Below are 57,671 nucleotides of genomic sequence, written 5' to 3'. Positions count from 1 at the left end.
TTTTCATCTTTTTAATCAAAAATAACCTCAAATTTACAGAAATTCAGCGAATTGCGTTAAAGTAATGTGAAAGCTTTTGGTTTTGTCGTTTATTAAGTTATAATGTAAGATAACTTTTTAAAAACTGAATAGAATAGATGAGGCAATTAAAAATTACGAAGCAGGTTACAAATAGGGAATCTAAATCTCTTGATAAATATCTACAAGATATTAGTAAGCTGTCATTGATTACGGCTGATGAAGAGGTAGAATTAGCACAACGCATTAGAGAAGGCGATCAGGAAGCTTTAGATAAACTGACAACGGCCAATCTCCGTTTTGTGGTATCGGTAGCAAAACAATATCAAAATCAAGGTTTAACCTTACCCGATTTGATTAACGAAGGGAATGCTGGTTTGGTCAAAGCAGCCAAACGTTTTGATGAAACTAGAGGTTTTAAGTTTATTTCCTATGCCGTTTGGTGGATTCGTCAAGCAATTCTTCAAGCTTTAGCCGAACAATCTCGAATAGTTAGATTACCTTTGAACAAAATTGGTTCGATCAATAAGATCAACAAGGCCTTTTCATTTCTAGAGCAAGCACACCAACGTCCACCAAGTGCTGAAGAAATTGCCCAGGAATTGGATTTGACAGTGAAGGATGTTAAAGAGTCCATGAGAAATTCTGGACGCCATGTATCAATGGACGCCCCTCTAAAAGAAGGAGAAACTTCAAGTTTATATGATGTTGTTTCTTATGGCGATTCTCCAAGACCTGATCAGCTTTTAATGACTGAATCTTTAAGTTTGGAAATTGATAGAGCGCTCAATACACTTTCTCAAAGAGAAAGTGATGTGATCCGATTGAATTTTGGATTGAGCAATCAACCACCAATGACCTTGGATGAAATTGGAAAAACCTTTGATTTAACCAGAGAACGTGTACGTCAGATACGAGAAAAAGGTATTCGACGATTGAAGCACACCTCAAAAAGTAAAATTTTAAAAACGTATTTGGGATAGTCTTAAATACACTATATACTATAAAAACTATTTATGTTAAGAATCGAAATTAAAGAAGGCGAAAATATTGAACGCGCAATTAAGCGTTATAAACGTAAACACAGAAATGTGAAAGTAATGCAGACTTTAAGAGAAAATCAATATTTCACAAAACCTTCAGTTAAGAACAGGCGCCAAATGCAAAAAGCATCTTATATACAAGGTTTAAGAGATAAAGAAAACGCATAGTTCTCTTACTATTTAATATAAAAAAATCACGTCATTCCGACGTGATTTTTTTATTTTTCGAGATGTCGTTCTTCCCTACCGATCGGATGATCTTCGTAAAAATCCTTAAAGGTTTTGTTTGTGGTATATTTATCTCTCAATACCTTATACACCATAAACACCACCGAAGCCTCTCCTATACAGGTCACATAAAACACCCAATTTAAGGGTGTATTCATACTGACCATAATGACCAAGGTCACTAATAGAAACGTGGCGAGCGCAACATAAAACAGGACTGGTATTTTCATGGTTTCTTGTATTTATAATAGCTATAACGCAATGGCATTCAAAGTGAAATTCAAGCTTCACAAAGAAATTATTTGCCATTCACAAAATATCGAAAAGTAACAATCTGGTTCGTGCAACTTTGACAAATTTCGAGCAGCTCTGTGTAACAACACCTTACATTAAATTACGAAAAAATGAAGATTTAAGAGAATTTAGAATTGTAAATTAATGTTAATTGGGATTAAGTGAAAAATTGTTGGAAGAAATCTTCAACATTGGCAAGTTATTTCCTCGGAAGATTATGAGAAAAGACAACATAAAAGCTCTTTGCGAACCTTCAAAAAAACTTTGCGAAACTTTGCGTCATAGCCTCCCGTTCGCACCTCAGAAAATTTATTGTCCCAATTAAATATTAACAGTTTTATTTATTGCACAGAAAGTGCTACAACAAATCCTTCGTTAGATCTGATATTGAAAACCGTTTCATCTTCAAAAATGAGATATTGCCCTTTGATCCCTTTTAAAACCCCCTGATAATTGGGTGTTTTCTCCAAATTAAGACTTTTTGGTTTTTCAGGATATTGCAAAACAGGAAACTCAATATTAGTTTCTGTGTTGCTCGCAATAAAATAATCTCGTGCCGCTTCTGGAATGTATTGTTTTAACCGATCGCGCCATTCTACTAAATTCTCGTCAACAATCTCATTTTTCAACATCGTGCGCCAATTGGTTTTATCGGCCACAAAATCCTTTAAGGCGACTTCAGTAACACCCGCCAAATAACGGTTAGGCACTTCAACGATTTCAATCGCTTCATGTGCACCCTGATCAATCCATCGTGTGGGCACTTGCGTTTTTCGAGTCACGCCTACCTTGACATTACTGGAATTTGCCAAATACACAATATGCGGCTGCAACTGCACCTTTTTTTCATATTCTAAATCGCGATCTTCTTGATCTAAATGTGCTGTACTTAACTCTGGTCGCATGATCCAATCGGCCGCTTGTGGGATGTCAAAAAAACAGCTTTTACAAAAGCCTTGTCTGTAAATAGCTTTGTATAATGAACAGTTGAGACATTGGTAGCCAACAAATTGAATCGTGATCGTTTTATTCAATAGTTGATTCATATTAATGAAATCATTTTCAAAAACAAGATAATATTGAATAGGTTGTGAAAACTCAGTTGCCATTTTGGTTAAGACCCCTTGATACGTCATTTATTTAAAAATTTATTTAGAAGATTGTATTTAAAAAAAGTGTTATTTTTAGTCTTTAAAGATACTACAAATATGTCAATCCCATTAGTTAATTCAATTGCTTCATGGTTCTTGAAAAAGCGATTCCATCAAATTGATTTGTTTTTAAAGTACCCTAATGAAGTACAGAATGAATTGCTCCAGGACTTATTGACCACGGCAAAAGACACTGAAATCGGCAAAAATTATGATTTTGCGAGCATTACTAACTACCAAACCTTTGCCGAGCGGATTCCTATCTCAACTTATGAAGAAAATCAGATCAATATTGAAAGATCCCGAAAGGGCGAAAACAATATTTTCTGGCCATCACCGATCAAGTGGTTTGCAAAATCAAGCGGCACGACAAATGCGAAAAGCAAATTCATTCCCGTGAGCTCTGAATCTCTAGAAGACTGTCATTATGCCGCAAGCAAGGATTTATTGTGTATGTACCTCAACAATAATGAAAATTCACAATTGTTTACAGGAAAAAGCCTCAGGCTTGGTGGAAGCAAAGAACTCTACAAAGAAAATGGCACTGTCTTTGGCGACTTATCCGCCATCCTCATTGATAATATGCCCTTCTGGGCCGAATTTAGCAGCACCCCAAGCAGTAAAGTCTCTTTGATGAGCGATTGGGAACATAAAATGCAAGCCATCGTTAATGAGACCATAAATGAGAACGTTACAAGTCTGGCAGGAGTACCTTCGTGGATGTTGGTACTTTTGAACAATGTCTTGGAAACTACCAACAAGAAAGATATTTTTGATATTTGGCCAAATCTGGAAGTTTATTTCCACGGCGGCGTCAGCTTTTTACCTTATGTAGATCAGTACAAAGCCATTTTGCCCAGAAAGGATTTTAGGTATTATGAAATTTATAATGCGTCTGAAGGCTTTTTCGCCATTCAGGATCAGAACAGCTCAAGTGAGCTTTTGCTCATGTTAGATTATGGCATTTTTTATGAATTCATTCCGATGGATGCTTATGGCACGCCTGAGCAGCGCATCATTCCGTTAGCAGAAGTTGAAAAACACAAAAACTACGCGGTGGTCATCACGACCAATGCGGGACTTTGGCGCTATAAGATTGGAGACACCATTCGCTTTACCTCCTTACAGCCGTATCGCATTAAGGTCAGCGGACGAACCAAACATCATATTAATGTATTTGGAGAAGAACTGATCATTGAAAATGCGGAAGACGCCCTAAAGAAAGTATGTAAAAAAACAAACTCTCAAATTGTTGATTATACCGCGGCACCCATTTTTATGAGTGGCAAAGAAAAAGGTGCTCATGAATGGCTGATAGAATTCAAAACACCTCCAGAAGACATCAATTATTTTAATGAACTGCTCGATAACGCTCTAAAATCCCTAAACTCTGATTATGAGGCGAAACGGTACAATAACATCACGCTCAACAGTCCGAAAATTCAGTTGGCAAGACCGCAATTATTTTATGATTGGTTAAAGCAGCAAGACAAATTGGGCGGACAACACAAGGTGCCACGGCTCTCCAACACGCGGCAATATATGGACGCCCTACTGAAGTTAAATGTGTAAGGCCGTTTAGCGCAGAAAATGACAAATTTTATTTTTATAACGAAAATAAAGTAGGCTTTATCTAAAAACAAGGCGTGTCGTTTTTATCTCTCAAATAAGCTATTATATTTACAGTAAAGCAATCAATATAGCACCTTAAAATGTGCACTATTGAATAAAGAAGCAAAACAATAGTCCTCTGTTGTAAATATATTTAAAGCATTGTTTTTGCAATATTAGTTTTTAAATCCAAAAAAAAGAAACCACCCTGAAATAGAGTGGTTTTTGCTTTTATATAGGTTCAAAACTTTTAAGACACCGCTTTTAAGCGTTTCAATGTGGTTTTATCCAATTTATCTTCAGCATATTCCTTGGTAACGTGAAGTTTCTTTTCATTGCCACTTGGCAATTCAAACATCGCATCCGTTAAGATTTCTTCACAAAGTGATCGCAAACCTCTAGCGCCCAATTTATACTCAATCGCTCTACCCACAATAAAATCTAAAGCACCATCTGTAATGGTAAACTTAATGTCATCCATTTCAAAGAGTTTTTTATACTGTTTGATGATGGCGTTTTTTGGTTCCGTTAAAATCGCTCTTAATGTTTCAGCATCTAAAGGATCCATATAACTCAACACTGGCAAACGACCAATGATTTCAGGAATCAATCCGAAATCCTTTAAGTCTTTTGGGATGATATATTGGAGTAAATTATCTTTATCGATGACGTCACCTTGAGTTGCCGCTTTGTAGCCAATAGCCGCCATATTCAGACGTTTTGAGATAATGCGATCAATCCCATCAAAGGCACCACCAGCGATAAACAAAATATGTTCGGTATTAACTTCGATGAATTTTTGATCAGGATGCTTACGACCTCCTTTTGGCGGGACATTAACAACTGTACCTTCCAATAATTTCAATAAGCCCTGCTGAACACCTTCTCCCGAAACATCCCGGGTAATGGATGGATTATCACTCTTACGAGCAATCTTATCGATTTCATCAATGAAAACAATACCCTTTTCGGCTTTTTCAAGATTATAATCAGCAGCCTGTAACAAACGTGTCAATATACTTTCCACATCCTCGCCTACATAACCAGCTTCGGTCAATACCGTTGCATCCACAATGGCCAAAGGCACATTGAGCATTTTTGCAATAGTTTTTGCCATTAAGGTTTTTCCGGTTCCGGTTTGACCCACCATGACAATATTGCTCTTTTGAATTTCAATATCATCTTTGCTTGCCGGTTGCAACAAACGCTTATAATGGTTATAAACCGCAACAGACATCACTCTTTTTGTATAATCCTGACCTATGATATATTCATCAAGAAACTTCTTGATTTCCATAGGTTTCTTAAGCATCAATTCTGAGGACAATTCGGCGTTGTCACTTTGCTTTGATTCTTCTAAAACAATCCCATGGGCCTGCTCAATACATCTGTCACATATATGTGCATCTAACCCTGCGATCAGTAAATTGGTTTCCGGCTTTTTCCTACCACAAAACGAACATTCTAATACTTCCTTTGCCATAACTCTTTTAATTCTAAATTTTAAATCTCAAATCCGATTGCTATAAATCCTTTGAAATTATATTTTTTTAGTACCCGTTAAAACTTCATCGATCATACCGTATTCCTTGGCCATTTCAGCTTTCATCCAGTAATCTCTATCACTATCTTCATACACCTTTTCATAATCCTGACCGGTGTGCTTACTGATAATGTTGTAAAGTTCTTTTTTTAGGGTGACTATTTCTCTAGCGGTAATTTCTATATCACTCGCTTGACCTTGCGCACCACCTAGCGGTTGGTGAATCATGACACGAGAGTGCGTTAATCCACTGCGTTTTCCTTTAGCTCCCGCACATAATAAAACAGCACCCATTGAGGCTGCCATCCCTGTACAAATTGTTGCTACATCAGGTTTGATCAACTGCATAGTATCATAAATACCAAGACCAGCATATACACTACCTCCTGGAGAGTTGATATATATTTGAATGTCTTTTGAGGCATCCGTACTTTCCAAGAACAACAATTGCGCCTGGATTATATTAGCCACTTGGTCATTGATGCCAGTGCCCATAAAAATAATACGATCCATCATCAGTCTAGAAAAAACGTCCATTGAAACTGCATTCATTTGACGTTCTTCGATAATATTGGGCGTCAAACCAACAGGATACATACTGTTCATGATTTGATTATAATAAGTACTACTAATGCCTTGATCTTTTATTGCGAATTTTTCAAATTCTTTTCCGTAATTCATAAGTATTTTTTAGTTCTTAAATTCATTAAAACCCCAAAATCCTTGGGATATCTTGATGACTATTAAGTAGTCAAAAAAAAGCGTAAAACCTAACAGTTTTACGCTCTAAATATAACGATTTAAATTATAATTATTAGCTGTAAAACTCTTTTACGAAATCATCATAAGTAATTTCTTTAACTTTATGATTCGTTTCTTTTTTGTAAAGCTCCAATAAATTTTGGCTCATCAATTGCTCTGACAAACGTTTCACTTCGTCTCTATTAGACAAAATACGTGCCGCAATATCTTCCAATTCTTTATCTTGTGGATCCATTTGACCAAATTGCGCCATTTGTACTTTGATCATGTCCTTAGCAAAAGTCTTTAAATCGTCAAACGTAACCTGTAGATTGTATTTTTCAATCAATTTACCTTCGATTAACTGGTAGCGCATGCTTTTTTCAGAATTTTCGTATTCTTCTTTAGCCTGATCTACAGTCAACTCATCTTCTCCGGCAGTTTGCATCCATTTTTGCAGGAACGCTGCTGGAAGGTCAAATTTTGTATGCTCAACCAAATACTCAGTAACATCATTCAAAAACTTTTGATCGCCTTGTTGTCCAAACTGCTTTTCTGAATCTTCCTTGATTTTGGTTTTTAAATCCGTTACCGAAGTCACAACATCTTTACCAAACAACTTATCAAACAACTCTTGATCCAAGTCGGCCAATTCTCTTTTGTTGACTTCTTCAATAGTCAAAGAAACCTCAACATCCAATCCATGGGCATCATCATGAGCCACTTTTAAAAACTTCATTAAGTCATGGTCGTCATTGAACAAGCCTTTAGTTTTCAAAGTCACCACATCGCCAACCTTAGCTCCGATTAAAGATTTTTCAGCAGTTTTGCTTTTGATCTTATCTAAAGTAAAAGTCGCTTTATTATTGATTTCTTTTTCCTCGTTTGCAAAAACACCAGTAATTTCAGAATCTTTTGAAACCGCATCTTCAGAAACCAATTTACCATATTGCTTTTGGATGTGCTCGACCTGACCGTCGATCATTTTGTCATCAGCAACAATGGTGTATTGCGTGATTGGAGTTTTTCCTTTAAGTTCTACCTCAAATTTTGGCGCCAAGCCCAATTCAAATTCAAATGAAAAAGAATCCGCATCCCAATCTAAATCATCTTGAGATTTTGGTAATGGACTGCCCAAAACATCCAATTTCTCTTCAGTCATATACTTCTTAAGAGCGTCCTGTAAAAGTTTATTGACTTCATCAACCAATACCGCTTTTCCATATTGCTTCTTAACCATTCCCATTGGTACATGTCCTTTTCTGAATCCAGGAATGTTAGCTGATTTACGGTAATCCGTAAGAATTTTTTCTACTTTATCGCTATAGTCTTCCTTAACGATATCTACTTTTACAACAGCATTTAATGCGTCAATGTCTTCTCTTGTAATATTCATATTGTAATTAATATAGCCTAATGGCGTTTTATCTTTTTATCTATCAAAACCCTGCTAACAGGCAGAATTCGTTCCACTTATGCTTTCCATTTCTTTCTAAAATGAACCAAAAAACGCATGATTCACTCATCAAAAATGGGGATGCAAAAGTACATATTTTTTAAATCCAATCAAAGTTTTTAAACAGTTGATTTATAGACTGCTCTTAGTCCTTGTCCATGAGAGAATATAGGATGGATTGCAAAAACGATAAGAGCAAGCTAAACAGCAAGGCAGTCCAGAAACCACTAACTGAAAAACCGCTCATAAACTTCGCTGCCAAAAGAATGATGACCGCATTGATTACTAAAAGAAATAAACCTAAAGTAATAATGGTAATAGGCAAGGTTAAAATGACCAAGATCGGTTTGACGAAAGCATCTAGCACCGCCAATACAATGGCCAGAATAATGGCCGATGTAAATCCGTCAGCAAGTTGTACTCCAGGAAGGAATTTTGCTATAATGACCACGGCAAGCGCGCTTAAAAGTAATTTGAGAATTAAATTCATGTCGGTTTTAATATTGGTTTAGATTAAAAATAGCAAATGCACTATTATTTGCCTAAAAAATTGCTAACCTCTGTATAAAAGTCGGCTGGATTTTCAGCATGCAACCAATGCCCAGCATTGGAGATTGTAACGATTTTTGATTTCGGAAAATGGGCGTGGATCAAACTTTCGTCTTGAAGCGAAATATATTCTGACCGATCGCCGCGTAAAAATAAGGTGTCTTTTTCAAATTTGGCGTGCATTGGCAAAGGTTCCCCAATCTCACTGGACTGCTCTTTCAAAACCTCAAGATTCATGCGTAAGGCAAGCACGCCTTTTTCTTTCCAATATAAGTTTTTAAGTAAGAACTGTCGGATTCCAAGAGTTGATACATATTTACTTAACACCTCATCGGCCTCGCCTCTACTTTTAAGCGTTTGAAAATCTAATGCTGACAACCCATTTAGAATGTCGTCGTGATGCGCCGGATAATAGCGTGGCGAAATATCTGCAACGATCAATTTTGAAACGAGTTCAGGATATTCCACTGCAAACAACATCGCCGTTTTTCCGCCCATGGAATGTCCCAAAAGCACAAAATCTTTTAATTGATGTTCATCACAATACTGTTTTAAATCGGCAACCATGACTTCATAGTTAAATTCGTCACTATGAAAACTTCGTCCATGATTACGCTGGTCAATAAGATGCACTTCGTAACCTTCCTCACTGAATTTTGTGCCGATGGTTTTCCAATTGTCACTCATCCCCAAAAATCCATGGAGAAAAATAAAGGGTTGGCCTTCGCCTAAAATATTTGAAAAAAGATGCATGATGAAAAGATTAACGATTGACGATTAACGATTGTTGATTTATGATCGATGACAGATGACGGCTGACGGATGAGGGATGAAGGATGATAGCAAAAAACAAAACATCTGCTCTCCTCTAAATGCCAACTGAAGACTGCCAACTGAAGACTGAAGACTGCGGACTACTTCAACTGCCTCAAATACATATTGATAACATTTTCAATCCCCAGGTACAGACTTTCTGAAATTAAAGCATGTCCAATGGAAACTTCCAACAAATCGGGAATATTCTGTTTGAAAAATTTAATATTATCTAAGGATAAGTCGTGCCCTGCATTAATGCCTAAGCCCAACGCACTGGCCAAAACCGCACATTCGACGTAAGGCTTGATGCCCATTTCGTTGCCTAAGTCATAATCCTTGGCGAAGGCCTCGGTATAAAGTTCGATTCTATCCGTTCCGGTAACTTTTGCACCTTCAATCTGTTTTAAAACTGGATCCACAAAAATTGAGGTGCGGATTCCATTTTGTTTAAATTCCTTGATGATGTCCACCAAAAAATCTTTATGCTTAATGGTGTCCCAACCTGCATTTGAAGTGATCGCATCTTCCGCATCGGGCACCAACGTGACCTGTGTCGGTTTTATGTCAAGCACCATATCCACAAATTGACGGATAGGATTGCCTTCAATATTAAATTCCGTATAAACTTCTGATTTCAAATCATACACGTCCTGATAACGAATATGTCGTTCATCGGGTCTTGGATGGATCGTCACACCTTGGGCTCCAAACTTCTGCACATCTCTTGCAAATTGCACCACATTTGGAACATCGCCACCTCTTGAATTTCTAAGGGTAGCAATCTTGTTGATATTAACGCTCAACTTTGTCATAGCTTTTGTTTTATTGAGCAAAAATACGAAGTAGATGATGCTTATTGTAGTTATTTTTAATTATTTTGCAGGAACAAATCCGAGAACATGCCGCTAAGAGAGTACATTATCAACGACATCAAGCCACTGAACATTAATGACAAGGTCAGCGATCTTAAAATGATGTTCAATGAATTGACCTATTCCCACATCCCCATTGAGAAGGACAAAGTGTATTTAGGATGCATTTCTGAAACGGACGTGCATTGCTTTGAGGGGGACAAAACTATTTTAGATTGCGCCCATTCCTTAGAAGGCTTTTTTGTGAGAGCAGAAACCAATTGGCTGGATGTTTTAGAAACTTTCGCCCAGCACTCTTGCAATATCATGCCGGTTTTAGATGAAGAGAACAACTATTTAGGCTACTATGAACTCAATGACATCATTGGGATTTTTAATGACACGCCATTCTTCTCAGAACCTGGAGGCACTTTGATTGTTGAAAAAGCTATTGAAGCTTATTCCTTCAGTGAAATCAGTCAAATCGTCGAGTCCAATAGTGCCAAAATATTAGGCGCTTTTATTTCTAAAATGGAAAATGACATGGTGCAAATCACGCTCAAAATTGGCAGCACTGGACTTAATAATGTGATACAGACTTTTAGACGCTATAGCTACAACATCATTTCTGGTCATGAAGAAGATACTTATGTTGAGAATTTAAAAGAACGCTCAGAATACTTGAAAAAATACCTTAATATGTAACGCTATGAAAATTGCAGTTTATAGCCAATATTACAAGGGCAACGAAACTTGTGTCAGCACCCTTCTAAATTATTTAGCCCATAAAAAATCGGAGGTATTTATTGAGGACAGCTTCTATCAACTTATTGCCGATCAATTGGAGGGGCCAACATTTGAAACCTTTCAAACCTTGGACGATTCGTATGATCTGCTCATAAGCATTGGTGGCGATGGTACAATTTTAAGAGCAATTACTTATGTCAGCAGTCTTTCCATACCAATTATTGGTATTAACACAGGGCGTCTAGGTTTTTTGGCTACGATCCAAAACACTCAAATTGAAAGCGCCATTGACCATATTTTTGCAGGCAACTATAAAATTTCAGAACGCAGCCTATTGTGTGTTGAGACCCACCCAGAAAACAAGGATCTTACACAACTTAATTTCGCACTTAATGAAGTGGCCGTGAGCAGAAAAAACACAACCTCCATGATTACGGTAAAAACACATCTGGACGGCGAGTATTTAACTTCTTATTGGGCAGATGGCTTAATTGTCTCCACCCCTACAGGCTCTACAGGTTATTCTTTAAGTTGCGGCGGCCCCGTCATGTCGCCAAGTGCTAAAAGTTTTGTCATCACACCAATCGCACCTCACAACCTGAGTGCGAGACCCTTGGTTATCCCCGATCATACCGAAATCCAATTAAAAGTAGATGGCCGGGAAGACTTTTATCTCATTTCATTAGACTCAAGAATTGCAACGCTGCACAACAGCACTATCGTAACTGTTAAAAAAGCAGACTTTAAGATAAAGATGATTGAACTTCATAGCGAAAGCTTCATTGATACTTTGCGTAAAAAACTTCTTTGGGGAGAAGATAAACGCAACTAAACAATAAAATCTTTTAAATACTGTTTATCTGTAATACAATTTGTTTCAAATTGTTAAAGGCTAATCTTATTTATTATATTTGCAAACTTTAAAATTTTATGAGGTCTATCATTTTAATAATCTTTAGTGTTTGTTTCGTATCAAACATCCAAGCGCAAATTTACGAAGTCGGTTTTTTCCTTGGCAACAGTAATTTTATTGGGGATGTTGGTAAAACAAATTATATATCACCTAACAATCCAGCAGGCGGACTCATGCTGAAATGGAATAGAAGTCCGAGACATTCGTATAGAGCCTCCATACTTTTTACAGAACTGGAAGGCAAGGATAACTCTTCAGATGACCCACGAAGACTGGAACGTAATTATGGGTTTAAAAACTCACTTTTAGAATTTTCTGCAGGAATGGAGTTTACCTTTTTGGATTTTAACCTACATAGTTCAGATCCTCAAATGACACCTTATTTATATACTGGTATTTCGGCTGCGAGACATAAAAATCTCTATTTTGATCCCACACAACCTATACCACCTAATAACGATCCCATTATGCCCATCTCCGAGAATAGTCAAAGTTGGGCTCTCGGCATTCCAATTGTAGTAGGCTTTAAAACAACCGCAGGTCCGGGTCTGGTATTAGCGGCTGAAATTGGCGTTAGATATACCTTCTCCGATAAACTTGACGGTAGTGTTCCTGATTCCAAAAATCTACAGTCTTATAGCTTCGGAAATTTAAACAGCAATGATTGGTATGTTTTTTCTGGAATAACTGTAACTTACACCTTTGGACAAAAACCTTGCTATTGCAATTATTAAGTGGATTTAAAAAAACAAATACATACCGGCAAACTCCCTAACCATTTAGCCATCATCATGGATGGCAACGGCCGTTGGGCAAAAAAACAAGGCCTACTTAGGGTGATTGGTCATGAAAGAGGCACGAAATCCGTACGGGAAGTGGTGGAAGCGAGTGCCGAAATAGGCATCAAGCACCTCACCCTTTATGCGTTTTCTACTGAAAACTGGAACCGTCCAAAAACTGAAGTTCAAACTTTGATGAAGCTTTTGGTTAAATCCCTGAAAAAGGAAATCAAAACCCTTCAAGATAATAACATCAAACTTAACGCTATAGGTTGCCTTAAAGATTTACCTGAAAAAGCTAAAGAAGAGCTTGAAGAAGTCATCGAAAAAACAAAGGACAATAACCGAATGGTTTTAACTTTAGCCTTGAGTTATGGGTCGCGAGAAGAACTCATAAATATGGTTAAGGAAATATCTGATAAAGTTAAAAATAATATAATTTCAATCGATTCTATTGACGAATCCATTATTAATAAGCATCTTTACACGCAAAATTTGCCAGATGTAGACTTGCTCATCCGGACCAGTGGCGAACAAAGAATCAGTAATTTCTTGTTATGGCAAATTGCTTATGCTGAATTATATTTCACCAGTATTTTATGGCCCGATTTTAAAAAGCATGATTTATATACCGCTTTGATAGACTATCAAAATAGAGAACGACGATTTGGAAAAACAAGTGAACAACTTAGCTAATAACACGCTTTTGAAAACAATTACTAATACTCTTTTCAGTGCCTTTTTTCTTTTATTATCCCTTGCTTCAACGGCGCAGGAAAATCCATATAATTCAGGTCAAAATTACACTATAGCAGAAATCGTCGTCACAGGCGATACGAATTTCAGCGAAGCTACAATTATCACGTACTCAGGCTTAAGAAAAGGTGAGGTTATCGCCATCCCTGGAGAGCGTATTAGTGAAGCACTTAAAAAACTTTGGGGATCCAATCTTTTTAGCAACATCGATATTTTCCTTACCAAGACAGAAGGCGACATGGCTTATTTAGAAATCAGCCTTCAAGATTTGCCTGAACTGAATGAGCTGGCCATTAAAGGGGTCAAAAAAGGTAAAAAAGAGGCTATTATTAAGGATAATAAGTTAACCAAAGGTGTAAAAGTCACTGAAAACCTCATAACGACGACCAAAAATTACCTTACCAATAAATATAGAAAAGAAGGTTTTTACAATACCAAAGTTACGGTAACTACCGTTCCTGTGGTGGATTCTATTGAAAAAACTAGGGTTAACATGGTCGTGAACATAGAGAAAAACGACAAAGTAAAAATTAGTCATATAACATTTTCTGGGAATGAAAAACTAAGCGACAAGAAGCTTAGAAAGGCCATGAAAAAAACCAAGCAAAAAAACCCAGTACGCTTCTTAAAACGTTCCAAATACGTAAAAGCGGACTACAAGGAAGACTTGGTTAGTGTTATTAATAAATACAAAGAAAACGGCTATAGAGATGCCCGTATCATTTCTGACTCTATCTATAGTGTCTCTGATGGCATGATTGCCATTGACATTAAAGTTGAAGAAGGTGAAAAATACACCTTTGGTAAAATTGCATTTGTTGGAAATACAAAATTTTCTGATCAATATTTGGCATCAATCTTAGGTATTAAAGAAGGAGACACTTATAATGGTGTCGAATTAAAAAAGAGAATTGCAGACGATTCAAGGCCAGATGCACAGGACATATCGACGCTTTACCAAGATAGCGGCTATTTATTCTCAACCATCAATCCCGTTGAAGTCAGTGCCGAGGGTAATGTTATTGATATGGAAATCCGCATTTCAGAAGGAAAACAAGCCTACTTTAATAACGTATCTGTCGTTGGAAATGATAAAACCAATGACCGCGTTATCTATAGAGAATTACGAACACGACCAGGTCAGCTTTATAGCAAAACGGCGGTAGTAAGAACAGTGAGAGAACTTGGACAATTAGGTTTCTTTGATGCTCAACAATTGAGTCCAAATTTCAAAAATGCTGATCCTAATGAAGGGACTTTGGATATGGAATATTCCGTCGTTGAAAAAGGTTCTAGCCAAATTGAATTACAAGGTGGTTACGGTGGTGGCGGTTTTATTGGAACCCTTGGTCTATCCTTCAACAACTTTGCAATTAAAGATATTTTTAAAGGAGAAGCTTACAAACCTGTACCAACAGGTGATGGTCAAAGTTTAGCTTTACGTTTACAGGCAAGTCGTTTTTATCAAACCTATAGTTTTTCATTTACAGAACCATGGATGGGTGGAAAACGTCCAATCCAGTTCTCAACCTCATTATCACATACCAGACAATTCTTGTACAATCCAATGACCAGAGATGCGGACAAAAGTAAGCGTTTCAACATTTCTGGGATTACTGTTGGACTTGCAAAACGTTTAACACAGCCTGATGATTACTTTATGCTATCCCAAGCGGTAAGTTTCCAGCATTATGATTTACAGAATTATAATACTGGTCTCTTTACTTTTGGTAATGGCTATTCTAACAACTTGGCGTACACCATTGGATTGAGCAGAAACAACACCTATACCGATCCTGTTTTCCCAACAGGAGGCTCTAGCTTTGCTGTCACCGCAAAATTCACTCCTCCGTATTCATTGCTGAACAATGTTGACTATACAGCTTTAAAAGAGGAAAGAGCAGCATTGAGACCCAATGATCAAAATGATGATTATGCACGTATGGGAGAAATCGATCAGGAGCGTTACAAATGGTTGGAGTTTTATAAAGTTAAATTCAAAGGCGATTGGTACACCAACGTGGTTGCAAACAAATTAATCCTTAAATCGGCTTTTGAGTTTGGTTTCCTTGGCGCTTACAATCAAGATAGAGGTGTTATTCCTTTTGAGCGTTTCTTTGTTGGAGGAGATGGTTTAGGCAACTATTCATTAGACGGTAGAGAATCGATAGCCTTGAGAGGTTATCCAAACCAATCCTTGTCTTCGCAAGATGGTGGAACGATTTACAATAAATTTTCAGTAGAACTTCGTTACCCAATTACCTTAGGCGCACAAGCAAAAATATTCGCTTTAGGATTTATAGAAGGTGGTAATTCATTTGATAGTTTCAAGAACTACAACCCATTTGATCTCAAACGTTCAGCGGGTGTCGGATTACGTATTTTCATGCCAGCATTTGGATTGTTAGGTATTGACTTCGGTAATGGTTTTGATGCCTTACCTGGACAAACCAAGAAAAATGGTTGGGAAACACACTTTATTATTGGACAGCAATTTTAAGTTTGGCACGGTATTTTCTTATCATCCTTTGACGATTTAATACGAGTGTTAAAATTTTTTAGAATATATTTCGTTAATTTGAAATATATTGCGCTGATCGGACAGAATCGTTAAGTTTATCTGTCATTTTTAGAATTTATAGCGTGACTCATAAATGATAAAATACAAACAGATGAAACATAAAGTTCTTTATTTATTGACAGTCATAAGTCTTTGGAGCTTTACTTCAATCGCACAGCAACAGCGTGGCGTTAGAATAGGTTACATTGACACCGAATATATTTTGCAAAATGTTCCGGAATACCAAGAAGCCTCAGCGCAATTAGAAACTAAAGTCGTGCAATGGAAGACGGAAGTGGATCAGCGATTAGCCGCATTGGATCAAAAAAAAGAACAACTCAACAATGAACGTGTACTTTTGACCAAGGAACTTTACGATGAACGTTACGAGGACCTCAGCTTTGAAGAAAAGGAAATTTTGGACTATCAACAAAATCGTTTCGGGCCAAATGGCGATTTGATGATTCAAAAACAACAGTTGATTCAGCCTATTCAGGATCAGATTTTTGCAGCGGTTCAAGAAATTGCAGACAGCAAACAATATGATTTTATCTTTGACAAATCGGCTGATGTGGTCATGTTATTTGCAGCAGAACGATTTGATATTAGTGAATTGGTTTTAAGAAGTATCACCAGATCCTCAAAACGAACACAAGCGCAAACCAAATCAGAACGCAGGGCGGCTTCACAAGAAGATGTTGTACCTGTAATCAACAAAGAATTGGATGCCCGCGAACAAGCTGCAGAAGAAAAAAAGAATGAACGCCTATCAGCTGCTGATGAAAGAAGAGCAGAACAACAAGCGACCAGAGATTCTTTAAAATCTGCCGTCGATGCCCGACGACAAAAAATATTGGACGATCGCGCAAAAGCAAAGGCGGAAAGAGATAACAACAATCCTCAGGATAGTACATCAATTAAGATTGAGGAAAAAGGCAAAACTGCTGTAGATAGTTCTAAAAAGACCCCAGCGCAAATTGCTGAAGAAAAGAAACAACAACAAATTACCGATCGTGTAGAGCGACAAAAAGCACTTGACGAACGCAGAAAGAAAATATTAGAAGATCGCAAAAAAGCAAAGGATGAACGGGAAACTGAAAAAACAAAAAAGGATACCATTCCAGAAAATAATAACTAGAAACAATTAATAATTATAACACGTAATACTATTTTAAAAATGAAACAATTTAAGACCCTTTTATTTGCAGGATTACTTTTTATTGGAGCGACGAGCTTCTCTAATGCACAAAGTAAAATTGCTCATATCAACACGCAAGAGCTTATCAAAGCGATGCCAGCAATGAAAAGTGCTCAATCAGAGTTAGAAAAATTGCAAAAAACCTATGAGACGGAAATTCAAACTATGGCTACTGAACTTCAAAATAAAATGAAGCAATACCAAGCTGAAGTTGAGAGTAAGACTGATGAAGAAAATGCAAAAAGATCTCAAGAAGTTCAAGGTATGCAACAAAGTATTCGTGAGTACCAACAAACTGCTCAACAAGATCTTCAAAAGAAAGAATTTGACTTGTTAAAGCCAATTACAGACAAAGCTGAAGCAGCGATCAAAAAAGTTGCAAAAGCACAAGGTTTTCAATATGTATTGGATTCTTCTCCAGGTTCAGGTGTAATTTTAGCTGAAGGAACAGACCTTATGGCTCCAGTTAAGAAAGATTTAGGATTCTAGAATTATTTTAGAATAACAGTAAAATTTTATATAGAAAGCCACTTTTAACGAGTGGCTTTTCTATTTTTGTGACAGTTTATTTGAGTACTTATTAAGAAAGGTTAAGTTTACTAAACTATTTTCCAACCGATCACAAAACAACTCTTTTATCTTATGTCTAAAAATGAAATGGTCTTAAATCCATATTAATGAGCATTCAACCGATTGGCATCTTCGATTCTGGCATTGGCGGCACTTCTATTTTTAAGGAGATAAAAGCCTTGCTTCCACATGAACATACCATCTACCTGGCGGATAGTTTTAATGCGCCCTACGGCAATAAGTCGAAGGAAGAAATCATTGCTTTAAGCATCAAAAACACCGAATTGCTCATAGCAAAAGATTGTAAGCTTATTGTCGTCGCTTGTAATACCGCAACAACCAACGCCATCAAAACTTTAAGAGATACTTATGACCTTCCGTTTATAGGAATCGAACCTGCCATTAAACCAGCCGCATTAAGCACGCAAACCAAGGCCATTGGCATTTTGGCTACCAAAGGCACACTCACAAGTGAATTATTTCATAAAACCACGGATTTATATAGCCATGGAATCCAAGTTATCGAACAGGTTGGCGAAGGTATAGTGACACTCATTGAAGATGGTAGAACGAATAGCGAAGAGATGAAAATCTTATTGCAAACCTACCTCAAACCGATGCTTGATGCGAATATTGATTACTTGGTTTTAGGCTGCACACACTACCCTTATCTTATCCCACTCCTATTGGATATGCTCCCAAACCATGTCAAAATCATTGATTCTGGCGAAGCAGTCGCCCGACAAACCAAATCAGTTTTAGAACTGCATCAATTATTGAATAAACAAACCTCAACTGCGATCAATCAATTTTACACGAATGGGAATGTCGATGTTTTGAAAGACATTTTAGATGAAAACTATAACGTTGATTATTTGAGATTTTAATCATTTCCTCATAATCTCGTGGCTCTCGGAAAAAAGATTGATGTTAACGGTTGCTGAGCCTGTCCAAGCACTTTATTCTTCTTTAAACCAGCCTGAATACATCACATAATTTTCCGCAATGCGATGGATTTCCCCTGAAATCAATTCCTGGCTGATATCCTTTACTTTTTTCGCTGGGATACCGGCGTAAATGCTTCCAGATTGAACTCTTGTGTTTTTGGTGACCACAGCACCTGCGGCAATAATACTATTACTTTCCACCACACAATCGTCCATCACGATACTGCCCATCCCAATCAACACATTGTCGTGAATAGTACAGCCATGCACAATCGCATTATGCCCAATAGAAACGTTATTCCCAATAGTTGTCGGCGAGGTTAAATAGGTGGCGTGAATGACAGCACCATCCTGGATATTAACCTTGTTCCCCATTTTGATATAATTCACATCGCCTCTAATCACGGCGTTAAACCAAATGCTGCATTGTGTGCCGATGGTAACTTCCCCAACGATGGTAGCATTTTCTGCGATATAGCAGTCGTCTGCTATTTGTGGATATTTTCCCTTTACTGATTTTATGATTGGCATTTGTTGCAGTTTCTAGTTTAAGGTTTCTTGTTTCAAGGTAAAAACCGATATATTTAACAAAAATAGACATTTAAAATTGAGATTATCTTCAATCAGTTAATGATTTCAGGTCTTCACAGAAGTAAGGTTTCTTGTTGGTATTCAAATAAATCTTGGGGTAATTATCATCGCAGCAACAAAATAAGTTGCCAACGTCTTGGAAAACGCCATGCTCAATGCTATTAACGAAGACAAAGAGAAACGAACTACTTGAGATTGAGGTTTCATGCACTCAAAGATTATTTTATAGATTCCACCAAAAAAGCTTCGATGCGCTATTGAGGTCTTTTTGTTTTAGTTAATGGCCGGACAAACACAATCAAAGTGCATTTTCCTACAATTAAAATTATAACCAAGCGTCAATTGATGGAAGCCGCCATTATTAAAAACTACCGAGTTAGCTTGATAAGAATACGTATAGGCAAAGACAAGGTTTTTATAATCAACACCCACAAACGGTGTGAAATATTGCAGTTTTTGACTGCTTACGCCAGCATTATTTGCAAATTCAGCGCCATCCAAACTTCTTCTATAGGAGATACCACCCCATAATTTCCCAAAGTCCATATCTTTATAAACCTTTCCATTGATATCAATAGAAGATTCCTTGGTACCGTCGCGGTATAAAAACAAAAGTGAAGGTTCATAGCTCCACTCACTGCCGAATTTCCTAAAAACATTTCCGGCACTAAAGAGGAAGGTTCTTAAGTTATCAAACTTAAAAATACCGTTGGCATTGGCATTGACGCCATCATTATTCAACACATTTTTAACTGTCGCATGCGCGTAAAAATTAATTAGATGGTAAGAGAATCCGAAATCGATATTGAAATTTGTAGCACTTTGCTGCACGCCTGAAATCAAAGGATCATAGCCCTCATAAACAAAAGTCGTTTCATCTAATTTATACTGAATGGCGCCGGCACTAATTCCGAAAGACAACATATTCAAATCGATCTCATTACGTGAAAACATTATGTGATGGGCATAGGTAAGATAAGCTCCTGTTTGAGAATGGTATCCGTTTTTATCATTATATACAATGGCTCCCACCGCAGACGGGGAATCGCCAATACGGCTATTAATACTAAAGGTTTGCAATGCCGGCGCATTATCCTGACCAAACCATTGCTTACGTGCCGTTAATCTTAACTTGGCACAATTTGCAACGCCCGCCATTGAAGGGTGAATCAAATAATAATTATCCGTTAAGTAATCAGAGTAAATCGGCAATCCTTCTTGAGCTTCGCTAAACTGTGCAATCACAACGGTAAATGCTACTATACAAAACTTTTTAAATGTCATACTCTTTTGTCTTTTCAATGGAATCTGGGCTTCCCGATTTGTTTGAGCAGCTTTATAAATCTTTCAAATATATAAATTTTTTAAGCGCCTTCATGGAAATAGCTTCACAATGTTCTGTGAATCCCTGTCTGTATTTCTACTAACTATGAAGTCTTTATGGCGGTTTAGGATACTTTTATATGGTCATGAAATGTTAGTTCTTAATGCACCTAAAAGCATGGTTCTTCCCAATTTTATATCCAAACCATATACCTAAGACAATTAAAAACCTATGATGATAACATGATCATAAAAAAGTGTTCCACTCTTTAATTACCATATTGAACTATTCATTGATCGCCATATAAATGCCTTAAAATTATTGCTTTCCAACCAAGTTCACGTGATTAACATCCCGCTTGAAAAAGTCTTTTTTACTCTTTTGTTTTCTTATTTTTGCATAAAGAAAAGAACCTATGGAAAAGATCACAATTACAATACTTGCCACGAGCAATCCAGCTATATTAAAGTTTCAGGCGGACCAGTTTTTAACGAATCACGAAAGCTTTGAATTTCATAATATTGATGAAGCCAAAGCCTCGCCTTTGGCACAGCAGTTATTTTATCTACCGTTTATAAAAAAAGTATATATCTCTGGAAATTTCATCGCCTTAGAACGTTATGATATTGTTGAATGGGAAGATGTACAAGATGTGGTTGCCGAACAAATTGAAGACTATATCAACGACGGAAATCTGGTGGTTACCGAAAATAAAGTCGTTAAGAAAGTACCTTCTACAGTTTATGCTGAAAGCACCCCGAATCCGTCAGTATTAAAATTTGTAGCCAATAAGAAATTAGTCGCTACCACTTATGAGTTCGTTTCTGTTGAAGACGCTAAATACTCGCCGTTGGCTTCAGAATTGTTCCATTTGCCGTTTGTTAAAAGTGTGTTTCTTGATGAGAACTTTATCTCCATTACAAAACATGACGTGGCAGATTGGAGTGAGATCACGACGCCATTAAGAGAGTTTCTCCAGAATTTCATTGACAGTGAAAAAGACATAATTCTGGCGGATGCTCCAAAAGCACTTAAAAAGACTGAAAGTCATATGGAGGCGAAATTTGAAAATTACGATGACGTCTCAAAAGAAATCATCAGTATTCTTGAAGAATATGTAAAACCTGCGGTGGCCAGCGACGGCGGGAATATTGAGTTCAGATCTTATGACCCAGAAACCAAAGAAGTGAAGGTCGTTTTGCAAGGTGCTTGTAGCGGCTGTCCGTCATCAACCTATACTTTGAAGAATGGTATTGAGAATATGCTTAAGGAAATGCTTAAGGGTAAAGTACTTACAGTAGAGGCCATAAATGGTTAATTTTTAATTTTTTATTCCTACCTTTAAAGGTATTAGTAAATTATTAATTTAAAAAACCGATAAATATGGCAGTATTAAAAGTTATTGAAATATTAGCAAACTCAGATAAAAGCTGGGAAGACGCTGCAAGACAGGCAGTAAAACACGCTTCAGAAACGGTTAAAAACATTAAGTCTGTTTATGTAAAAGATCAGAGTGCGACCGTTAAAAACGGCGAAATCGCACAATTCAGGGTTACTCTGAAAGTAACCTTCGAAGTCCACTAAATTATAGAATAGCGCTTTAACAAGCGCTATTTTTCAACTATGACTGTCCTCACTTTAGTTCTCGTAAGCCTTGTTGCGCTTAGCCATTTTTATTTTCTCATTTTAGAAATGTTTTTATGGACAACGCCCAAAGGCATCAAAACGTTTGGACTTAAATCAAAAGTATTTGCTGAAGACACCAAAGTATTAGCTGCCAATCAAGGCTTATATAATGGTTTTTTGGCTGCTGGCTTAGTGTTATCAATGATTATGAAGGCCCACCCATTTATAGCTTTCTTTTTAATTTGTGTTATTGTTGCTGGTCTCTATGGCGCCTTTTCAACCAAAAAAATCAAACTTTTCTATATACAATCGGTTCCTGCACTTATTGCTTTAGCTTCCTTAATGTTTTCTTAAAACCGTCTTCATATTACCTAGTCCTCATGATTATCAATAACTTTGTAAATAAGCATAAAATATAAATTGATATATGGAATTACAACAATGGACTGACAGGGGTTACGAACTAATTATGGTATTTGGGCCAAAAATTTTGGCGGCAATTATAATATGGATTGTAGGCTCATGGGTTATAAAATTACTATTAAAGGGTGTCAGAAAAACAATGGAAAGAGGCCGTTATGACCTCAGCCTCAAAAAATTCCTGCTCAATCTTATTAACTGGATACTCAAAGTTGTTCTTGTTGTAGTGGTTCTTAATACAGTTGGCATTGGAGGAGCCTCCTTCGCTGCCATTTTAGCTGCTGCAGGTTTAGCTGTTGGATTGGCGCTACAAGGCTCCTTGGCGAATTTTGCGGGCGGTGTCCTGCTTATGATATTTAAACCTATTAAAGTGGGCGATTATATTGAGGCCCAAGGTCAAGCAGGTTCTGTAAAGGAAATTCAAATATTTACAACCAAGTTAACATCTTCTGATAACAAAGAAATTATTATCCCTAACGGAAAATTGTCCAATGACAATATCGTGAATTATTCGGCGATGGAATTACGCCGTGTAGATATGGTTTTTGGCGTAGGTTACGATTCTGACATTAAAAAGGTTCGAGATTTGTTGTTGACGGGACTCACCTCACATCCTTTGGTATTGAAAGAACCGGCACCGTTGGTTAGACTGGCCAAACTGAATGATAGTTCTTTGGATTTCAATGTCAGACCTTGGGTTAAAAACGCAAATTACTGGGCTGTTTATTATGACATTCTGGAAAGCACCAAACAAGCATTGGATGCTGCTGGTATTGACATTCCTTATCCACATCAAGTGGAAATCCATAAAGAAGGCTAAGCTTTTGGTTTAGTTCCGATAAAATCCTTTAAATAAAAAGGTTCAAAATAAGCGACATCTTCCAGGTCGCTTATTTTGTATTTATCCTCTGCAAATTTGCCCATTTCGTTTGCCGATGGCAATTTGTTTTCCACAAATACGGCATTAGGGTGCGTTATGATTTGCTTTGTTTTTTCAACGCCATTGCCAATAAAATAGACTTTGCCTGCTTCAAGAAACTCCTTAAAGCTGTGTTCATCTAATATTTGAGCTTCAATAGCCCTAACCTGCTTATAATCCTTATCGTACACCGATGCATAAACTTCCAGACGCCGTGCATCAAGCATAGGCACAATACATCCAGAGTCGATAGTTAACTGATGTGCCAATGCCTCTAAAGTATCTACAGAAATCAAAGGCTTATTCAAGGCAAAACACAAGCCCTTTGCGGCAGAAACGCCAATGCGCAAACCCGTATATGATCCAGGGCCTTTGCTTACGGCTATTGCGTCAATATCCTGAGGGTTCAAATTGGCTTCTTTAAAAACTGCATCGATAAATAGATGCAGGGATTCGGCATGTGAATAATTGGAATTGTAATCTTCCTTTAAAACCAAAGTCTCTCCTTCTTTAGAAAGAGAGACGGAACAATTGGTTGTTGCGGTTTCAATATTAAGTATATAGGCCACTTTTAAATATTTTTAAGAGCTATTTCTTTTTAGCTTCCTCAGCTTTTTTTACTTCTATCTTATCTCCTGGATTCAATGTTTTGGAGACGACATTGTAAGGACCTGTGATGATCACATCCCCTGCTTTTAAACCAGACAATATTTCGATATTGGTGTCATCTTGAATCCCAGTTTTTACCACTCTCAATTTGGCTTCATCATTGTTTTTGACAAATACACACTCAAACTTTTCTTCATTTTGAACTTTTTGAGGCGTTTCTTCTTTGCCAATATCTTTTTTATCGTAAGATTTTTTAACTGAAGACGTATCAGTTTTGATCACAATGGCACTTATCGGAACACTCACAACATCTTTTCGTTTATTGGTAATGATGTCCACAGTTGCGGTCATCCCAGGACGGAATGGGGAATAATTTTCGCCCTTGCCTTCCATCAAATCTTGATAAGACTCTTTAAGAATACTCACTTTTACCTTAAAGTTGGTAACCTGATCGGCCGTAAGCGCACTCGCCGCCGAATTGGCAATCGCGGTCACTACGCCCTTAAATTCCTTTTTAAGATAGGCATCCACTTCAACAATGGCAGCATCTCCAATATGAACTTTGACAATATCGTTTTCATTGACATCAATTTCAACTTCCATATTGTTCAAATTGGCCACTCTCAAAATTTCAGTACCAGCCATTTGTTGGGTTCCAACCACGCGTTCTCCAAGTTCCACATCTAATTTAGAAATGGTACCGCTCATCGGTGCGTAAATGGTGGTTCTGTTTAAATTATCTTTAGCTTCATTTACCGAGGCTCCAGCACTCTGTACGTTATAATAAGCCGACTGTTGACTTGCCTTTGCAATTTCATATCCAGAAACCGCTTTATCCCATTCTGATTTTGAAATAATTCCTTTTTCAAAAAGCTGCTTGTTACGATCATAGCTTAATTTAGCTTCTCTTAAGGAAGCTTCTGCCTGTTCCAAACCTGCCTTTATATTTTGATACGTTGCTTGACTTCTGTTTACTGCCGATTGAATAAGGTCAGGATTGACTCTTACCAACAAATCTCCTTTATTAACCTGTTGCCCTTCCTTAAACGGCAATTCAATAATTTCTCCGGAGACTTCACTCGAAATTTTCACTTCGACTTCTGGTTGAATTTTTCCAGTCGCAGAAACTTTTTCAACAATATCCATCAACATCACTTTCTGGGTTTCAACCTCCTTAAAGTTACCTGTTTTCCCAAACCAGCCCGCTTTTTTCCCTACAAGGAGCACTAAGATTAGGACGACTATGGTTGATATTAGGATAATTAGTGTTTTTTTTCTCATGTTGGTTCATTAATTAAAATTGGTGATAGGAATTCCAAAATAAAACTCCAATACTTTAAGTTTAAAGATATAATCATATTTAGCGCGAAGTACGTCACTTTGTGCAGATTCAAACTGATTTTGAGATTGACTAAAATCAAATGCATTTAAAAGGCCAACATTATAACGTTCTTTGGAATAGTTAAAAGCTTCTTGTCTTGCTGCCAGCGTTTTTTGGGATGCCTGGTATGCTTTTAAAGCTCCTTTTGCATCATTATAAGCCTGATAAACGGCGGTTTCCAAATCGAGGTTAGCTTGTTTCAATTGAAGTTTCGAACGCTCAAGATTAACTTTATTTCGACCCACATTATTACTTGCGGCCCAACCATTAAAGATTGGAATATTCAATTGCAATCCAAAATTATGTCTTTTATTATCTGACATTTGCATGCTAAAATCTGGCGTAGGAAACAATTCTGATGTAAAATAATTCGAACTAAAACTATAAAAGCCAGCGATCGTCGGCTGTAATGCACCCTTTGCTATTTTTACATCATATGCCGCCAATTCTGAATTAGCTTCAGCAATTTTTATTTCATAACGCGTTTCTTTAGCGGTCGCTATAATAGCATTTGGAGATTGTTTCAATATATCTGGTTCAGGCGCTATATAATCGATATCAGCGGTATCAAAGTTTTGATAATCTTCAATTAAAAGAATTTGTGCCAAAGTAATTTTTGAAAGTTGAATGGCATTTTCGGCATTCACTATTTGTTGCTCTTGGGAAGCAAGGGTAGCTTGAACCTCCAACAAATCCCCTTTAGGCAAAGAACCAGCATCTACAAGATCTTGGGTGCGGTTTAACTGTTGTTCACTGATAGCTTGCTGAGCTTCTAATACTTTTAAACTTTCCTTATTGAACAATATCTGTAAAAAAGAATTGGCAACCAAAAGAGAAATATCATCCTTCATTTTGTCCAATTGATATTGCCTTGCTACAATTTCTAAATTGGAACGATAGAGTTGGTTCAAATTTCTTAATCCATCATATAAAGTAATATTAGAACTGATGCCTCCGGATAAGGTTTTTGAAGTGGCCGTAACGGCACTAAATGTAATAGGATCTTGGGAAAGTCCAATGTTCCAACCGTAGGACGTAGATGCACTTAATGACGGCAAAAAATTACCGATGGCATCTTTTTTACCAATTTGTGCAACTTTGATATCTAACTCCGATTGTTTAACCGAAATATTGTTTTCTAAAGCATAGGCCACACATTCGCTCAGCGTCCATTTCTTTACTTGTGCTTGTGAGGTTAATGCTAGAAAGGCGAAAATTATAAGGATTGGTTTTTTCATAATTAAAATATAAGTCTATGAATCATTTGAAGTGTTACACTTAAAATAAATTATTTCTTTTTAGCATAGTCTGGAATGCCTTGTACCTGATTCCAAACTTTTATTTTATCTGATTTATTAATACCGCCTTTCACTTGAACAAAAATCCCATCACTGATTCCCAACTGCACATCGCGACGTTCAAATTTTTGATCGCCGACCATCACTTCAACAAAAGGCTTCTGGGTTTGCGGATCAAATTGTACCAAAGCTTCCTTAATGGCCAATACGTTTTCTGCTTTATCCAAAATGATGGACGCATTCGCACTTAATCCCGCTCTGATAAATGTAGAATCAATAGATTTCAGGGTTCCTTTAATGGCAAATTGAATCGCACCATTTTCTGCAACACCTTTTGGTGCGATATAATCCAATACGGCATCAAATTTTTTATCTTCAATGGCACCAATGGTAATTTCAAGCGGCAGACCTTCTTTGATTTTGCCCACTTCACTTTCATCAACCTTCCCTTCAAAAATCATTTTTTTAACATCGGCCAAAGAAGCAATGGATGTTCCTTCATTAAAGTTATTAGCCTCAATGACCTGGTTTCCTGCTTTTACCGGCACGTCCAAAACCATTCCTGAAACCGTAGCTCTTACTTGTGTCTGTGCAATATTTCCCAAGCCACTCGTCGTACCTGTTTTGACGATATCATAATTTTGACGTGAAGAAGCCAAGCTTATTTCAGCCTGTTCAACGCTTTGCTTGGTTTGCAAATAGGTGTTTTTGATGGTTTCAAATTCGTTGGAAGAAATCACCCCTTTCTCAAATAAGGCTTTTTGACGGTCGTAATTGGTTTGTTGCGTTTGCAAATTAATTTTCGCGGTTTGCAACGCCGTCTGACTTGAAGAAATTGAACTTTGAGCACTCGCTAAGGAAGACACATTAGGAATGACGCGAATTTGAGCAATAAGATCTCCTGATTTGATATATTCTCCTGCCAAAATAAACACTTCTTCAATGACCCCCGAAATATTAGATTTAATCAGCACTTCATCTTTTGGAACGATATTTCCCGTGGCTACTGTTTTCACAACAATCGTTTGTTCAATTGGAGTTTCGGTGGTGTAAACAACAGGATCTTGCTGATTTTTTTGATACAAATAAATTAAGGCGATTGCAAACATTGCAACGATAAGTCCTAGGATAATGACTGTTTTTGTTCTTTTCATTTGGTGGTTGTTATTGTTTTTTAATGGTCAAATGTTTACACCTTAACAATGATTTGAAATAATAACTCTAAATCGTAAGCGGTGGTTCATTTGGTGGTTGTTATTGTTTTTTAATGGTCAAATGTTAACACCTTAACAATGATTTGAAATAATAACTCTAGATCGTAACCGGTGGTTCATTGATAATTCTTATTGTTTTTTAATGGTCAAATGTTTACACCTTAACGAAAAGTTGAAATTAAAACTCTAAATCGTAAGAGATGGTTCATTTGATGATGTTATGATAATTATTCTATTCTTAAAGCGTCCACAGGCTTCATTTTTGTGGCACTATTAGCGGGAATCAAACCTGCCAACAGGCCAGATACCACCAATATAAAAAGAGCTATAAAAACGACGGACATACTGACACTTGGGTTGGCAAAATTTTCTACAGGACCACTCATATCCAAAGCATAATTAAGTCCCCAAATCACAGCGGCGGCAAATGTAATACCTACCATTCCTGATAAAATAGTCAAGATTAAACTTTCTTGTAAAATCTGTGATTTAATCATCCAAGGCGAAGCTCCTAACGCTCTCCTTACGCCAATTTCTTTGGTACGTTCCTTGACGACAATGAGCATAATATTACTAATCCCTATGATTCCAGACATTAATACTAAAGCACCCACGAAATAGCCTACCAATCCCAAAATTGAGAATAGGCCATTCACACGACCAAAAGCTTCGGCCAAATCAAAGTTACCTATGGCGCGTTCATCATCCGGAGCCACCTTGCGTCGGCTTTTTAAGGTTTCTAAAATTTGGGGTTTGAGTGTGGTAATATTTGTTCCATCGACTGCCGTTACCGCCAACCATCCGACATTATCAGCAAAATTGAAGGCTTGTCCAAAAGTGGTAAAGGGCACGAAAATAGTATTGGCATCTTCCTCTTTATCACCTTGGCTATTACTCACTTTAAAAGTGCCTATAACCATGAAATTAACCCCGTTGATTTTGATGTAAGTCCCTAAGGCGTCTTCTCCCTTATCATAAAGTCCTTTTACAACGCCCGTTCCAATTACACAAACTTTCCGATTGGAATTGATATCGGAATAGCTCACAAAACGACCTTCCAGCATATCCATGGGCTGTTGCTTTATAAATTCAGGATAATCGCCATTGACTTGATAAGCACCAGTTTTTGTACCTCTAACCACATTATTCGCACCACTATAACCACCCAATTGGTTACGAGGGGATACATATTTAAGTTGTGGAAATTCATTTTTTAAGGCAGCCACATCGTCCAATTTAAAATTGAACCGTCGCCCCTTGGGAAGTCCTTTATAGGGTTTTGAAGTTTGTTGTGTCCAAATGAACATGGAATTGGTCGCGAAATTGCCAAAACCAGAAGTTACGCCATTTTTCAGTCCGTTGGTCAAGGCCAGCAAAAGCACCAAGATGGTAATCCCCCAAAACACGCCAAACACCGTCAAAAAAGTTCTAAACTTATTTGCATTTAAGGCTTCCAATATTTCGTCCCAACGGTCTCTGCTAAACATCTTATTCGTCTCTTAGTGCTACAATAGGTTTAATTTTGGCTGCGCGATAGGCGGGTACAAATCCTGCAATCGCACCTGCAAACACTAAAACAAATACCGTGGTCAATGCGGTATTAAAATCCACTTGCGGATGTTTAATAAAATCACTTTCGATGTGCGGCCCTACAAGTTCCAAAAGTCCTAGGCCAGCAACTAGCCCGAACAGTCCCGAAAACATGGTTACAAAAACAGATTCCTGTAAAATCATGGCAACAATGGACATCGGTTCGGCACCCAAAGCTTTACGAATACCAATCTCTTTGGTGCGTTCCTTCACAATGATGAGCATAATATTACCAACACCAACCACTCCGGCAATGATGGTTCCAATTCCAACAAACCAGAACACAGCTTTGATGGTTTCCACCAAAGAATAAATTTTCCGCGCTTCTTCCAGCGTATTATTGACATTAATGGCACTAACATCATCAGGAGCGATGATGTGTCTTTCCTTGAGATCATTTTCAATACCCATCGAAATTTGTTCTGAAAGTTTCACGGCATCATCAAAGTTATCTGACATCTTAACCGTATAGGTCATATTCCGGATATCATTCCCGCCATTAAAAGCCTTTTGAGCAGTCGTAATAGGCATCATGACTTTACTTTCGTCACGCTCTCCTCCTGGATCGAAAAAGACACCGATCACTTTAAAATTAATCCCATATAAGGAAATATCCTTACCAATAGGATCTTGTCCTTTAAATAAATCTTGGCTTACTTTATTTCCAATAACCGCCACTTTTTTAGAACCCATCACATCAGAATGATTTAAAAACCGTCCTTGACTGATATCGGCGTTTTCAATAAATTGGTTGTCTGGCATGACGCCTTGGATTCTATAGTTCCCGGATTCATTTTTATAATTGACCAATCCACCCCAGATGGTATAGAACGCGGACTTATATTCGATATCGTCGTTGTACTTATCAGCAATGGTATTGAAATCATTGTTTTTAAGCTGAATACGCCTTCCCGGATTTAAGCCTTTAAATTCCTTGGTAGTCAAACCTGTCCAGATGGAGATGCTATTAGCAGCGTCTTTTTCAAATTGGGAAGTCACCCCGTTTTGGATTCCTGAACTGAAACCAAGAAGAATGACTAAAATAAAAATTCCTGATGCGACGGAAAGACCGGTTAGAAATGTGCGGAGTTTATTTTTACTTAAGGTCTCAAAAATTTCCTGCCAACGTTCAATTTCAAACATACTGAGGCGCTCTAATTTGTTGGACTAATTTATCATCAATGATCAGCCCATCTTTCAAATTGACAATACGTTTGGTCATATTGGCGATATCAGGTTCGTGCGTGACGATCAAAATGGTTTTTCCTTCGTCATTAATGCCTTGAATGAGTTCCATAACTTCATGAGAGGTTTTGGTATCCAAAGCTCCCGTAGGCTCATCGGCCAATAAAACTTTTGGATCACTGGCCAAAGCTCTCGCGATTGCAACCCGTTGTTTTTGTCCGCCAGATAATTCATTGGGCAAATGGTGAGACCAGGGCGCCAATCCAACTTTGTCCAGATAATGCATGGCTTTTTCCACCCGTTCCTTACGTGGAACACCTTGATAATACAGGGGCAGCGCGACATTATCTAAAGCTGATTTATAATTGATGAGATTAAAGGATTGAAAGATGAATCCTAAAAATTTATTTCTGTAGTTGGCCGCGATTTTCTCATTGAGGTTTTTAATGGGAACATTATCGAGCGTGTAAGAGCCTTCATCAGCTTCATCCAACATACCCAAAACATTCAGAAGCGTCGATTTACCTGAACCAGAAGAGCCCATGATGGATACCAGTTCCCCTTCCTTTACTTCAAAATTAATCCCTTTTAACACATGAAGAGAATTATTTCCCATGTGATAGGATTTGTGTAAATCTTTAATTTGGATCATGTTCAGTCGCTTAGTGTTGCAATGTTACACAAATCGATGCTCGATTTATATTAACGAATTGTTAAGACTTATCTTAAACAATCTCTATTTAGACTGATAAAAGCAAAAAATGTTACAGAAAACTGTATTTATATTTCTTTCTTTTTACTGAACCGCGTGTAAATTGCAATTCCAATTCCTGCAATAAGAACATACGGAATGATCATGAGGTAGACGATACCATCGTTAACACCTTTTGCCGTCGATTGGCCTTCTTCACTTTCCAAAACCGCGCGACACATGGCACATTGCGCATTGGTGGTGACAAAAGTGAATAAAGTAAAAACGATAAAAAGAACTCTGTGTTTCATTTTAGACATAATAAGGGGAAATCATAATATAAATAATCACTCCAGATACGGCCACATATAGCCATAATGGAAATGTGATTCTTGCGATTTTTTTATGACGTTCATAATTTTTAGTGATCGCGCGCACATAGGTAATCAGCACGAAAGGAATGATGATGATGGATAAGAGGATATGTGTTATCAGAATGAAGAAATACACATATCTCATAGTTCCTTCGCCGCCGTAAGATGTAGAATCACTGGTCATGTGATAAGCCACATACATCATCAAAAACAAAACCGAACAACCAATTGCAGTCGTCATTAAGGTTTTGTGTAGTTCTATATTCTTGTTTTTTACGGCTAAAAATGCAGCCACTAAAATTAGTGCTGTCAGTCCATTTATGGTCGCATAAATAGGTGGTAAAAACGTTAAGGGTTCCACATCAAAACCTAACTTACGCAAATTGACGCCAAACAGGGCACCAACAATCACAGGAATAATAATGGAAAGGACAACAATCCATTTATTGTATTTTTTTTCCGCTGCTCTATTTATTGCTTCCATTATTCTTTTAACAATTTTGCGATGTCTTCTTTTAACATCGTGATTTGCTGCTCCATGCCTTCTTCGTCAACTTTTTCCTTTTCAGAAATGATCCCGTTATAATAAATAATAGGACTGCCCTGAGTATCAGATCTCGAACGGATAAAACCATTTTTATCGATGAGGGCAAAATTACCCGAATGTTCAAAGCCGCCATCGGCACTTTCGTCTTTTGCGGTGTACAGATAAAAGCCGTCATTAGCCAATTTATAGATCTTGTCGTGATCTCCGGTCATCAAATGCCAATTAGGATTGGTGATCCCATTGCGATCAGCATAAGCCTTTAATACTTCAGGCGTATCAGTATCTGGTGTAATGGAGAACGAAGCAATTCCGAAATTCTTTTCATTTGGAAAAGTATTCTGAATTTCTACCATATTCGCGTTCATCTTTGGACAAATGGAAGGACAGGTCGTAAAGAAAAACTCCAGGACATAAACTTTTCCTTCATAATCCTTGTTGCTTACGGTCTTTCCATTTTGATCGGTAAAACTGAATTCTGGTACTTTTTTTCGCACGCCGTTGAGTTCAATAAAGTGCAGATCGGAGAGATTTCCAGGTCTTTTCTTCGGATTCAGATTAATGTCTTCACTTCTGCTTTCATCTCTTACGACATCTTCATTACTGACCCTGTCAATAATTTTTGGAACGAAGTAAATTCCAAATAGAAGCACAATAAATGAAACGCCTATATAAGAATAATTAGTTTTCTTGCTCATCAGTAATCCCTTTTAAATCGTTAGCACGTCGTGTTGAAGAATCAAACTTCCCTTTGCGTTTGTCTCTATATTCGGTAAACAACACGCGTATATCTTCACTCATTTTATTTTTAAGAATAGCCACTTCCACGCAATCATAAGAAGTCAAATCATACGCAGGTTTCTTTAACTCTAATTCTCTTTCGGTTCTATCATCCAAACGCCCACGTTGATTAAGATCGCCATCAACGATAAACACGCGTGCAGTTGAGAGATTGCCATCCAATGGCAGATCGGTCCTTAAACCATCAAAAACTTGTTGCGTCTGCTCGTCGTCCAAAAACACAAAATGCCAGTATTTCAAATCCTCATGAGATTCAATTTCCCTTTTTAAAGCTGGAAGATCTGCTTTTGCTTCAGGCGAAAGAAAGACAATAATTTGAAAATGTTTAAAGCCCTTGAATTTATTGTAGATTAATTCCTTGAGGTTAGACGCCGCGGTGGCTCTCTCTAACGGCTTTTTACCGAAAAAGGCTAATACGGTGATATGATCTTTGAGGTCGTACTCACTCAATCCTTTAATGTCCTGCACATTTTCATTTACCACATCGAGTGCCAAATAATTATGTTTTGCAGGATAGAGCATCAATAGGAACGCTACGGGAAGAAAAAACAATATCCCTAGAATGGTATAGCGTTTAACAAGTTTTATATTCATTTAAGATAATTTTCATGATGGTATGAGCCGAATAAGACCCATTTTATCCAATAAATTTGGACTAAAACACTCAGGTGCAAAAATAAAAAAGACGGTTCAAATAACCGCCTTTTTACATGTGTTTAACACTAATATTGTCCGTTGTATAGCAGCGATTCCCTAAAAATTAGTTTTCACAAATCCATTAGAAAATACACCTTCAATATAATCGCCTTCTTGCAAAAGAATAAAGACCAAATAAGCAATCAAAAAGACCGCGGTCCAAACCACCATACGTCGTAGACTTGGCAATTCATCTCTCATGTGCATAAAGTCCCAAGTAATATAATAGGCTTTTACTACAGTTAAGATAATAAAGATCCAGTTAAGAGCCTTCATGCCTAGGATTTGCCCCATAAACATTTCTGGTTTATAAATACCTAAAACAACTTCAACTGCTGTTACTAGAGCCAAAAAGATTAATACACCCCATATTTTTTGGGTATTGGATTTAAACTTAAGAGTCCCTCTGAATATTGCTAATTTATGTGCTTCTGCTGCCATGTCTAAAATAAGTTATCTAATAATTATACTAAGTAGAAGAATGTAAATACAAACACCCAAACTAAATCCACGAAATGCCAATATAAACCGACCTTTTCAACCATCTCATAGCTTCCTCTTCGCTCGTAAGTACCAATAAGAACGTTAAAGAAAACAATAATGTTCAATATAACCCCAATCGAAACGTGGAATCCATGGAAACCAGTAATGAAGAAGAAATAGTTGGCAAATAAAGGGGCACCGTATTCGTTTTGGATCAAGTTTGCTCCTTCAACGACATTCTTGCCTTTAGTCTCTAACTCCTTGAGAGATTCACTTCGAGATAAAACGGTTTTATGATGCGTTCCTTCAGCAGTATAAGTCGTTCTTATCAAAAGATCTTCGTTTGCTTTAAATCCAGCAACAACCTCGTCAAAAGTAAAACTTGGAAGTGCTTTTTCATTTGTAAACCAAATTCCGTCTTTAGTGGCATGATAGGTACGATCGGATGGTACCGCCGTAGAAAAGTCTTTTAAAGCGACTCGATTCCCATCTTTATCAACAAAATGTAAAATATTACCAGCATGTGTTCCAACGGCACCATAATCACCTTTAATAAAAGTTGACCACTCCCATGCTTGTGAGCTTAAGAAGACTAAACCTCCTAAAACCGTCAGGAACATATACAAGCTTACTTTAGCCTTGTTCATATGATGTCCTGCATCAACTGCCAACACCATAGTAACTGACGACATGATCAATATAAAGGTCATGAACGCCACGAAGATCATTGGATAATTTCCGTGAATAAAAGGCACGTGCGTAAATACGTCGTCTGCAATTGGCCAAGAATCGGCAAATTTAAATCTTGAAAATCCGTAGGCTGCTAAGAATCCAGTAAACGTTAACGAGTCTGATGTGAGGAAAAACCACATCATCATTTTACCATAACTCGCTTTTAATGGTTCAATACCTCCACCCCAACGTTTATTTTCTTCACTAGTGTTCGCGACAGTCGTATCCATATGTTGTGATCAGTTATTTAGTTTTAAAGTTGGACAAAAATAATCATTTTATTCATCTAAAGAAACATCCTCATTAATTTTTGAGGTTCTTTAGGTAATGTTCAATACAGTTGTAGTGTGAGCTCGAGAAAAAAGACTCCGAATTAGCCCACAAAATATAAAAATAAAAAGAGATATACCCACAGTACATCAATAAAATGCCAAAATGTTCCGGCTAGTTCAAAGCCTAGCATATCCTCAGAATTATACTTTAGTTTAAAATGATTATAAATTACAACCAAAATACAAACCAGCCCTGCGATAACGTGAACGATATGTACCAACGCTATCAAATAGATGTAGGACATGGTCACATTACTGGTAGGCCCAGTGAAATTATAGCCCATATCAATAATTTGATTAAAGCCTATAAATTGATTGGTTATAAAAGCAATCCCCAAAGCCAATGTCGCAAACAACCATACGCTTGTCATCTGTCGATCATTATTTTTGAGTGCTTTACCAGCTAACATAAACGTCACGCTACTAATCAATACAACAATTGTACTGACTATAAAGGCACTTGGCAATTGAAAGTCAGCGAGCCAATCTTCCCTTGTGCTACTTACCACAAATGCGCTGGTCCAGCCCGCAAAAGACATGATAAGCGAAATGATTCCAAACCAGAGCATCATTTTTTTTGCTCTACTATGTTTTTCCTGAAAGGTTCCTTGTGTAAAATCCATGTTATCTTATAAATTTATCGGCAACGTAAACAATCTGTAATAGAGTAATATAAATCACACTGGCATACATTAATTGTTTGGCTGCTTGTGCTGTTCTATTTTTGAATAATTGCAATGCGTAATATACCATGACCATCCCGAGCGCAAATACAATGACGGCCGCTACAACCGACAATTTCAAATCTCCAGTGATACCAAAAACAGGAACAATGGATACTAAAACCGTCCAAACGGAGTAGATAATGATTTGCGTGGCTGTACCTTTATCACGTTTCCCTGTTGGGAGCATAAAAAATCCGCCCTTCTCGTAATCGTCGTACAAAAACCATCCGATGGCCCAAAAATGAGGAAATTGCCAAAAGAACTGTACAGCAAATAAAGTTCCAGGTTCAATGCCAAATGCATTTCGTGCTGCTACCCAACCCAACATAAAAGGGATGGCACCAGGAATAGCACCAGCAAAAACAGATAATGGTGTTTTGGTTTTTAAAGGCGTGTAAATACTGGTATATAAAAATATGGAGATCGCGCCGTACATCGCGGTCCGTGGATTGATCACATAAAGCGTGGCAATACCGAGAATTGTAAAAATGACGGCCATCGTAAAAGCAGAATTGACAGAAATCCGTCCTGCCGGAACGGGTCTGTTTTTGGTGCGATCCATAAGGGCGTCCAAATCACGTTCAATTATTTGATTGTACATATTGGAAGCACCAACCATAAAATAACCACCAAAAGCCAGTAAAACTACGATGTCCCACTCGATGGTGTCTGCGCCTAACAAGTATCCAGCTATGGCCGAAAACACGACACTCACTGATAATCTCATTTTTGTTATTTCCTTAAAATCAGAAATAATAGAGACACTTGATAAAGAAGAATTTGTTGTCGCCAATTGGTCTTAAATTTTCGCTTTTAAATGCGAGTGCAAAGATACTTTGAATATTGGTTTTGAGCAATTCAATTAATGATTAATTAAACGGCGAAATTCATTTGAAGTTTTTTGGAGCGTGAAAAAGACTTTTGAAGTATTAAAACATCCAAATGTCTTGAAATTGGATTTATGGAAACCTTGAGGATTTTAGATCAGTATGATGCCTTGTTGATGTAAAACACCATCACATTTATGCCTGTATCGGTGTTTTCCACCAACACATTAACGAGACTTCATGGCATAAGACTATAATCGTCAGAAACACATGAGATTAACTGCGTTGAACCTAAAGGCTTTCTGCTTTCGCAGGAATTCTGCTAGAAATCAAAATACCAGTTGAACAAATCCGTCTTTACGCCCAGATTGAACCAAACCGTGCTATTTCTGAAAGTCGTTACGGTTTCTGCTTCTGGATTGAAGTTTCTGAAACTGATATTGGTAAATATTTTTAAATGACTCACGGGGTTAATTACATAACCACCTTGCAGTTCGGCATTAAAAGTTTTGGTCTTATTGCCTTGCCCGATTTTCACTCCTGTGTTATAAGGTCGCTCGTTATAATTTCTATACACATCGCCGCCGTAACTAAAATTATCCGTGCCGTCGTTAAAATCTAACCCGCGCGTTCCGAAAATAAACTTGGCATCGGCAAACCAACGCTCATAATTATAATGTCCAATGATGATGAACTCCCTGAAATTTGCGCCCCACAAATGCGCCATCGGTTGATTGCTGTGTGCATAATTATTCACGATGGTATTATGTGAATAGGTATAAGGCCGCACTTGGTTATACTCCAATTGCAACATCAAATTATCCACTTTAAAGGCGTTGTAATATTTGGCTCCTAATTGATAGCCAAATTTGTTCTTCCAGCTTTTATCACCAGCTTTGACATGCTCCAAGGAGAATTCGTCCAAAATGAACTGTCCGTATAAGTTTACCTTATTATTCCACTTGTATTTTGCTGAAGCACCTACAACGGCATTTCCAGATCCTTGCCCAGATTCAAATTCGATCGCCCTGAAAAAAATGATTGGATTTAGGTAATTGATATCAAACCCGCGGCCATTAGTGTCCGTCCACATCACGGATTCAAAAAGACCGATATTAAGGCGCTTGGATACATTCCAGCTCAAATAATGGTTGGCCATATATTTGGTCAAAAATGCTTTATCTTCAATTACCGCATCGCGAACATCTCTGAGCCACATCCAAGTATTGGTATATTTGATTTTCCAGAAATTGGTATTCAATTTCAAAAAGGTATGCGGACTTGCTACATCACTTTGAAACAAAGAACGATAGCCGTCACCGATAAAATTCTTGCCATGGCCAAACTGAATATTGACAAATTTTGCTGGCGCATAGGACAAATAAGCATCCGCCACTGGGTAATCATAAGCATCTTCCTTGAAACGTTTGGCGATGCCACGTCCAGGAATAATTGCTGGATCAGGCCCAAAAGCTTTTAAAGTCTCGGCATATTGGTTAAAATATTGGGCAAATCGGCCTTGACTTTCAAAAACAGAAGCCGAAAAACTAAACTTTTCACCCAAGCCTCCTTGTATATATACCCCTCGGGTATTATTGAAAGTACTACTAAAATCAGCATCCGTATCCTTGCCCACTTGCAAGTCTAAAAAAGGATCGATGGTAAACCAATAATCTTCTCCTTGAAGTTGCACTAAATGCTCATCCCACAGTTTTCTGCTCCACCAGCCCTCCGAACCTTTAATAAGCGCGTCTTTTTCAGCTTGAAAATCATAGTAGGATGCCACTTCCTCAAAAACAAATGGTTTTGCCGCGGTATGACTATTGGTTCCGAGGCCATTCATATGGGCATCAAAACGCGCATAATAGCCATGCGTGAATGGGATATTCAATTGACTGCTATATTCCAAGCCTTGATATTTCCTTATGTTATTGGTAACACTATCAAACTCATTGGAAACAATAGCATTGAGATCAATCGCTTTCTTAATGCTCTTTTGCTCTTCAATCGTGTTGTTTTTTACAATTTCAGGATTGACCAAAGGAATCTTAATCGTCAATGAATATTGAAAAAATGTAGGCTTGCCATTATAGGAGCCCGGTTGACTTTTTGGCAAAGATCCAAACACGCGTTTGGTTTCATCTTTTAAGGTATCATAAATAGCATCCACATAAAGTACGCTTATGCTTCCGTCCTTATCCACTTCAAACAATACTTTTACATCGCCCTTATAACTATCCTGTGTAACCTGGTTAGGAACTATAAAGTTTTCAAAAATAAAGCCATTGAGTTTATTATTGAAGCAAGTTTTTAAATTGTCAATAGATTCCCCTTCGCAACCCATAAAAACAGGTGGCTTTTCATAAATTTCAATATTCTGGGAAAAAACTTGGAGCTGAAAGCTGACAAAAAAAATTAAGAAGACATTCTTCATAGATATTGTAACCATTATTACGGTTGAAAGATACTATTTTTTTCAAAATGAGTACACTAAAAAACCGCTATGGAATTTTATAGCAGCTCACTACAGATCATATTAGATAAAATCATTGCACGTTAAAAGTAATAGGCAATACATACTGAACCGTAACTGGTCGCTCTCTTTGTTTTCCTGGCGTCATTTTTGGGATTTGCTCCACCACTCTTTTGGCTTCCCTTTCCAGTTCCGGGCGCGGCGCACGGGTTTGAACCTCAGTTACAACCCCTAATTTGTCAATTTTAAAAACCACGTTTATCTTTTGAGTTCCAGATAAACCAAGTTCGGAGGCCAAATCTTTATCAAACTTCTTTTGAACCAATTGGGATAATTTATCTGACATACACTTTAAAAGGCCTTCATTGTTTTTCTGCGATTCACAACCTGGATAAACTGGTGCCATCTCAACGCCAATAGTGCTAAAGACTTTTAAATCGATATCATCGTCATCATCCTTTTTAAAGACCACAATGTCTTCAATTTTTGCAGGATTTATACTTACGATCGGACTTTCAGTTAAAAGTTCTGTTGGAAGATTTTCAACGAAGTCGTTGTCCTTAACAATAGGATTAATGGTAAGAACAACTTGATTCTTGATCACTTCATTTTTTTGCTTGAAGACTTCTTTTTCCAAAATAAAATTGGTCGGAAAAACCTCCACATTAGGATCAACATAATTAACTTTTGTCAAAGTAAGGTTCTTTTCTTCAAACCTCATTTCAAAAAGTCCGTAACTCAGCAGTAAACAAAGTATTAATCCGACCTGAAAGTAGAGCGCAGAATTCTTTCTTAAATTTGCGTCATGTTTGTGTGGTTTTGCACGCCGAACGCTACGGTTAGCAGTAACTTCAGTACATTTTTTTAGATTTTCCATAATATCACGTGTTTAAAATGTTAATATTATACTAAAATCACAACAAGCATACAAAAGCAAAAATCCCATCGATTTATTGCGATGGGATTTTAACATCCTTAAAAAATATTTTCGTCAAGGGAGTTAGGCTCTTTAAAGATAAGAAAATAAAAAACCCAACGCTTTCACGTTGGGATCTTTAAATATTTAAACACTAAAATATTATTAATCTTGAACTTGGAATAAGATCGGCAAAGAATACGGTACAGTTACCGCTTTACCACGTTGTTTACCAGGCTGCATTTTTGGTAGCAAGCCGATCACACGTTGTGCTTCTTTTTCTAATCCAGGGTGTGGTGCTCTTGCCTGAACACTGGTAATGCTACCAGTTTTATCGATCTTAAAAATCACATTAATACGTTGTCTTCCTGAAAGACCTAACTCAGAAGCCAACTCCGTGTTGAATCTTTTATTTACGAACTCAGCGATTTTTTTGGACATACAGTCCTTTTTCGCATTGTTACCATTCTCCTTTTCACATCCAGGAAATACAGGTACGTTTTCAATAACTGCAAATGGCACCTCGATTTCCTCTTCTGGAGCTTCTACAACAACAACATCTTCAACTTTCGCAATTTCTACTTCCTGATTTGATTCAGATGATTCAATTACAGTCTCTACAACTTCTTTGTCATCTTTAACAACTTCGATAAGCTCTGGAGCTGCTGGTGGCGGCGGTGGTGGCGGTGGAGGCGTTTGTAATTGTTCAGTGATTGGAATTTCTTCTTCCAATTCATCATCCATATTAATCATGCCAATATCAATCGCTGCTTTATCATAAGTTTTGTAATTGATGGCCAAATTGGTCAACAATAACATTAAAGCGAGACCAACAGAAAAATAGATTGAACTATTTCTACCAACGTCTGCCTTTACATTTTTTTTCGGTTCCATATGCTTAGAGTGTTTAAGGATGCTAAAATAACCAATAATTTGTTAAAAAAGCAAATGAATAATTTATTTTAACTTTAACTTTCTATAGACTATTACAAAGAGTACTGCAAGAATCGCTCCAAAGCCGTTAGCAAGAGCATCATACAGATCATACTGTCTACCGGTGGTTAACAATTTTTGAAGCAACTCCATTAAAAACCCATAAGAGGAGGCAATAACAAAGGCACAAAATAGTGCGCTTCTAATTTTCAATGCATTGCAATAATTGAAAATCAATAAGGTGAAAATAAAGTATGCTCCAAAATGTCCAATTTTGTCATCAAACGAAGTGCCAAGAGAAGGGATGCCACGAAGGGATGCCAAACTAAGTACTAAAAGAATGATGGCGTATAGCACAAATAGAGCAAAAGCCCATCGTTTACGCACCTATCAGTTCCTTATAGGCATCCGCAGAAAGCAACTTATCTACTTGAGAAGGATCTGATATTTTTATTTTGATCATCCAACCCTTGCCGTAAGGATCCGTATTTACTTTTTCTGGTTCATCTTCAAGAACTTCATTGAACTCGATAATTTCTCCAGAGAGTGGCAAGAACAAATCAGAAACTGTTTTTACAGCTTCCACGGTTCCGAAAATTTCATCCATTTCCAAAGTTTCATCTAAAGTTTCAACTTCTACATAGACGATATCGCCTAATTCTCCTTGTGCAAAATCTGTAATTCCTACAGTTGCTACTTCACCATCAATGCTAATCCATTCATGATCCTTGGTGTACTTTAATTGTGCTGGTATATTCATTTTTGTAATAAATTTAATAGTGAAACAAATGTACTTTTTTAAAATCCTTTAATCAAAATTAATTCCCGAAATTATAACGCAAGGTAATTCCTGATCGGATGGTTGTTTGCGGGAATGCCGTTGAGATGGCATATTCAGAAAATGTATAATCAAAATAGAAGATACCCGTTAAGTTTTTACTGAAGGCATAATCTGCCGAATATTTAACACCCCAAATAGTCTGCCCAGAGGTCACTTGATTGTCTTCCAAATCAAGATACCTGATGATGGTTTTGTTATCGCGTAACGAAATATCGGCCTTCATGTTTAAATCGGCCGTAATAACTTGTTGAGGGCCGGCCATTTTTGAACGGATCCTCACGTTCTTGATGCGGTAACCAAGTCCCACAATATATTCATTCCCTTTTATTTCGGTCAATAAATTATTGTCAAAGCTTAAGGAAAGGATTCTATCTTTTTTAACTTCAGCAAGAATTTTTACAGAACTCTTCATCTCAAAGTCCAATTTGACCAACGGACTGAATTGCTCTTCCAAGTTGATATTGCTGAAAAGGGTCTCATTTTTAAAATTTCCTCCTTGATCGAGCACTTCCGGATTGGATTTATCGTAATCCAAATTGGTTCGGAACTGATTGATGGTATAACCAGAGCGATAGCCATGCGTCACAGAGAAACGCTTAAACTTGTCCTTAAACCAGGTTAAACGCATCAAACCAGTGTATTTCAACGTCCAATTAGGAATTGGAATATCTCTAAAAGCACTTAAGCTTACATGATCGGGATTTGAGCCTTGATAGGCTGATAAAAAGGCCGGTAACAACACCGCTTGATTGTTTTTTCCAAACCCAACAGGAAAGCCTCCAGCATCTACTGGATAGGTATCACTTCCATAAAAATCACGTGCCAAACGTCTTGCCACCACCAATCGATTTGCTCTAAAATCATCAAAGGCAGCCGATTGCGTCTCATCACTTGCACTAAACGCGGTTTTAATAAGTGACGTAGAAATATTAAAATTACCAAATGAATTTGTAATCAACGCGTTGTAGGTATCGCTCATGCCGTCGCCATTGGTGTCTAAGGCATTAAAGTTTTCACTGGTGTTTTCGGAATACATCCTACTGCCAATCAAATCAATTTTTAAATCTTTGATCACTTCAATATTTGCAGACACATCCAAAATTCGGTTGGTAACTTCGGTGTACTGCTGATTGAAATCGGGGTAAACGGTCAACCATCCATTTCTGGCTACCATATCTCTAATATCATTTTGGCTACCAAAAGTGTATCCAAATGTTGGCTTTAACGTTCCTATAAATCCTGGAGTTTGTAAATACCCTGGCAGAAATGTTCCGTTGTTTTCACTGTAATTGATTTGCACACGCTTAACCATAGTGGCAAGATCAACAAAGGTGTTAAACACTTTTGTACCTACACTTGTTTCATCGGCTACGGCTTGACCCGCTGCCCATCTATCCGCCGCGTCGGCCTTACCATCTTTTCTTTGAAGTCCTACAGGCACGGCGCTACGACCTTGAGTTCCATTTTTCCTATTGTCTTTTCTTACTAAGCCAATATGTTTGTAAAGTGTTTCCAGGTTAAACGTGGAATTGATATTATGGGTATTCGCATTTTGAATTGAATTTCCAAGATTATAATTGCGAAATGTCCCAGTGACTTCATCCTCGAACGGGAAATTAGTGTTCAAATCAGAGCCTTTTTGCCATTGGAAATCGCCCGTATAAGAATAGGTTGCTTTTAAGAAACTAAAGGTTGGAATCTTATATAACGGAATTTCGTAATTGAGTTGCAATTGCTGATTTTGGATATTAGGATCGCCCAAATCAAAAAAACCATTCCAAACATCAAGTGTAGGATCTTGTTTCCCGTTAATGATATCGTCAATAAAATAATTGCGGACAATATTGGTGTTATTAGCCGTGAAATTAAGATTCAGTGACTTTGAGATTTTGTAATTAATGGCATACTGAAAATCGAAACGATAGTTTCTTCTAAATAATTCTTCCAGCCCAATATTATTACCAGCCAGTTCAACCTCTCTAAATTTCTGCTTATTGAATTGACGTAAAATATCTGAATTGACGGTAAAACTGTTCGGCAATAAATTGAAATTAAAATCCTTTAGAATCTTAGCATATCTACTTTTAAAAATAGAATCATTTTTAGCGAACGGCTCAATCGTGATGGGATTGAAATTATGGGCATAATTAACCCCGGTTCTAATATTTTGATCCAACGCATTTTCAATTTCGAAATCCCGATGTTCTACTTTATTATAGGAATAATTAAAGGTCAGATTCTCCACATCATAAAAACGTGGTTTTTCATCGCCCGTCCGCTGTTTTCTAACGCCGATAAAATTGATACTTTTGCGCTTTGTATAATCTTCAGACTGCTCCAAAATCTGATCCTTTTCTGCTGAAGAACTTGCGGCACCCAATCTGGAGTCGAGTGTCAAGTCATTATAAAACTGATCATATTTAGGCGTGACCATCTCCTCGCTTTGCGCATAGTTGAACGGTACCTGGATGCCCCATTTTTTAGGCAGTAACTGGCCAACATTAATATTGGTCACCACATCGTATTGTTTGACATCTTCACGACTGCGCTCATTAGGACGTTGCTCGATACCACCAAAACCAACGGTACTTTGACGTCCTGTCGCACTGATATCGGCAAAATCGGCGATATTAGTATCCATGCTCAATATGGCAGCCCAACCGCCTTCATTATCCAAATCAGAAAGACGAAGCTCATTAAACCACACCTTCCCACATAAATTGGTCGCTGTGGTATTGTTTTTAACACCAACCATTAGCACCCTGATATCTCCAAAATTAGGATTTCCTTTTATGGACACGCGTGTTTGCCCCACCTCAAAATTATCTCCTGCTTGTACAAGTTCTGGCCCCGAAGAGGTGACGTTATAGTAGGTCGGATTTTGATTGGACAAAGAACCATCACTAATCCCTAAGGCTTTGATTTTTTGTAATACATCCAAATTCAGGTTAATTTCGTTTTCAGAAGGCCATACTTGATCTCTTCCTGCTCCTGCAACCACGTTTAATGGCACTTGAATCTCATAGAAATTTTGGGTAAAATCATTCCCCATTCGGATAAAACCAACCATTTCACCAGGATATAAAGTACGTCCTTCCAAACCTTCAGCGTGCATGAACATTTTCAGTTTTTTATACTGACGCATGTCCACACTAATATTTTTATAAACTCCACGAGAGTCGTCTCCTACCAATTCACAAACCTCAATTACTAAAGATTGTTCGTTTTGTCTGATGATATTATTGTTATTATTTAATTGCTCCAACTCAACCCCAGGAGGCAATACATAATTCCCTTCATTTTCTTGTAGACCTATGACCCCAACACTAAAGGAAGCATCCGCACTGTTGTTGTTTGGATTGCTGTCCAAATCCATGGTGTAACGTCTCCAGTCACTTCTTACCAAATCTAATGTGGCAAAACGCATGACGGTGGTTTGTGTAAAATCTTTAAGATACATTCTTGCAAAACGTATGGACCGGATATCGGAGATTCCACCAATGGCCCGTGTGGCATTGTCAATTGGAATTCTAAATTGGTACCATTTCACATCTCTATTATCGCCGTTTGGCAACGTGATATTCCGGCTCTTTACATCATTAATAAGGATGTTGTTTGGATTATCCAGACTCGCACGGGTGATTTCAATTTCATATTCAAAATAACTATCAATGGTATTCATTGTGTTATCTCTGTTGATATCCTCTACATCAGGTTGCGTTGTTGAACCTCTATTGGTTTCAGAAAAGACATCTGGCGAATTTCCTTCTGAACCATTATACATTTTATAGCGCTCAAAAATATCGCCTTCTGCCTGAAGAAAATATTTATAGTTATCATTGGATGGATCAGGGCCAAATTGCGAACCGAATTTCGCTATCTCCTGAGCATCATTATAGCCATCATAGCCCACATCTTGATTGGCACGATCGTTTCCGGTACTTGAAAAGGCATAAATTAAAGATTGATTTCGTGGCACGACGGTTCCATATTCAGTCACTTGCAATCCGCTCACATCTCCATTGTCGGGAAGACCGTTTTCATATTGTTTTTTACCATCCTTAATAATATCTTCTGAAATATTACCTAGGTTTAAAAGCAGTTTTCCTCCCGGATTTGACGGATTATCCAAAAACGGATCTTGAACCCAAAACTCAATGTATTCAACGTTGGCCTGTTCAAAATCGGTACTGGTAATGGCTCGGGTAATTCCCGCCCAACTATCTTGCGGTCGGGTCAGTGCATTTGGATAATCAATATTCTGGGTTTGAAAATTATAAGGCCCTCTTTCAGTTGGGTAATAAGCCAAATCCAAAGTTGGAATGATGGTAGTCTGACCTTGAACCAAATCTCTTTGTGGGAATATTTCATCTATAAAAACACGTCTGGTATAAAGGTTGGACAAATCATTTTCTGTTATTCCCTTTGGCCGTTGGTTACTGTAAAAAATAGGGTCAATCGTGTACCAATTCAGATGCGCTCTATTGAAACCGTTCTGCACACCAATTTGATCTTCATTCGCACCAATGCCCAATCCTTTAGGACGACTGGATAAAAACCAAGACTGTGGAGATAATAAATCGATACTGCCTTGCGAACCTTCAAAATCGTCCACATAAGCCGTCGCCTCTCCCTGAAAATCGGTGCCTTTTGGAGCACCAGGAAGTAGGTATGCAAATTCTCCTCTTACCGAAAGGTTTGAGGCTACATCGGTATCAATGTTGGGTAACTTATTTGCCAATCGCGTTAAGAAGGGCACTTCCGTAGAATAGTTCCCGTTAAATCCAAAGATGGTATTATTGATCGATTCGGTATTATAATTGGCTTTCTGGGTAATGGGACGCTCATTCAAATTTAACAAAGTGCCGCCCAAAACAAAGTTTTCACTGAATTGGTGCTCCACATTCAAACCCGTAAACCGTTTGGTCTGTTGCCCAAAAACTGCATTATTTTCAACCGACACATTAATCGGTGTGTTGGAAGCTTTTAAAGCCTGATCCACAATTTCAACACGGCCCAATTGATAGTTCACGGTATAATCGACACCTTCCACCAGCACTCGTCCACCAGCGGTCACTTTTACAGAACCTCTTGGCACGTTAAAGGCACCAATGGCAATACCTTCGCCACCTGAAGATTTATAACGTCCTTTTAATTGGAATTTATTTTTATCAGATTGCTGCAAGGCTGCAGTTTTAGTACCCTTGTACAGGATATCATATACATATTTTTCCTGATTCGGGTTGGCATAGATATCATCATTATAATCTGAAGGATACGCAGGGTCTGCTAAAACATCAAATAGATACTTTCCAAAAGGCTCCACTTTGGTAAAAATGATCTTACCATTTTGGGTCAAAACCGTGATCCCTGGAACGAAGTCAAAAAATCCATCACCATTTTGCTGCGGATCATTGTTATAGTTCAATTGATCCAAATGGAACAGTCGAATTAATGGCGTTTCAGTGATCGGTGTATCATCAGATGGATCTGGCGTATTATTATCAAACAGTGGAAAAGTGGTCCCTGCCACTGGCTTAATGTAGTTTAACGGCGACGCTTCCGTGTAAAAAATATTCAATCTGAAATCTTCCTGACTTAATTGATAGGCGCCAGAATCATAAATATTTTTCATCATCAAATCCCAAACAGGCTGATTCACGTTAGTGATCGTACTTTTCAGCATCTTTAAGATAAGGTTATTATTGTTGATGACGGTATTGCCCGAAACCGGATCGGTTGAAGATCCTGTAGCCTCAACACCATCATTGGCAAACTCCCCTACCTGATAGACATTGCTTCCAATAGTATATTGGAAGGCAACGGCCAAGACTTCATCGTTTTGCAATCGCTGGTTCAATGAAATATAACCCAATTGCGTTTGAAGGGTATAATCATAGCCTTCCGTCAATTTTCGGGCATTTTCCAATTTCCCAAAGTCAAAACCTTCATTTGCAGGAATATTAATACCTTGGTTTATTCGCGTAATATCCCTGACCGCGCTGTTTAAATTGGACCCTGCGCCACCGATATTGGTCGGGTCAAAACCATTATTTTTATTATTGGGAAGTGGTCCAGGCAATAAAATATTAACCGCAGAGCCTACACGTTGTGATTCCCCAAGGTCTTGGAAAGCGACAATATTACGAACGTTATCCGTTTGGTTACTTCTATTGGTGACCCAAACTTCAATACGTGTAATTTGTACGTTACTGTTGATATATGGATAACGTTGAAGAGCTACATCATAACGATCCCTAAAGTATTGAGCGAGGAAAAAATGCCGATTTTCGTCATAATCTCTTGCAAAAAACGAAAACTCCTCAAGCGTACCGCCACCTTGCGCTATCACTGAGCGTGATTGGGATTTTTGTTCAGAGAAAACAGCGGTTACTTTAGTTTTTCCAAACTGCAACTCGGTTTTAACACCAAACAAACTTTGCGCACCGGTAATTAAAGAGCTATTGAGTGGCATACTCACGTTACCCACTTCAATTTTTCTGACGATATCATCTTCGGTTGGCGTGTATTCCAACTTAATTAAATTTTGAAAATCGAAGGTAGATTGCGTGTCGTAATTGGCTGTTACTTGAAGTCGTGTCCCCACTTTTCCCAATAAACTCAAACTGATCCGTTGATCAAAATCAAATGTAAAATTACTTCGGTTGCGTGGCGAAAATGACGGATTGTCCTGTTTGGTAAACAAGATCCCTAAATCCATTTCTACCGAACCTTGCGGAATGACCTCAATGGTGTTGCCACCAAAGATGGTTTCAAAAAACCCGGAGTTGACATAAAACTCAGGAAGCAAGTTTTTCTGCTGATCTTCAGTCCCTGCTTTTTTACCTTCGGCAGCGTCAACCTTTTGTTTATAATAGGTTTTTAGATTTTCATCCAACACCATCTTTTGATACTCTTTTGGAGTTAGAATCAGTGGATAATTAATATTGAACCGCCCAACCGTTTCTGTATAAATATACCGATCGGTTTTGGGATCATAAGTGTATTTTGAAACGATACTATTTGGATTCGGCATTTTGATCGTGCCAAATGCATACCCAGTTTTAGTCGAATCTTGATCGACTGGAACCACTTGAGAAAACCCAAAATAACCTACAAACAAGACCACACCTATGAGCCATAAACGTTTTACTGATAATGATAAGCTAGGTTTCGTTGTACTCAAAATCCGTTTATAAGTTTTTTAACGCTTGTTTTATGATGACTTCCACGCTTGCATCGGGCTGACTTGCCACCACTTTATCCACAACCCGCTCAGCTTGTTTTCGCGCAAATCCGAGAACTTCTAAAGCAGATAACGCTTCATCTTTATTAGTATTGTTTTTAATGGTAGAAAGTTCATCCAAATCATACACCTTTAACACCTTATCCTTCAAATCCAAAATCACACGGGCTGCCGTTTTAGCGCCAATGCCTTTGATGGATTGAATCAATGCCGCATCACCAAGCGCGATGCCTTCTCTAACCTGTTTTGGCGTTAAAGAGGACAGCATGGTCCGTGCAATACTCGGACCGACACCACTTACGGAGATCAACAACTTGAAAATCTCACGCTCCGCGATGGATGAAAAACCAAACAAAGAATGGGAATCTTCCTTAACCTGCAAATAGGTATATAGCTTAAGATAGTCGCCCTCTGGAATTTGAGAATAGGTGTGCAATGAGATATTGAGGAGATAGCCGACACCATTGCAATCTATTACAACATCAGTTAAATTTTTTTCAACAAGTTTCCCTTGGATATGTGTAATCATGTAATGGCTTTAGTTAAATACTCAAATGTAACAAAATTATTCTCATTATAAAGCTGATTCCTTTTCCAAGGCCGCTTTGATTTCCTGTTCTTTTTTCTCCTTATGTTGGGCATCAATAACAGCAATAGCGGTCATATTGACAATTTCATCCACACTAGCATCCAACTGCAAAATGTGCACTGGCTTGCGCATACCCATCATGATTGGCCCGATAGATTCTGCCTTATTGAGTTCCTTTAAAAGTTTATACGTGATGTTTGCAGAATCTAAATTTGGAAAAATAAGCGTATTGACTCTTTTGCCTACCAATTTTGAAAATGGAAAGTTCTCTTCAAGCATTTCTTGATTGAGTGCAAAGTCTGTTTGCAATTCCCCGTCCACTAATAAATTTGGGCTGGTCTCGTGCAAAATTTTAACGGCGTCTCTTACTTTTGTTGCTTTCGGACTCGTTGAAGAGCCAAAGTTTGCAAAAGAAATCATGGCCATGACGGGCTCCATACCAAACATCCTTACCATTCTTGCAGTCATTTGTGCAATGGTCGCCAAATGTTCTGCAGGCGGATCAATGTTGATAGAGGTGTCACTCAAAAACATAGGTCCACGTCGCGTCATCATCAGGTTGGTGGTGGCGATACGAGTGGCGCCTTTAGCCAATCCAATAAGCTCCAACATCGGTTTAACCACCGATGGATAACTGCGCGAAAAACCTGAAATTAAAGCATCAGCATCGCCTTCATTAACCATCATGGCTGCAAAGTAATTGCGCTCTCTCATCAACTTTTGAGCGGAGTAAAGTGTGACGCCCTTACGTTTGCGTTGCGACCAATACACTTCCGCATATCTATTGCGACGCGCATCTTCTGAATCATTTTTAGGATCAATGATTTCAATATTTGCATCAAATTCAATTTCAGCCATCAAGCTCAAAATGGTTTCTCTTCTTCCTAATAAAATAGGAATGGCGATGCCTTCATCATAAGCAATCTGTGCTGCCTTTACCACGTCAAGATGATCTGCTTCAGCATATATGACCCGTTTCGGATCCATTTTAGCGCGGTTGGTTAGGAGGCGGATGATTTTATTGTCTGAACCTAAACGTTCCAATAAACTATCGCGGTATTTGTCCCAATCGGTAATTGATTCTTTGGCAACCCCACTATCCATAGCTGCCTTTGCAACTGCCGGTGGCACTTCTGAAATTAATCGTGGATCAAAAGGTTTTGGAATGATATACTCTTTTCCAAAAGTTAATCTGGTTTCGCCATAAGCAATATTTACTTGTTCTGGAACATGTTGTTTCGCCAAATCGGCAAGGGCTTTAACAGCGGCCATCTTCATGGCTTCGTTGATTTTAGTTGCCCTAACATCTAAAGCGCCCCTAAAAATATAAGGGAATCCTAGCACGTTATTTACCTGGTTAGGATGGTCCGATCGGCCGGTAGCCATAATTACGTCTTTACGGGTATCGATGGCTAATTGGTAGTCAATTTCAGGATCTGGATTGGCTAAGGCAAAAACAATAGGATTGTCGGCCATAGACAATAACATTTCAGGAGAAACAATATTTGAAGTGGATAAACCAATAAAAACATCGGCGTTTGCCATGGCATCTTCTAACGAATCGATTTCACGATGGGTAGCAAATTCAGCTTTTTCGGCCGACAAATTTACTCTGCTCTGTCTGATCACACCTTTACTATCGCACATCACGATGTTCTCACGTTTGGCACCAAAAGCTTGGTACAAACGTGTACATGAAATGGCCGCAGCGCCTGCGCCACTGATCACAATTTGAGTGTCTTCAATTTTTTTACCCGCAATCTCCAAGGCATTCAATAACGCTGCCGCAGATATGATCGCGGTTCCATGTTGGTCATCGTGCATGACCGGTATGTCCAATTCTTCCTTTAAGCGTCGTTCAATTTCGAAAGCTTCTGGTGCTTTGATATCCTCAAGATTAATTCCCCCAAAAGTTGGCGAAATCATTTTGACGGTTTGAATGAATTCCTCTACATTTTCAGTCCCGATTTCAATATCAAAAACATCTATATCTGCAAAAATCTTAAAAAGTAAACCTTTTCCTTCCATTACAGGTTTTGACGCTTCAGGACCAATATTACCTAATCCTAAAACTGCAGTACCATTTGTAATTACGGCTACCAAATTACCTTTGGCTGTATATTTATAAACATTATTGACATCTTTGGCAATTTCTAAACACGGTTCTGCCACGCCTGGGGAATAGGCCAATGACAAATCGCGTTGTGTCGCGTATTTTTTAGTAGGAACCACCTGAATTTTTCCAGGGGTAGGTTTTGCGTGATATACTAATGCCTCTCTACGTTTGCTCTGCTTGCTCATAATAATTTAAAATTTTGCTAAGGAACAAATATAAGCGTTTTATAAGTAAAGAAAACTGAGATAAGTTGGTTTTAAAACAAATTAACGTGGCGGCAATATTTTAGGACAATAAGTCAATTCTGTGTCGTCCTATTTCCCCTCAATTTTTAATATCAAATCGATTAATCCGACACTAAAAAATGGAATCCTCAATTAGGAATACATCTCATGAAAAGTCCAACTATTGCTTTGGAAAATAAATGTCAAGATTCAAACTGCATTACACTATTAATTTATGGATTTAAGCTAACCAATTGAATTATATTTGTCTGTCATTCTTTTTAGAACCTCGCTATACTAATGTCTTTAAAAACCTTCTTTTTAATCCTTCTCTTTTTATTTTGTCAAGGTTTGCTTGTTGCGCAGGTAACCAAAACGGACAAGGATTCGACTGAAATTTATAAGAAAATTGAAGAGTATTCCAAAAAAAGAAAATTCACTAAAACAATCTATAAGCTCGTTTTCAGATCGACTGCTAAAAAACCCACAAACGACTCAAAAAACATTCGGAAGCAAAATCTTACGCCGTTTGAAGGTAAAATCATCAGACACATCACGATACAAAGTCATGATCCTTTTGGATTTTCATTCACCGATAGCACGCAAACAGCTAACAGTTGGGTTGAAAAAACAGGCAACTTTATACATATCAAAACGAAAAATTTTGCCATAAAAAATATTTTACTCATTAAAGAAAACACACCTTTAGATACGTTTTTATTAAATGAGACGGAACGTTTAATACGCTCACAGAATTTTATACGACGCGTTCAGGTTACCGCTAAAGACGCCGATACCTCTAAAGACTCAGTGGACTTACATATTGAGGTTTTGGACACTTGGACCATAATCCCAAACGGAAGTATTTCCACTTCAAAAACAAAATTAACCTTGAAGAATTCGAATTTTCTCGGTTTTGGACATGAATTCAATAACAGCGTGATCAAAAGTTTAAAGGACAAGAATTATGGCTACGGCTATGACATGAAATACACAGTTCCAAATATTAGAAACACCTTTATCAAAACCACCGTCGCCTATAAAAATGACTTGGATGGCTATTACAATAAAGTCCTTAATATTGAACGGCATTTCTATTCGCCATTAACCCGATGGGCTGGCGGCATTTATCTGGATGAACAATTTAGAAAAGATTCTTTGCAGAATGCACGATCTGAATCCAGTTTACAAAACTTCAAATATTTAACCCAAGACTTTTGGGGTGGCCATGCCTTTAAAATTTTTGATGGTAATTCAGAAAAAGAACGCTCCACCAGCCTTATTACCAGTGCACGATATTTGCACGTAGGCTATAGTGAACGCCCTACTCGCGCTTATGACAGTATTGGTTATTTTGCAAACGAATCGTTTTATTTAGGAAGTATTGGCATTGCATCACGACAGTTCGTCAAGGACGACTATGTTTTTAGGGATGGGACTATTGAAGATGTTCCCGTTGGGACTATTTACGCCGTGACCGGTGGTTATCAAAGAAAAAATCAACACAACCGCATGTATGTTGGCGTGAAGGCATCTCACGGTAATTATTTTAATTGGGGTTATTTGAGTACCAATTTTGAAATTGGAACTTTCGTGGACCAGAGTCATTTAGAACAAACCACCATATCCTTACAAGCGAATTACTTTACAAGACTCATTTCATTAAGCGGCCATTGGAAAATGCGTCAATTTGTAAAACCACAAATACTGATTGGCACCAAACGATTGGCATCTCCTGGCGATCGCATTACCATTGATCAAAACAACCGATTTAAAGGGGTTTACGACAATTACTATGATCTTAAAAATGGCGCAGGTATTCCAGGGTTTGATAGTGAATTGATGGGTACAAAAAAATATGTATTGGCGTTACAGACACAGTTTTATTCTCCATGGGATGTAATGGGCTTTCGAATAAATCCGTATGTGAATTTAAGCGCAGCCATGCTGGGCGAGGAAGGTTCTTCGTTACTAAACAACAAACTATATTCATCTATCGGCATCGGCGTTATTATTAGGAATGATTATTTGACCTTTAGTTCCTTTCAACTGTCGTTTTCATTCTATCCCAAAATCCCAGGTCATGGCGATAATGTTTTTAAAACCAATGCTTTTGAAACTAAGGATTTTGGCTTTCCAAATTTTGAACTGGGTAAACCTAAACCGGTTTGGTATAATTAGGCATTGGGCATGAGGAATTAGGGATTAGGTGGCAATCGGTTTTAAGTATTGGCTATCGTACTTTATTTTTTGAATAGCTCTGGAATCGTCATGTAGGTATTAAATAGATTGCTCTTATAAAAGAAAAATTCTCTTTAAGACTCCTGGCTCCTCAGGAATTCGATATTTCGTTTTAAGCCCTCGAACTTTGTGCGTTTAACCGCTGATTTCTTAAAGAGTTTTTGAAACACATCTTCAGTAATCTCTTCCCAATCCTTTTTGGTCATAGATAATAATTCAGGATGTGGATTGAATAAGGGTTCACTATGTGCTTTTGAAAAGCGGTTCCAAGGACATACATCCTGACAGATATCACAGCCAAACATCCAATCCTCAAATTTCCCTTTGAAGTCGGTGGGGATTTTATCTTTTAGTTCGATGGTAAAATAGGAAATACACTTGCTGCCATCTACCACATATGGTTCAGTAATGGCTTGCGTTGGACAGGCATCGATGCATTTGGTACAGGTGCCGCAATGATCGGTGGTTGCATGATCATATTCCAAGTCCAAATCAATTATCAACTCCGCAACAAAATGAAACGAACCTCTTTGTTGGCTTAACAACAAGGTATGTTTTCCTACCCATCCCAATCCGGATTTGGCGGCCCAAGCCTTGTCCAAAACCGGTGCTGAATCTACAAAAGCACGCCCACTGACCTCGCCGATTTCCTCTTGGATAAAGTTTAATAGCTCTTTAAGCTTGTCTTTGATCACAAAATGATAATCGGTGCCGTAAGCATACTTAGAAATCTTATAGGTATCTTGAATTTGAGTTTCCTTTGGATAATAATTCAGTAATAATGAAATGACACTTTTAGAATCTTCAACAAGTTTGGTTGGATCTAAACGTTTGTCAAAATGGTTTTCCATGTATTGCATATCGCCATTCATGTTGTTCTTTAACCATTTTTCAAGTCGGGGTGCTTCTTCTTCTAAAAATTGTGCTTTGCTAATTCCACAGGAGATAAAGCCGAGGCGTTTGGCTTCAGCTTTTATGAGTTGGCTGTATTTGGATCTGTTTTCTATCACTTAATTCGTTCTTCAAATCTTAAAAAAGCATTCTTAGGCTTCAAAGTAATCAAAGGAGTCATCTCTATAGTTTCAAATTCTTGAAATATCTTATAGGTTTTAACCAATTCGGTCACGGCAATAATCATTTCAAACATAGCAAAATTATTACCGATACATTTCCTTGGGCCTGCACCAAAAGGAAAATATTGTGATGAAAATTTACGGCCACCATCTTCAAAACGTTCTGGTAAAAACTCATTCGGTCGTTGCCAAAGTTCAGGATGACGGTGGATTTCATAGATGGAAAACAACAATTTTGAATCTTTCTTAAAAATAAAATTGTTAAATTCATCCTCTTCTACATTCACGCGATCCATAAAATATACTGGTGGATACAAACGCATTCCTTCCTCAATGACCTGCTGGCAAACTTTTGAAGTCGTGACCACGAGCATCAAATCCTCAGGATTATCGTTTCGTTTAATTTCCTTATAAATTTCGTCTTGCCATTCCGGATGTTGCGCTAACAGCTGAAAAATAAAAGTCAATGCATTGGAGGTGGTTTCATGACCCGCCGTAAAGAGAATAAAGATTTCGTCAATAAGCTGTTCTTCATCCATTGCAATGCCATCGTCATAGCGTGCTTCCAAAAGCATGTCCAACAAATCGTCATGTCTTTCTTTGGATTCGCGTCTTGTATTGACAATATTTTTAAGAATTTGTCGAGCTTCCCGGGTTAGCACCAAATGTTTTTCAATAATGCCACTGGCTTTGAACCACCAGCCTAGATAAGGTTGACGTAGTTCTTTGACCAACATTTTCTGGGCTGCCTCCGTGATAAATTGCAATCTGCTAATATCTTCAGCGCTTGCCGCACTACTGAACAGAGACTTTACAACGGTCTGAAAAGCCAAGTCATTAAACACAGGAAACATATCGATCGTTTTACCAACTTCAATACACTTATATTCCAACAGAATCGCCTCACGTATTTTATCCAAAAGATTCGCCAATTGCTTTTTGTGAAATGCAGGCTGTATCAATTGGCGTTGTTTTTTCCACAAATCCCCTTCAGCTGTCAATAAGCCCTTCCCAACATATTTGACCAAATCTTCAGTTTGAATTTTAGATTTGGTATAATTCTTAGGGTTCTTTTGAAGCACATATTCGATGAAAGCGGCATCTCGAGAGAAAACGATCTCGCTAGAAAAACCGATCCTTAATTTAAACGTGTCGCCCTTAGCTATAAAATTTTCGTGATGGAACGGCAGAGGATTTTTCAGAATCTCCAAAGAATGCTTTAGAAAACGAACTAAAGGAACTGAAGGGATTTCTTTTTTGGTGATCATTTACTTAGAAACAAATTTCATTGCTGGTTATAGAACGCTGATGACGCTGATTTGGCAGATTTGCACTGATTTGAGTAGTCAAAAACCACAAAAACTACATATACTATAAAATTAGAGTTTTGTGCTTACCTTATCAAAATTTGTGATATTTAAACGTTAAGATCACAAAAAATATTGAGCTCCGAATTTTCTCATAATACAAATTCACAAAGCCCAATACTCCTCAGAAATTTATGAAAACAATCCGCCTTGAGTTGCACCTTTTATTTTGCCGAGGTGTTTATAGGCTAACTCGGTTACTTCCCTTCCACGCGGCGTTCGCATAATAAAACCTTGTTGTATTAAAAACGGTTCATACACTTCTTCAATGGTCTCTGCACTTTCACTAACAGCAGTGGCCAGTGTGGAAATACCAACTGGGCCACCTTTAAACTTATCGATGATGGTGGTCAAAATTTTGTTGTCCATTTCATCAAGACCATGCGCATCGACATTCAATGCTTTTAATGCGAATTTAGCAATAGCAATGTCAATACTTCCATTTCCTTTTATCTGAGCAAAATCACGAACGCGACGCAAGAGCGCATTCGAAATACGAGGTGTTCCTCTACTTCGTCC

52 protein-coding genes are annotated in these 57,671 nt (G+C 37.8%); 16 read left to right on the top strand and 36 right to left on the bottom strand.

Features of this window, described 5'->3' with window-relative positions; all coding sequences use genetic code 11:
* The first annotated feature begins 137 nt into the window (after window positions 1-137).
* Together ABIQ28_RS00430 and rpsU are read left to right on the top strand one after the other, a co-directional pair.
* Window positions 138-1,001 carry an RNA polymerase sigma factor RpoD/SigA gene (locus ABIQ28_RS00430; protein WP_348034773.1) on the top strand — a complete coding sequence of 288 codons (864 nt, stop codon included), beginning with the start codon at window positions 138-140 and terminating at the stop codon, window positions 999-1,001.
* Window positions 1,002-1,034: 33 nt separating this feature from the next.
* Window positions 1,035-1,229, top strand: coding sequence for a 30S ribosomal protein S21 (gene rpsU, locus ABIQ28_RS00425; RefSeq protein WP_348034772.1), 195 nt, complete (start codon window positions 1,035-1,037; stop codon window positions 1,227-1,229).
* A 50-nt stretch (window positions 1,230-1,279) separates the two neighbouring features.
* Here the strand turns inward: rpsU and ABIQ28_RS00420 are convergent, their stop codons facing one another.
* A complete protein-coding gene (locus ABIQ28_RS00420; RefSeq protein WP_348034771.1) occupies window positions 1,280-1,519 on the bottom strand; it encodes a hypothetical protein in 240 nt (79 codons plus the stop codon).
* A gap of 405 nt (window positions 1,520-1,924) precedes the next feature.
* Window positions 1,925-2,719 carry a DUF2797 domain-containing protein gene (locus ABIQ28_RS00415; protein ID WP_348034770.1) on the bottom strand — a complete coding sequence of 265 codons (795 nt, stop codon included), beginning with the start codon at window positions 2,717-2,719 and terminating at the stop codon, window positions 1,925-1,927.
* A gap of 72 nt (window positions 2,720-2,791) precedes the next feature.
* Here ABIQ28_RS00415 and ABIQ28_RS00410 point away from each other — a divergent pair, with 72 nt between their 5' ends.
* The gene (locus ABIQ28_RS00410; RefSeq protein ID WP_348034769.1) at window positions 2,792-4,306 is read left to right on the top strand and encodes a GH3 auxin-responsive promoter family protein; all 1,515 of its coding nucleotides are present in this window, start codon (window positions 2,792-2,794) and stop codon (window positions 4,304-4,306) included.
* Window positions 4,307-4,595: 289 nt separating this feature from the next.
* On the opposite strand, the gene clpX is transcribed toward ABIQ28_RS00410, so the two are convergent.
* The 6 genes from clpX to ABIQ28_RS00380 form a co-directional block, all read right to left on the bottom strand.
* Window positions 4,596-5,828 carry an ATP-dependent Clp protease ATP-binding subunit ClpX gene (clpX, locus tag ABIQ28_RS00405; RefSeq protein WP_348034768.1) on the bottom strand — a complete coding sequence of 411 codons (1,233 nt, stop codon included), beginning with the start codon at window positions 5,826-5,828 and terminating at the stop codon, window positions 4,596-4,598.
* Between the two features lie 57 nt (window positions 5,829-5,885).
* A complete protein-coding gene (clpP, locus tag ABIQ28_RS00400; RefSeq protein WP_348034767.1) occupies window positions 5,886-6,569 on the bottom strand; it encodes an ATP-dependent Clp endopeptidase proteolytic subunit ClpP in 684 nt (227 codons plus the stop codon).
* A 133-nt stretch (window positions 6,570-6,702) separates the two neighbouring features.
* Entirely contained in the window at window positions 6,703-8,025 is a 1,323-nt protein-coding gene (tig, locus tag ABIQ28_RS00395; protein WP_348034766.1) for a trigger factor, read from the bottom strand.
* Window positions 8,026-8,230: 205 nt separating this feature from the next.
* Window positions 8,231-8,575, bottom strand: coding sequence for a phage holin family protein (locus ABIQ28_RS00390; protein WP_348034765.1), 345 nt, complete (start codon window positions 8,573-8,575; stop codon window positions 8,231-8,233).
* Between the two features lie 44 nt (window positions 8,576-8,619).
* Window positions 8,620-9,387, bottom strand: coding sequence for an alpha/beta fold hydrolase (locus ABIQ28_RS00385; RefSeq protein WP_348034764.1), 768 nt, complete (start codon window positions 9,385-9,387; stop codon window positions 8,620-8,622).
* A 161-nt stretch (window positions 9,388-9,548) separates the two neighbouring features.
* Complete coding sequence (locus ABIQ28_RS00380) at window positions 9,549-10,262, bottom strand: pyridoxine 5'-phosphate synthase (protein WP_348034763.1); 714 nt, start codon at window positions 10,260-10,262, stop codon at window positions 9,549-9,551.
* Window positions 10,263-10,349: 87 nt separating this feature from the next.
* Here ABIQ28_RS00380 and ABIQ28_RS00375 point away from each other — a divergent pair, with 87 nt between their 5' ends.
* The 8 genes from ABIQ28_RS00375 to murI all read left to right on the top strand — a co-directional run bounded on the left by ABIQ28_RS00375 (window position 10,350) and on the right by murI (window position 18,711).
* Complete coding sequence (locus ABIQ28_RS00375; protein WP_348034762.1) at window positions 10,350-11,006, top strand: CBS domain-containing protein; 657 nt, start codon at window positions 10,350-10,352, stop codon at window positions 11,004-11,006.
* Window positions 11,007-11,010: 4 nt separating this feature from the next.
* A complete protein-coding gene (locus ABIQ28_RS00370; protein ID WP_348034761.1) occupies window positions 11,011-11,880 on the top strand; it encodes an NAD kinase in 870 nt (289 codons plus the stop codon).
* Window positions 11,881-11,978: 98 nt separating this feature from the next.
* On the top strand, window positions 11,979-12,695 hold the full coding sequence (locus ABIQ28_RS00365; RefSeq protein ID WP_348034760.1) for a DUF6089 family protein: 717 nt from the start codon (window positions 11,979-11,981) through the stop codon (window positions 12,693-12,695).
* Entirely contained in the window at window positions 12,696-13,436 is a 741-nt protein-coding gene (locus tag ABIQ28_RS00360; RefSeq protein ID WP_348034759.1) for an isoprenyl transferase, read from the top strand.
* Complete coding sequence (locus ABIQ28_RS00355) at window positions 13,408-15,996, top strand: POTRA domain-containing protein (RefSeq protein ID WP_348034758.1); 2,589 nt, start codon at window positions 13,408-13,410, stop codon at window positions 15,994-15,996. The genes ABIQ28_RS00360 and ABIQ28_RS00355 overlap by 29 nt, the downstream gene beginning before the upstream one ends.
* Window positions 15,997-16,168: 172 nt before the next feature.
* A complete protein-coding gene (locus tag ABIQ28_RS00350; protein WP_348034757.1) occupies window positions 16,169-17,194 on the top strand; it encodes an OmpH family outer membrane protein in 1,026 nt (341 codons plus the stop codon).
* 39 nt (window positions 17,195-17,233) lie between these two features.
* Window positions 17,234-17,743: an OmpH family outer membrane protein gene (locus tag ABIQ28_RS00345; RefSeq protein ID WP_348034756.1), complete on the top strand. Its 510-nt coding sequence runs from the start codon at window positions 17,234-17,236 to the stop codon at window positions 17,741-17,743.
* Between the two features lie 188 nt (window positions 17,744-17,931).
* Window positions 17,932-18,711, top strand: coding sequence for a glutamate racemase (gene murI, locus ABIQ28_RS00340; protein ID WP_348034755.1), 780 nt, complete (start codon window positions 17,932-17,934; stop codon window positions 18,709-18,711).
* 72 nt (window positions 18,712-18,783) lie between these two features.
* Here the strand turns inward: murI and ABIQ28_RS00335 are convergent, their stop codons facing one another.
* A complete protein-coding gene (locus ABIQ28_RS00335; RefSeq protein WP_348034754.1) occupies window positions 18,784-19,302 on the bottom strand; it encodes a gamma carbonic anhydrase family protein in 519 nt (172 codons plus the stop codon).
* Window positions 19,303-19,635: 333 nt separating this feature from the next.
* Entirely contained in the window at window positions 19,636-20,646 is a 1,011-nt protein-coding gene (locus ABIQ28_RS00330; RefSeq protein ID WP_348034753.1) for a type IX secretion system membrane protein PorP/SprF, read from the bottom strand.
* 455 nt (window positions 20,647-21,101) lie between these two features.
* Here ABIQ28_RS00330 and ABIQ28_RS00325 point away from each other — a divergent pair, with 455 nt between their 5' ends.
* The 4 genes from ABIQ28_RS00325 to ABIQ28_RS00310 all read left to right on the top strand — a co-directional run bounded on the left by ABIQ28_RS00325 (window position 21,102) and on the right by ABIQ28_RS00310 (window position 23,552).
* Window positions 21,102-22,004 (top strand): NifU family protein, encoded by a 903-nt coding sequence (locus ABIQ28_RS00325; protein WP_348034752.1) that lies wholly within the window; start codon window positions 21,102-21,104, stop codon window positions 22,002-22,004.
* 65 nt (window positions 22,005-22,069) lie between these two features.
* Window positions 22,070-22,270 (top strand): dodecin family protein, encoded by a 201-nt coding sequence (locus ABIQ28_RS00320; protein WP_348034751.1) that lies wholly within the window; start codon window positions 22,070-22,072, stop codon window positions 22,268-22,270.
* A 39-nt stretch (window positions 22,271-22,309) separates the two neighbouring features.
* A complete protein-coding gene (locus tag ABIQ28_RS00315; protein WP_348034750.1) occupies window positions 22,310-22,666 on the top strand; it encodes a DUF1304 domain-containing protein in 357 nt (118 codons plus the stop codon).
* Between the two features lie 73 nt (window positions 22,667-22,739).
* The gene (locus ABIQ28_RS00310) at window positions 22,740-23,552 is read left to right on the top strand and encodes a mechanosensitive ion channel domain-containing protein (RefSeq protein ID WP_348034749.1); all 813 of its coding nucleotides are present in this window, start codon (window positions 22,740-22,742) and stop codon (window positions 23,550-23,552) included.
* Here ABIQ28_RS00310 and tsaB read toward each other — a convergent pair.
* From tsaB to ABIQ28_RS00195, 23 genes are all read right to left on the bottom strand, one after another.
* Entirely contained in the window at window positions 23,549-24,220 is a 672-nt protein-coding gene (tsaB, locus tag ABIQ28_RS00305) for a tRNA (adenosine(37)-N6)-threonylcarbamoyltransferase complex dimerization subunit type 1 TsaB (protein ID WP_348034748.1), read from the bottom strand. The two genes, ABIQ28_RS00310 and tsaB, sit on opposite strands and share 4 nt — an antisense overlap.
* Window positions 24,221-24,239: 19 nt before the next feature.
* A complete protein-coding gene (locus ABIQ28_RS00300) occupies window positions 24,240-25,541 on the bottom strand; it encodes an efflux RND transporter periplasmic adaptor subunit (RefSeq protein WP_348034747.1) in 1,302 nt (433 codons plus the stop codon).
* Between the two features lie 9 nt (window positions 25,542-25,550).
* Entirely contained in the window at window positions 25,551-26,879 is a 1,329-nt protein-coding gene (locus ABIQ28_RS00295; protein WP_348034746.1) for a TolC family protein, read from the bottom strand.
* A gap of 50 nt (window positions 26,880-26,929) precedes the next feature.
* Window positions 26,930-28,093: an HlyD family efflux transporter periplasmic adaptor subunit gene (locus ABIQ28_RS00290; RefSeq protein WP_348034745.1), complete on the bottom strand. Its 1,164-nt coding sequence runs from the start codon at window positions 28,091-28,093 to the stop codon at window positions 26,930-26,932.
* Window positions 28,094-28,380: 287 nt separating this feature from the next.
* Entirely contained in the window at window positions 28,381-29,640 is a 1,260-nt protein-coding gene (locus ABIQ28_RS00285) for an ABC transporter permease (RefSeq protein ID WP_348034744.1), read from the bottom strand.
* A gap of 1 nt (window position 29,641) precedes the next feature.
* Window positions 29,642-30,886, bottom strand: a complete 1,245-nt coding sequence (locus ABIQ28_RS00280) for an ABC transporter permease (RefSeq protein WP_348034743.1) — start codon at window positions 30,884-30,886, stop codon at window positions 29,642-29,644.
* A complete protein-coding gene (locus ABIQ28_RS00275) occupies window positions 30,879-31,580 on the bottom strand; it encodes an ABC transporter ATP-binding protein (protein ID WP_348034742.1) in 702 nt (233 codons plus the stop codon). The genes ABIQ28_RS00280 and ABIQ28_RS00275 overlap by 8 nt, the downstream gene beginning before the upstream one ends.
* A 128-nt stretch (window positions 31,581-31,708) precedes the next feature.
* Complete coding sequence (locus tag ABIQ28_RS00270) at window positions 31,709-31,930, bottom strand: hypothetical protein (protein ID WP_348034741.1); 222 nt, start codon at window positions 31,928-31,930, stop codon at window positions 31,709-31,711.
* Between the two features lies 1 nt (window position 31,931).
* Window positions 31,932-32,477, bottom strand: coding sequence for a DUF420 domain-containing protein (locus ABIQ28_RS00265; protein WP_348034740.1), 546 nt, complete (start codon window positions 32,475-32,477; stop codon window positions 31,932-31,934).
* Window positions 32,477-33,235, bottom strand: coding sequence for an SCO family protein (locus tag ABIQ28_RS00260; RefSeq protein WP_348034739.1), 759 nt, complete (start codon window positions 33,233-33,235; stop codon window positions 32,477-32,479). The genes ABIQ28_RS00265 and ABIQ28_RS00260 overlap by 1 nt, the downstream gene beginning before the upstream one ends.
* Window positions 33,219-33,932, bottom strand: coding sequence for a hypothetical protein (locus tag ABIQ28_RS00255; RefSeq protein WP_348034738.1), 714 nt, complete (start codon window positions 33,930-33,932; stop codon window positions 33,219-33,221). The genes ABIQ28_RS00260 and ABIQ28_RS00255 overlap by 17 nt, the downstream gene beginning before the upstream one ends.
* Window positions 33,933-34,091: 159 nt before the next feature.
* Window positions 34,092-34,475 (bottom strand): cytochrome C oxidase subunit IV family protein, encoded by a 384-nt coding sequence (locus ABIQ28_RS00250; RefSeq protein WP_348034737.1) that lies wholly within the window; start codon window positions 34,473-34,475, stop codon window positions 34,092-34,094.
* A 23-nt stretch (window positions 34,476-34,498) separates the two neighbouring features.
* Window positions 34,499-35,479 (bottom strand): cytochrome c oxidase subunit 3, encoded by a 981-nt coding sequence (locus tag ABIQ28_RS00245; protein ID WP_348034736.1) that lies wholly within the window; start codon window positions 35,477-35,479, stop codon window positions 34,499-34,501.
* A gap of 143 nt (window positions 35,480-35,622) precedes the next feature.
* Window positions 35,623-36,204 carry a cytochrome c oxidase subunit 3 gene (locus tag ABIQ28_RS00240; RefSeq protein ID WP_348034735.1) on the bottom strand — a complete coding sequence of 194 codons (582 nt, stop codon included), beginning with the start codon at window positions 36,202-36,204 and terminating at the stop codon, window positions 35,623-35,625.
* A gap of 1 nt (window position 36,205) precedes the next feature.
* Window positions 36,206-37,099: a heme o synthase gene (cyoE, locus tag ABIQ28_RS00235; protein WP_348034734.1), complete on the bottom strand. Its 894-nt coding sequence runs from the start codon at window positions 37,097-37,099 to the stop codon at window positions 36,206-36,208.
* A gap of 356 nt (window positions 37,100-37,455) precedes the next feature.
* A complete protein-coding gene (locus tag ABIQ28_RS00230) occupies window positions 37,456-39,477 on the bottom strand; it encodes a gliding motility protein RemB (RefSeq protein WP_348034733.1) in 2,022 nt (673 codons plus the stop codon).
* A 202-nt stretch (window positions 39,478-39,679) separates the two neighbouring features.
* A complete protein-coding gene (locus ABIQ28_RS00225; RefSeq protein ID WP_348034732.1) occupies window positions 39,680-40,483 on the bottom strand; it encodes an energy transducer TonB in 804 nt (267 codons plus the stop codon).
* A 204-nt stretch (window positions 40,484-40,687) separates the two neighbouring features.
* Entirely contained in the window at window positions 40,688-41,416 is a 729-nt protein-coding gene (locus ABIQ28_RS00220) for an energy transducer TonB (protein WP_348034731.1), read from the bottom strand.
* Window positions 41,417-41,479: 63 nt separating this feature from the next.
* Window positions 41,480-41,842: a VanZ family protein gene (locus tag ABIQ28_RS00215; protein ID WP_348034730.1), complete on the bottom strand. Its 363-nt coding sequence runs from the start codon at window positions 41,840-41,842 to the stop codon at window positions 41,480-41,482.
* Entirely contained in the window at window positions 41,835-42,215 is a 381-nt protein-coding gene (gene gcvH, locus ABIQ28_RS00210) for a glycine cleavage system protein GcvH (RefSeq protein ID WP_348034729.1), read from the bottom strand. Before gcvH ends, ABIQ28_RS00215 begins: the two co-directional genes overlap by 8 nt.
* 58 nt (window positions 42,216-42,273) lie before the next feature.
* Complete coding sequence (gene sprA, locus ABIQ28_RS00205; protein ID WP_348034777.1) at window positions 42,274-49,425, bottom strand: cell surface protein SprA; 7,152 nt, start codon at window positions 49,423-49,425, stop codon at window positions 42,274-42,276.
* Window positions 49,426-49,489: 64 nt separating this feature from the next.
* Window positions 49,490-50,071, bottom strand: coding sequence for a Holliday junction branch migration protein RuvA (gene ruvA, locus ABIQ28_RS00200; RefSeq protein ID WP_348034728.1), 582 nt, complete (start codon window positions 50,069-50,071; stop codon window positions 49,490-49,492).
* A gap of 45 nt (window positions 50,072-50,116) precedes the next feature.
* Entirely contained in the window at window positions 50,117-52,432 is a 2,316-nt protein-coding gene (locus ABIQ28_RS00195; RefSeq protein ID WP_348034727.1) for an NADP-dependent malic enzyme, read from the bottom strand.
* 339 nt (window positions 52,433-52,771) lie between these two features.
* Between ABIQ28_RS00195 and ABIQ28_RS00190 the strand changes: the two genes are divergently transcribed.
* Window positions 52,772-54,652 carry a hypothetical protein gene (locus ABIQ28_RS00190; protein WP_348034726.1) on the top strand — a complete coding sequence of 627 codons (1,881 nt, stop codon included), beginning with the start codon at window positions 52,772-52,774 and terminating at the stop codon, window positions 54,650-54,652.
* A 134-nt stretch (window positions 54,653-54,786) separates the two neighbouring features.
* On the opposite strand, the gene queG is transcribed toward ABIQ28_RS00190, so the two are convergent.
* The 3 genes from queG to ABIQ28_RS00175 form a co-directional block, all read right to left on the bottom strand.
* Entirely contained in the window at window positions 54,787-55,719 is a 933-nt protein-coding gene (gene queG, locus ABIQ28_RS00185) for a tRNA epoxyqueuosine(34) reductase QueG (RefSeq protein ID WP_348034776.1), read from the bottom strand.
* Complete coding sequence (locus ABIQ28_RS00180; RefSeq protein WP_348034725.1) at window positions 55,719-57,053, bottom strand: cytochrome P450; 1,335 nt, start codon at window positions 57,051-57,053, stop codon at window positions 55,719-55,721. Before ABIQ28_RS00180 ends, queG begins: the two co-directional genes overlap by 1 nt.
* A gap of 231 nt (window positions 57,054-57,284) precedes the next feature.
* Window positions 57,285-57,671: Holliday junction DNA helicase RuvB C-terminal domain-containing protein (locus tag ABIQ28_RS00175; RefSeq protein ID WP_348034724.1), on the bottom strand; the 387-nt coding region annotated here is incomplete at its 5' end.

Origin of the sequence: Gelidibacter sp. (assembly GCF_039916245.1) — a bacterium.
In the GTDB taxonomy this organism is placed as follows: Bacteria; Bacteroidota; Bacteroidia; order Flavobacteriales; family Flavobacteriaceae; genus Gelidibacter.
The sequence above is the reverse complement of the archived record's forward strand: the minus strand, read 5'-3'. Positions and strand labels throughout refer to the sequence as shown.

Bases quoted from the DNA above. Each gene is read 5' to 3' on its own strand.
- ABIQ28_RS00430 (WP_348034773.1), top strand. From the start codon at position 138: ATGAGGCAATTAAAAATTACGAAGCAGGTTACAAATAGGGAATCTAAA.
- rpsU (WP_348034772.1), top strand. From the start codon at position 1,035: ATGTTAAGAATCGAAATTAAAGAAGGCGAAAATATTGAACGCGCAATT.
- ABIQ28_RS00420 (WP_348034771.1), bottom strand. From the start codon at position 1,519: ATGAAAATACCAGTCCTGTTTTATGTTGCGCTCGCCACGTTTCTATTA.
- ABIQ28_RS00415 (WP_348034770.1), bottom strand. From the start codon at position 2,719: ATGACGTATCAAGGGGTCTTAACCAAAATGGCAACTGAGTTTTCACAA.
- ABIQ28_RS00410 (WP_348034769.1), top strand. From the start codon at position 2,792: ATGTCAATCCCATTAGTTAATTCAATTGCTTCATGGTTCTTGAAAAAG.
- clpX (WP_348034768.1), bottom strand. From the start codon at position 5,828: ATGGCAAAGGAAGTATTAGAATGTTCGTTTTGTGGTAGGAAAAAGCCG.
- clpP (WP_348034767.1), bottom strand. From the start codon at position 6,569: ATGAATTACGGAAAAGAATTTGAAAAATTCGCAATAAAAGATCAAGGC.
- tig (WP_348034766.1), bottom strand. From the start codon at position 8,025: ATGAATATTACAAGAGAAGACATTGACGCATTAAATGCTGTTGTAAAA.
- ABIQ28_RS00390 (WP_348034765.1), bottom strand. From the start codon at position 8,575: ATGAATTTAATTCTCAAATTACTTTTAAGCGCGCTTGCCGTGGTCATT.
- ABIQ28_RS00385 (WP_348034764.1), bottom strand. From the start codon at position 9,387: ATGCATCTTTTTTCAAATATTTTAGGCGAAGGCCAACCCTTTATTTTT.
- ABIQ28_RS00380 (WP_348034763.1), bottom strand. From the start codon at position 10,262: ATGACAAAGTTGAGCGTTAATATCAACAAGATTGCTACCCTTAGAAAT.
- ABIQ28_RS00375 (WP_348034762.1), top strand. From the start codon at position 10,350: ATGCCGCTAAGAGAGTACATTATCAACGACATCAAGCCACTGAACATT.
- ABIQ28_RS00370 (WP_348034761.1), top strand. From the start codon at position 11,011: ATGAAAATTGCAGTTTATAGCCAATATTACAAGGGCAACGAAACTTGT.
- ABIQ28_RS00365 (WP_348034760.1), top strand. From the start codon at position 11,979: ATGAGGTCTATCATTTTAATAATCTTTAGTGTTTGTTTCGTATCAAAC.
- ABIQ28_RS00350 (WP_348034757.1), top strand. From the start codon at position 16,169: ATGAAACATAAAGTTCTTTATTTATTGACAGTCATAAGTCTTTGGAGC.
- ABIQ28_RS00345 (WP_348034756.1), top strand. From the start codon at position 17,234: ATGAAACAATTTAAGACCCTTTTATTTGCAGGATTACTTTTTATTGGA.
- murI (WP_348034755.1), top strand. From the start codon at position 17,932: ATGAGCATTCAACCGATTGGCATCTTCGATTCTGGCATTGGCGGCACT.
- ABIQ28_RS00335 (WP_348034754.1), bottom strand. From the start codon at position 19,302: ATGCCAATCATAAAATCAGTAAAGGGAAAATATCCACAAATAGCAGAC.
- ABIQ28_RS00330 (WP_348034753.1), bottom strand. From the start codon at position 20,646: ATGACATTTAAAAAGTTTTGTATAGTAGCATTTACCGTTGTGATTGCA.
- ABIQ28_RS00325 (WP_348034752.1), top strand. From the start codon at position 21,102: ATGGAAAAGATCACAATTACAATACTTGCCACGAGCAATCCAGCTATA.
- ABIQ28_RS00320 (WP_348034751.1), top strand. From the start codon at position 22,070: ATGGCAGTATTAAAAGTTATTGAAATATTAGCAAACTCAGATAAAAGC.
- ABIQ28_RS00315 (WP_348034750.1), top strand. From the start codon at position 22,310: ATGACTGTCCTCACTTTAGTTCTCGTAAGCCTTGTTGCGCTTAGCCAT.
- ABIQ28_RS00310 (WP_348034749.1), top strand. From the start codon at position 22,740: ATGGAATTACAACAATGGACTGACAGGGGTTACGAACTAATTATGGTA.
- ABIQ28_RS00300 (WP_348034747.1), bottom strand. From the start codon at position 25,541: ATGAGAAAAAAAACACTAATTATCCTAATATCAACCATAGTCGTCCTA.
- ABIQ28_RS00295 (WP_348034746.1), bottom strand. From the start codon at position 26,879: ATGAAAAAACCAATCCTTATAATTTTCGCCTTTCTAGCATTAACCTCA.
- ABIQ28_RS00290 (WP_348034745.1), bottom strand. From the start codon at position 28,093: ATGAAAAGAACAAAAACAGTCATTATCCTAGGACTTATCGTTGCAATG.
- ABIQ28_RS00285 (WP_348034744.1), bottom strand. From the start codon at position 29,640: ATGTTTAGCAGAGACCGTTGGGACGAAATATTGGAAGCCTTAAATGCA.
- ABIQ28_RS00280 (WP_348034743.1), bottom strand. From the start codon at position 30,886: ATGTTTGAAATTGAACGTTGGCAGGAAATTTTTGAGACCTTAAGTAAA.
- ABIQ28_RS00275 (WP_348034742.1), bottom strand. From the start codon at position 31,580: ATGATCCAAATTAAAGATTTACACAAATCCTATCACATGGGAAATAAT.
- ABIQ28_RS00270 (WP_348034741.1), bottom strand. From the start codon at position 31,930: ATGAAACACAGAGTTCTTTTTATCGTTTTTACTTTATTCACTTTTGTC.
- ABIQ28_RS00265 (WP_348034740.1), bottom strand. From the start codon at position 32,477: ATGGAAGCAATAAATAGAGCAGCGGAAAAAAAATACAATAAATGGATT.
- ABIQ28_RS00260 (WP_348034739.1), bottom strand. From the start codon at position 33,235: ATGAGCAAGAAAACTAATTATTCTTATATAGGCGTTTCATTTATTGTG.
- ABIQ28_RS00255 (WP_348034738.1), bottom strand. From the start codon at position 33,932: ATGAATATAAAACTTGTTAAACGCTATACCATTCTAGGGATATTGTTT.
- ABIQ28_RS00250 (WP_348034737.1), bottom strand. From the start codon at position 34,475: ATGGCAGCAGAAGCACATAAATTAGCAATATTCAGAGGGACTCTTAAG.
- ABIQ28_RS00245 (WP_348034736.1), bottom strand. From the start codon at position 35,479: ATGGATACGACTGTCGCGAACACTAGTGAAGAAAATAAACGTTGGGGT.
- ABIQ28_RS00240 (WP_348034735.1), bottom strand. From the start codon at position 36,204: ATGGATTTTACACAAGGAACCTTTCAGGAAAAACATAGTAGAGCAAAA.
- ABIQ28_RS00230 (WP_348034733.1), bottom strand. From the start codon at position 39,477: ATGGGTTGCGAAGGGGAATCTATTGACAATTTAAAAACTTGCTTCAAT.
- ABIQ28_RS00225 (WP_348034732.1), bottom strand. From the start codon at position 40,483: ATGGAAAATCTAAAAAAATGTACTGAAGTTACTGCTAACCGTAGCGTT.
- ABIQ28_RS00220 (WP_348034731.1), bottom strand. From the start codon at position 41,416: ATGGAACCGAAAAAAAATGTAAAGGCAGACGTTGGTAGAAATAGTTCA.
- gcvH (WP_348034729.1), bottom strand. From the start codon at position 42,215: ATGAATATACCAGCACAATTAAAGTACACCAAGGATCATGAATGGATT.
- ruvA (WP_348034728.1), bottom strand. From the start codon at position 50,071: ATGATTACACATATCCAAGGGAAACTTGTTGAAAAAAATTTAACTGAT.
- ABIQ28_RS00195 (WP_348034727.1), bottom strand. From the start codon at position 52,432: ATGAGCAAGCAGAGCAAACGTAGAGAGGCATTAGTATATCACGCAAAA.
- ABIQ28_RS00190 (WP_348034726.1), top strand. From the start codon at position 52,772: ATGTCTTTAAAAACCTTCTTTTTAATCCTTCTCTTTTTATTTTGTCAA.
- ABIQ28_RS00180 (WP_348034725.1), bottom strand. From the start codon at position 57,053: ATGATCACCAAAAAAGAAATCCCTTCAGTTCCTTTAGTTCGTTTTCTA.